This window comes from Croceivirga sp. JEA036 (assembly GCF_011882165.1).
Lineage (GTDB): Bacteria > Bacteroidota > Bacteroidia > Flavobacteriales > Flavobacteriaceae > Croceivirga.
Map to the genome: position 1 here is coordinate 130,806 of NZ_JAATON010000002.1, position 57,671 is coordinate 188,476.

Annotated in this window: 54 protein-coding genes and 1 tRNA gene (1 of these 55 only partly in view); 35 read left to right on the top strand and 20 right to left on the bottom strand. The window is 36.7% G+C overall.

Annotated features, from left to right (window positions below; genetic code table 11):
• The 5 genes from HCO57_RS05415 to HCO57_RS05435 all read left to right on the top strand — a co-directional run.
• The coding region (locus tag HCO57_RS05415) for a hypothetical protein (protein ID WP_167988197.1) at nt 1-1,541 on the top strand (1,541 nt) is incomplete at its 5' end.
• Between the two features lies 1 nt (nt 1,542).
• Complete coding sequence (locus tag HCO57_RS05420) at nt 1,543-2,688, top strand: gliding motility-associated C-terminal domain-containing protein (protein WP_167988198.1); 1,146 nt, start codon at nt 1,543-1,545, stop codon at nt 2,686-2,688.
• A 70-nt stretch (nt 2,689-2,758) separates the two neighbouring features.
• Entirely contained in the window at nt 2,759-3,493 is a 735-nt protein-coding gene (locus HCO57_RS05425; protein ID WP_167988199.1) for a M15 family metallopeptidase, read from the top strand.
• Nucleotides 3,494-3,534: 41 nt separating this feature from the next.
• Nucleotides 3,535-4,302 (top strand): M48 family metalloprotease, encoded by a 768-nt coding sequence (locus HCO57_RS05430; RefSeq protein WP_167988200.1) that lies wholly within the window; start codon nt 3,535-3,537, stop codon nt 4,300-4,302.
• Nucleotides 4,303-4,471: 169 nt separating this feature from the next.
• Nucleotides 4,472-4,639, top strand: a complete 168-nt coding sequence (locus HCO57_RS05435; RefSeq protein ID WP_167988201.1) for a DUF6747 family protein — start codon at nt 4,472-4,474, stop codon at nt 4,637-4,639.
• 83 nt (nt 4,640-4,722) lie between these two features.
• On the opposite strand, the gene HCO57_RS05440 is transcribed toward HCO57_RS05435, so the two are convergent.
• Nucleotides 4,723-5,112 (bottom strand): ankyrin repeat domain-containing protein, encoded by a 390-nt coding sequence (locus HCO57_RS05440; RefSeq protein ID WP_240729840.1) that lies wholly within the window; start codon nt 5,110-5,112, stop codon nt 4,723-4,725.
• Nucleotides 5,113-5,326: 214 nt separating this feature from the next.
• Between HCO57_RS05440 and gpmI the strand changes: the two genes are divergently transcribed.
• The 4 genes from gpmI to HCO57_RS05460 are packed head-to-tail and all read left to right on the top strand — an operon-like array spanning nt 5,327 to nt 10,609.
• Nucleotides 5,327-6,829: a 2,3-bisphosphoglycerate-independent phosphoglycerate mutase gene (gene gpmI, locus HCO57_RS05445; protein ID WP_167988202.1), complete on the top strand. Its 1,503-nt coding sequence runs from the start codon at nt 5,327-5,329 to the stop codon at nt 6,827-6,829.
• Nucleotides 6,830-6,833: 4 nt separating this feature from the next.
• Complete coding sequence (locus tag HCO57_RS05450) at nt 6,834-8,966, top strand: glycoside hydrolase family 97 protein (protein ID WP_167988203.1); 2,133 nt, start codon at nt 6,834-6,836, stop codon at nt 8,964-8,966.
• A gap of 47 nt (nt 8,967-9,013) precedes the next feature.
• On the top strand, nt 9,014-9,832 hold the full coding sequence (gene map / locus HCO57_RS05455; protein ID WP_167988204.1) for a type I methionyl aminopeptidase: 819 nt from the start codon (nt 9,014-9,016) through the stop codon (nt 9,830-9,832).
• Nucleotides 9,833-10,609, top strand: coding sequence for a class I SAM-dependent methyltransferase (locus HCO57_RS05460; protein ID WP_167988205.1), 777 nt, complete (start codon nt 9,833-9,835; stop codon nt 10,607-10,609).
• Here HCO57_RS05460 and HCO57_RS05465 read toward each other — a convergent pair.
• The 8 genes from HCO57_RS05465 to HCO57_RS05500 all read right to left on the bottom strand — a co-directional run bounded on the left by HCO57_RS05465 (nt 10,596) and on the right by HCO57_RS05500 (nt 18,161).
• On the bottom strand, nt 10,596-11,606 hold the full coding sequence (locus HCO57_RS05465; protein WP_136951739.1) for an FAD:protein FMN transferase: 1,011 nt from the start codon (nt 11,604-11,606) through the stop codon (nt 10,596-10,598). The two genes, HCO57_RS05460 and HCO57_RS05465, sit on opposite strands and share 14 nt — an antisense overlap.
• 1 nt (nt 11,607) lies before the next feature.
• On the bottom strand, nt 11,608-11,967 hold the full coding sequence (locus HCO57_RS05470) for a Na(+)-translocating NADH-quinone reductase subunit F (RefSeq protein ID WP_136951740.1): 360 nt from the start codon (nt 11,965-11,967) through the stop codon (nt 11,608-11,610).
• Nucleotides 11,968-12,062: 95 nt separating this feature from the next.
• A complete protein-coding gene (nqrF, locus tag HCO57_RS05475; protein ID WP_136951741.1) occupies nt 12,063-13,370 on the bottom strand; it encodes an NADH:ubiquinone reductase (Na(+)-transporting) subunit F in 1,308 nt (435 codons plus the stop codon).
• Nucleotides 13,371-13,372: 2 nt separating this feature from the next.
• Nucleotides 13,373-14,113, bottom strand: a complete 741-nt coding sequence (gene nqrE / locus HCO57_RS05480; protein ID WP_136951742.1) for an NADH:ubiquinone reductase (Na(+)-transporting) subunit E — start codon at nt 14,111-14,113, stop codon at nt 13,373-13,375.
• A 10-nt stretch (nt 14,114-14,123) separates the two neighbouring features.
• Complete coding sequence (locus tag HCO57_RS05485; RefSeq protein ID WP_136951743.1) at nt 14,124-14,771, bottom strand: NADH:ubiquinone reductase (Na(+)-transporting) subunit D; 648 nt, start codon at nt 14,769-14,771, stop codon at nt 14,124-14,126.
• A 1-nt stretch (nt 14,772) separates the two neighbouring features.
• On the bottom strand, nt 14,773-15,519 hold the full coding sequence (locus HCO57_RS05490; RefSeq protein ID WP_136951744.1) for a Na(+)-translocating NADH-quinone reductase subunit C: 747 nt from the start codon (nt 15,517-15,519) through the stop codon (nt 14,773-14,775).
• Nucleotides 15,520-15,521: 2 nt separating this feature from the next.
• Nucleotides 15,522-16,805 carry an NADH:ubiquinone reductase (Na(+)-transporting) subunit B gene (locus HCO57_RS05495; protein ID WP_167988206.1) on the bottom strand — a complete coding sequence of 428 codons (1,284 nt, stop codon included), beginning with the start codon at nt 16,803-16,805 and terminating at the stop codon, nt 15,522-15,524.
• 3 nt (nt 16,806-16,808) lie between these two features.
• Nucleotides 16,809-18,161, bottom strand: a complete 1,353-nt coding sequence (locus HCO57_RS05500; protein ID WP_167988207.1) for a Na(+)-translocating NADH-quinone reductase subunit A — start codon at nt 18,159-18,161, stop codon at nt 16,809-16,811.
• Between the two features lie 146 nt (nt 18,162-18,307).
• On the opposite strand from HCO57_RS05500, the gene HCO57_RS05505 reads away from it, so the two are divergent.
• The 6 genes from HCO57_RS05505 (at nt 18,308) to HCO57_RS05525 (ending at nt 23,778) form a co-directional block, all read left to right on the top strand.
• On the top strand, nt 18,308-19,552 hold the full coding sequence (locus tag HCO57_RS05505) for a type IX secretion system plug protein domain-containing protein (RefSeq protein ID WP_167988208.1): 1,245 nt from the start codon (nt 18,308-18,310) through the stop codon (nt 19,550-19,552).
• 29 nt (nt 19,553-19,581) lie between these two features.
• Complete coding sequence (locus tag HCO57_RS05510) at nt 19,582-20,775, top strand: DUF3667 domain-containing protein (protein ID WP_167988209.1); 1,194 nt, start codon at nt 19,582-19,584, stop codon at nt 20,773-20,775.
• Between the two features lie 3 nt (nt 20,776-20,778).
• On the top strand, nt 20,779-21,165 hold the full coding sequence (gene apaG / locus HCO57_RS05515) for a Co2+/Mg2+ efflux protein ApaG (protein ID WP_136951749.1): 387 nt from the start codon (nt 20,779-20,781) through the stop codon (nt 21,163-21,165).
• Between the two features lie 73 nt (nt 21,166-21,238).
• Complete coding sequence (pruA, locus tag HCO57_RS05520) at nt 21,239-22,867, top strand: L-glutamate gamma-semialdehyde dehydrogenase (RefSeq protein ID WP_167988210.1); 1,629 nt, start codon at nt 21,239-21,241, stop codon at nt 22,865-22,867.
• A 139-nt stretch (nt 22,868-23,006) separates the two neighbouring features.
• Entirely contained in the window at nt 23,007-23,129 is a 123-nt protein-coding gene (locus HCO57_RS16735) for a hypothetical protein (protein ID WP_262887811.1), read from the top strand.
• Between the two features lie 85 nt (nt 23,130-23,214).
• Nucleotides 23,215-23,778 (top strand): DinB family protein, encoded by a 564-nt coding sequence (locus tag HCO57_RS05525; RefSeq protein ID WP_167988211.1) that lies wholly within the window; start codon nt 23,215-23,217, stop codon nt 23,776-23,778.
• Nucleotides 23,779-23,820: 42 nt separating this feature from the next.
• Here the strand turns inward: HCO57_RS05525 and rsmG are convergent, their stop codons facing one another.
• Entirely contained in the window at nt 23,821-24,453 is a 633-nt protein-coding gene (gene rsmG, locus HCO57_RS05530) for a 16S rRNA (guanine(527)-N(7))-methyltransferase RsmG (protein WP_167988212.1), read from the bottom strand.
• A gap of 121 nt (nt 24,454-24,574) precedes the next feature.
• On the opposite strand from rsmG, the gene HCO57_RS05535 reads away from it, so the two are divergent.
• Both HCO57_RS05535 and HCO57_RS05540 read left to right on the top strand, forming a co-directional pair.
• On the top strand, nt 24,575-25,675 hold the full coding sequence (locus HCO57_RS05535) for a fatty acid desaturase family protein (protein ID WP_167988213.1): 1,101 nt from the start codon (nt 24,575-24,577) through the stop codon (nt 25,673-25,675).
• 15 nt (nt 25,676-25,690) lie between these two features.
• Nucleotides 25,691-26,878: a pyridoxal phosphate-dependent aminotransferase gene (locus tag HCO57_RS05540; RefSeq protein WP_167988214.1), complete on the top strand. Its 1,188-nt coding sequence runs from the start codon at nt 25,691-25,693 to the stop codon at nt 26,876-26,878.
• Here the strand turns inward: HCO57_RS05540 and HCO57_RS05545 are convergent.
• Together HCO57_RS05545 and trkA are read right to left on the bottom strand one after the other, a co-directional pair.
• Complete coding sequence (locus HCO57_RS05545; RefSeq protein ID WP_240729841.1) at nt 26,875-28,332, bottom strand: TrkH family potassium uptake protein; 1,458 nt, start codon at nt 28,330-28,332, stop codon at nt 26,875-26,877. The two genes, HCO57_RS05540 and HCO57_RS05545, sit on opposite strands and share 4 nt — an antisense overlap.
• Nucleotides 28,333-28,364: 32 nt before the next feature.
• Nucleotides 28,365-29,714, bottom strand: coding sequence for a Trk system potassium transporter TrkA (gene trkA / locus HCO57_RS05550; protein ID WP_136951756.1), 1,350 nt, complete (start codon nt 29,712-29,714; stop codon nt 28,365-28,367).
• A 179-nt stretch (nt 29,715-29,893) separates the two neighbouring features.
• Between trkA and ubiE the strand changes: the two genes are divergently transcribed.
• Together ubiE and HCO57_RS05560 are read left to right on the top strand one after the other, a co-directional pair.
• The gene (ubiE, locus tag HCO57_RS05555; RefSeq protein ID WP_136951757.1) at nt 29,894-30,622 is read left to right on the top strand and encodes a bifunctional demethylmenaquinone methyltransferase/2-methoxy-6-polyprenyl-1,4-benzoquinol methylase UbiE; all 729 of its coding nucleotides are present in this window, start codon (nt 29,894-29,896) and stop codon (nt 30,620-30,622) included.
• 4 nt (nt 30,623-30,626) lie between these two features.
• The gene (locus HCO57_RS05560) at nt 30,627-31,325 is read left to right on the top strand and encodes a porin family protein (protein ID WP_136951758.1); all 699 of its coding nucleotides are present in this window, start codon (nt 30,627-30,629) and stop codon (nt 31,323-31,325) included.
• 8 nt (nt 31,326-31,333) lie between these two features.
• Here HCO57_RS05560 and HCO57_RS05565 read toward each other — a convergent pair whose 3' ends face one another.
• Nucleotides 31,334-32,056: a TrmH family RNA methyltransferase gene (locus HCO57_RS05565; protein WP_167988215.1), complete on the bottom strand. Its 723-nt coding sequence runs from the start codon at nt 32,054-32,056 to the stop codon at nt 31,334-31,336.
• A gap of 16 nt (nt 32,057-32,072) precedes the next feature.
• Here HCO57_RS05565 and HCO57_RS05570 point away from each other — a divergent pair, with 16 nt between their 5' ends.
• From HCO57_RS05570 to accD, 3 genes are read left to right on the top strand one after another with little or no spacing between them, the layout of a single operon-like run.
• Nucleotides 32,073-34,673 carry a BamA/TamA family outer membrane protein gene (locus HCO57_RS05570; RefSeq protein ID WP_317171115.1) on the top strand — a complete coding sequence of 867 codons (2,601 nt, stop codon included), beginning with the start codon at nt 32,073-32,075 and terminating at the stop codon, nt 34,671-34,673.
• Nucleotides 34,674-34,724: 51 nt separating this feature from the next.
• The gene (gene fbaA / locus HCO57_RS05575; RefSeq protein WP_136951760.1) at nt 34,725-35,792 is read left to right on the top strand and encodes a class II fructose-bisphosphate aldolase; all 1,068 of its coding nucleotides are present in this window, start codon (nt 34,725-34,727) and stop codon (nt 35,790-35,792) included.
• Between the two features lie 23 nt (nt 35,793-35,815).
• Nucleotides 35,816-36,697 (top strand): acetyl-CoA carboxylase, carboxyltransferase subunit beta, encoded by an 882-nt coding sequence (accD, locus tag HCO57_RS05580; RefSeq protein WP_167988216.1) that lies wholly within the window; start codon nt 35,816-35,818, stop codon nt 36,695-36,697.
• Between the two features lie 22 nt (nt 36,698-36,719).
• Here the strand turns inward: accD and HCO57_RS05585 are convergent, their stop codons facing one another.
• Nucleotides 36,720-37,583 carry a hypothetical protein gene (locus tag HCO57_RS05585; protein ID WP_167988217.1) on the bottom strand — a complete coding sequence of 288 codons (864 nt, stop codon included), beginning with the start codon at nt 37,581-37,583 and terminating at the stop codon, nt 36,720-36,722.
• A 153-nt stretch (nt 37,584-37,736) separates the two neighbouring features.
• Between HCO57_RS05585 and rpsO the strand changes: the two genes are divergently transcribed.
• The 5 genes from rpsO to HCO57_RS05610 all read left to right on the top strand — a co-directional run bounded on the left by rpsO (nt 37,737) and on the right by HCO57_RS05610 (nt 44,566).
• On the top strand, nt 37,737-38,006 hold the full coding sequence (gene rpsO, locus HCO57_RS05590; protein WP_136951763.1) for a 30S ribosomal protein S15: 270 nt from the start codon (nt 37,737-37,739) through the stop codon (nt 38,004-38,006).
• A 185-nt stretch (nt 38,007-38,191) separates the two neighbouring features.
• Nucleotides 38,192-40,408 carry a polyribonucleotide nucleotidyltransferase gene (locus tag HCO57_RS05595; protein WP_167988218.1) on the top strand — a complete coding sequence of 739 codons (2,217 nt, stop codon included), beginning with the start codon at nt 38,192-38,194 and terminating at the stop codon, nt 40,406-40,408.
• A gap of 163 nt (nt 40,409-40,571) precedes the next feature.
• Complete coding sequence (locus tag HCO57_RS05600; protein ID WP_136951765.1) at nt 40,572-41,435, top strand: RNA polymerase sigma factor RpoD/SigA; 864 nt, start codon at nt 40,572-40,574, stop codon at nt 41,433-41,435.
• A gap of 244 nt (nt 41,436-41,679) precedes the next feature.
• The gene (locus HCO57_RS05605; protein WP_167988219.1) at nt 41,680-43,878 is read left to right on the top strand and encodes a c-type cytochrome; all 2,199 of its coding nucleotides are present in this window, start codon (nt 41,680-41,682) and stop codon (nt 43,876-43,878) included.
• Nucleotides 43,856-44,566: a DUF1080 domain-containing protein gene (locus HCO57_RS05610; protein WP_167988220.1), complete on the top strand. Its 711-nt coding sequence runs from the start codon at nt 43,856-43,858 to the stop codon at nt 44,564-44,566. Before HCO57_RS05605 ends, HCO57_RS05610 begins: the two co-directional genes overlap by 23 nt.
• A 30-nt stretch (nt 44,567-44,596) precedes the next feature.
• Here the strand turns inward: HCO57_RS05610 and HCO57_RS05615 are convergent, their stop codons facing one another.
• Nucleotides 44,597-44,830, bottom strand: coding sequence for a hypothetical protein (locus HCO57_RS05615; protein ID WP_136951770.1), 234 nt, complete (start codon nt 44,828-44,830; stop codon nt 44,597-44,599).
• Nucleotides 44,831-44,996: 166 nt separating this feature from the next.
• On the opposite strand from HCO57_RS05615, the gene rpe reads away from it, so the two are divergent.
• From rpe to HCO57_RS05635, 4 genes are all read left to right on the top strand, one after another.
• The gene (rpe, locus tag HCO57_RS05620) at nt 44,997-45,656 is read left to right on the top strand and encodes a ribulose-phosphate 3-epimerase (RefSeq protein ID WP_167988221.1); all 660 of its coding nucleotides are present in this window, start codon (nt 44,997-44,999) and stop codon (nt 45,654-45,656) included.
• Nucleotides 45,656-46,627 (top strand): YpdA family putative bacillithiol disulfide reductase, encoded by a 972-nt coding sequence (locus tag HCO57_RS05625; protein ID WP_167988222.1) that lies wholly within the window; start codon nt 45,656-45,658, stop codon nt 46,625-46,627. The genes rpe and HCO57_RS05625 overlap by 1 nt, the downstream gene beginning before the upstream one ends.
• A gap of 199 nt (nt 46,628-46,826) precedes the next feature.
• On the top strand, nt 46,827-47,285 hold the full coding sequence (locus HCO57_RS05630; protein ID WP_167988223.1) for a RidA family protein: 459 nt from the start codon (nt 46,827-46,829) through the stop codon (nt 47,283-47,285).
• Nucleotides 47,286-47,579: 294 nt separating this feature from the next.
• Complete coding sequence (locus HCO57_RS05635; RefSeq protein ID WP_167988224.1) at nt 47,580-50,117, top strand: glycoside hydrolase family 2 TIM barrel-domain containing protein; 2,538 nt, start codon at nt 47,580-47,582, stop codon at nt 50,115-50,117.
• A gap of 62 nt (nt 50,118-50,179) precedes the next feature.
• Here the strand turns inward: HCO57_RS05635 and HCO57_RS05640 are convergent, their stop codons facing one another.
• Nucleotides 50,180-50,791 carry a YqaA family protein gene (locus tag HCO57_RS05640; protein WP_167988225.1) on the bottom strand — a complete coding sequence of 204 codons (612 nt, stop codon included), beginning with the start codon at nt 50,789-50,791 and terminating at the stop codon, nt 50,180-50,182.
• Between the two features lie 189 nt (nt 50,792-50,980).
• On the opposite strand from HCO57_RS05640, the gene HCO57_RS05645 reads away from it, so the two are divergent.
• The 3 genes from HCO57_RS05645 to HCO57_RS05655 all read left to right on the top strand — a co-directional run bounded on the left by HCO57_RS05645 (nt 50,981) and on the right by HCO57_RS05655 (nt 53,133).
• Nucleotides 50,981-51,358, top strand: a complete 378-nt coding sequence (locus HCO57_RS05645; RefSeq protein WP_136951776.1) for a PH domain-containing protein — start codon at nt 50,981-50,983, stop codon at nt 51,356-51,358.
• A 103-nt stretch (nt 51,359-51,461) separates the two neighbouring features.
• Nucleotides 51,462-52,349, top strand: a complete 888-nt coding sequence (locus tag HCO57_RS05650; protein ID WP_136951777.1) for a YegJ family protein — start codon at nt 51,462-51,464, stop codon at nt 52,347-52,349.
• Nucleotides 52,350-52,503: 154 nt separating this feature from the next.
• Nucleotides 52,504-53,133 carry a vancomycin high temperature exclusion protein gene (locus HCO57_RS05655; protein ID WP_167988666.1) on the top strand — a complete coding sequence of 210 codons (630 nt, stop codon included), beginning with the start codon at nt 52,504-52,506 and terminating at the stop codon, nt 53,131-53,133.
• A gap of 370 nt (nt 53,134-53,503) precedes the next feature.
• On the opposite strand, the gene HCO57_RS05660 is transcribed toward HCO57_RS05655, so the two are convergent.
• Entirely contained in the window at nt 53,504-54,400 is an 897-nt protein-coding gene (locus HCO57_RS05660) for an outer membrane beta-barrel protein (RefSeq protein WP_167988226.1), read from the bottom strand.
• A gap of 300 nt (nt 54,401-54,700) precedes the next feature.
• Here HCO57_RS05660 and HCO57_RS05665 point away from each other — a divergent pair, with 300 nt between their 5' ends.
• Complete coding sequence (locus HCO57_RS05665) at nt 54,701-55,600, top strand: NAD(P)/FAD-dependent oxidoreductase (protein ID WP_167988227.1); 900 nt, start codon at nt 54,701-54,703, stop codon at nt 55,598-55,600.
• An 85-nt stretch (nt 55,601-55,685) separates the two neighbouring features.
• Here HCO57_RS05665 and HCO57_RS05670 read toward each other — a convergent pair.
• The 3 genes from HCO57_RS05670 to ftsZ form a co-directional block, all read right to left on the bottom strand.
• Nucleotides 55,686-55,759: transfer RNA gene (locus HCO57_RS05670), tRNA-Arg, on the bottom strand.
• 10 nt (nt 55,760-55,769) lie between these two features.
• Entirely contained in the window at nt 55,770-56,222 is a 453-nt protein-coding gene (locus tag HCO57_RS05675) for a GatB/YqeY domain-containing protein (protein WP_136949627.1), read from the bottom strand.
• Between the two features lie 92 nt (nt 56,223-56,314).
• A protein-coding gene (gene ftsZ / locus HCO57_RS05680) for a cell division protein FtsZ (protein WP_167988228.1) crosses the window boundary here: on the bottom strand, nt 56,315-57,671 show its 3' portion. Its footprint extends 656 nt past the window's final position; the window shows 1,357 of its 2,013 coding nt (coding positions 657-2,013); the start codon falls outside the window, past its right edge; the stop codon is at nt 56,315-56,317.

Below are 57,671 nucleotides of genomic sequence, written 5' to 3' on the forward strand. Positions count from 1 at the left end.
GTAGTTTTAATGATTTGACCAATGTGCCTGCAGATATTGCTGATGGTGATGACGATACGACATACACTGCAGGTGCTGGTCTTAATCTTGTAGGTACTGAGTTTTCAGTCAACAATACGACCATTACTCCAGCTTGGGCTAACATTACAGGTGTTCCAGCAAATTTAGATACCGATTCCACCGACGATTTTAGCGGGGCTTTTGCCGACTTAACAGGCGTTCCCGTGAACTTAGATATTGATAGTACAGACGATTTTAGTGGTAGTTTTAATGATTTGACCAATGTGCCTGCAGATATTGCTGATGGTGATGACGATACGACATACACTGCAGGTGCTGGTCTTAATCTTGTGGGTACCGAGTTTTCGGTTAACAATACAACCATTACTCCGGCTTGGGCTAACATTTCGGGTATCCCAGCCAATCTAGATACCGATTCCACCGATGACTTTAGCGGGGCTTTTGCCGACTTAACTGGCGTTCCCGTAAACTTAGATATTGATAGTACAGACGATTTTAGTGGTAGTTTTAATGATTTGACCAATGTGCCTGCAGATATTGCTGATGGTGATGATGATACGACATACACTGCAGGTGCTGGTCTTAATCTTGCGGGTACCGAGTTTTCTGTAAACAATACAACCATTACTCCTGCTTGGGGTAACATTACAGGTATCCCAGCCAATCTAGATACCGATTCTACCGATGACTTTAGTGGGGCTTTTACCGATTTAACTGGCGTACCAACGGGCTTAGCTGATGGTGATGACGATACGACATACACTGCAGGTGCTGGTCTTAATCTTGTAGGTACCGTGTTTACGTTAGACAATGCAGCTGTATCTAACATTTCAAATTCTAATTTAACACTACCTAACGGAATCGTTAGAACCTTAGATTTGAACGGTAGCGATATTGCTTTCACAGGAACTGGTAATGTGGGTATTGGTAATGCTGCAAATCCTCCAAGGAACAAATTAGATATTGCAGGTGAAATTCGTTCAGAAGGGATAAACCTAACAGATGGTACAGCAGCTCATCCTTCATTCAATTTTGCAAATGACACCAATGCCGATACGGGTATTTATCGCCCAGCAGCAGATGAATTAGCAATAATAACAGGCGGATATGAAGCTTTGCGCGCAGACGAATACAGTACTGGGAACACACAAATAATAGTTCAAAATCGCTTGGCGGTAGGCAAATCAACAACAGACAATACTGGTTACTCAGGCCCCAATACACATAGTACATTAGAAGTAAGTGGCTCTATGGCCACAGCTATTACAGTAACCACAGGCAACATCACTTTAGATGAGACACACCATACTATCATCTTAGGAGGTGCGCATAACGTTACCCTACCAGACGCATCTACTTGTACTGGGAGAATGTATGTAATTAAAAACACCATTGCTTTAACCGCAAGTATATCTACATATGAGGATTTGCTAGGAGTAAGTGTAACGTTAATCCCCTATCAGGGTGTCATTTGGATACAGAGTGATGGAACCAAATGGCAATTAATCAACAAATTGTAAAATGAAGCAACTTATCATCATAATTTTGGGGTGCTCTTTTTTACATGCCCAAGAAACGCTCAGAAATGATGGAGGTCTAAAGGTTTTTGAAACCGGTACTCTAGGCGTGTTTCATCATATGGAAAATCATAGCGACTCTAAAAATCAAGGTTTAGTAGGATTTTATGGTTCAAAGGCGCAGGAAATATCAGGTTCCTTACCATTACATGTTTTTGATGTAGAGTTGATGAATAGCCGTGGTTTATTTTTAGCCAACGCGATGCATATTGAAAACAATTTGAATTTTGTAGATGGCAATGTAGATAGTGATGGAACTTTAGAGAGTCCTTTGCTTTGGTTTAAAAATGATGCTTTTCATACAGGTGCATCTGCCAAAAGTAAATCCATCACCTACACCGGAGGTCTTAACATTTCAAATTTAGAAATGCCTTTAGGTACAACAGAGTTTTATCGCCCTATTCAAGTATCTTTTAACGAATCTGGACTTACGCTACAATGCAAATATTTCTACAAAAATGAAAATTGGCCAAACACAGATAATTACAACAGTGTTTCTAAAGAAAATGCTATTAACCAAGTTGATAACACAGAATACTGGGAATTACATAATGCTATGGGTGCGATACAAGTGCAACTGTTTTGGGATGCTGTGACTACTCCGAACTATATTTTAGACAACACCAATGACGTTGTAGTAGTAGGCTGGCACAAAACGGAACAAGAATGGCATCATCTAGGAGGGCTAGAACATCAAGGCAACTCCACAAAGGGTAGCCTAAAATCCTATATTTTTAACGCCCCAGACTACGCTGCAGTTACCTTAGCAATTGCTCCCACATCAAAAAACACGCTAACTCCTAATTCGCAATTTATTTCTCCTAATGGAGACGGCATTAACGACTATCTTACTTTTGAGGAAATAGAAAACATACCCGAAAACCTTTTAGAGGTTTACAATAGGTACGGTATTCTAGTGTATACATTAAACAATTATTCGGCAGAATTTTATGGTGTAGCCAATGTAAAAGGCGCAATAACTAGAGGTAAAGGATTAGCATCTGGCATCTATTATTATGTAGTTACAGACCAAAGTAATGGTGAAAAATATCAAGGATTTTTTTACTTATCACCACTAGAAAATCAATAAAATAAGATATCAGCTAAAATATATAATCCATCCATTGCGTTAGCTATAGCAACGTAACGTTTACAAATTCATGCAAAGACGCGCCTTTATTCAAAAATCTAGTTTAGCAGCTACTGCCCTACTCACAGTACCGCATTTCCCTTACAAACAAGGACCTCTTTATTCTACAGAGGAATTAATGGGCAAAGCAGATTTAGAATTGTTTGGTAAGGGCATCAATCTAAGAAAAGAAGCCCATGACGCTTTTGTAGCTATGCATAAAGGGGCGGAAGCAGAAGGTTTCAACATTAAGATGGTTTCTAGTTATCGTAGCTACGCAAGACAAAAAGCAATTTGGGAACGGAAATATGTAAAATACACAGACCAAGATAACATGGAACCCCTAGACGCCATGGCTAAAATTATAGAATACTCTACTATACCTGGCACTAGCAGACATCATTGGGGTACAGATATAGATATCATAGATGCTAATGCAAAAGTGAGTGGAGACGTTCTAGTACCCAGTAAATTTGAAGAAGGTGGTCCCTTTGAAGGTTTAAAACAATGGTTGGACAAATGTGCTAATGACTATGGCTTTTATTTGGTATACACAGACAGCTATTTTAGAAAAGGTTTTAAATATGAGCCTTGGCATTATAGTTATGCTCCTACAGCTAAGCCGATGCTAAAACAATACCGCAAGCTTAATATCTTAAAAACCTTGTCGGAAGCAGATATCTTAGGAGCTCAACATTATACCAGAGCCTTTTTATTAGATTACATCCATAACAACATTCTAGACATTAACCCAGAATTATTATAGCTTCTTTTTTGTAACTTTCCGCCTACTATAACACAACCATTATGAGAAGTAGAGGAAGTTGGAAAATTCGGATTTTAATTGGCTTAGCTATTGTAGCCTTTGCCTATTTTAACAAGTGCAGTAATACAGAAACCAATCCATATACAGGTAGGGAACAGCATATTACCATGGAGCCACAAGAAGAAATTGCCATTGGATTACAAAGTGCTCCGGAAATGGCACAGCAACATGGTGGGCTATATCCAGACCAAAGAATGCAAGCCTTGGTAGATGCCGTTGGAAAAAAACTGGTGCAGAACAGTGTTGCCAGAGAAACCCCGTACCAATATGATTTTCATCTATTAGCTGATGACCAAACCATAAATGCATTTGCATTACCAGGTGGACAATGCTTTATAACTTATGCCTTATTTTCTCAATTGAATGAGGCACAACTTGCTGGCGTATTAGGCCATGAAATTGGCCACGTTATTGGTAGACATTCTGCGGAACGTATTGCAGACAGTCAATATTGGCAACAGGTATCTATGGGGGCGTCTGTAGGAGCAGATGCAGGAAGCATTATAGGTGCCATTGGCCAAAATACCTTATTAAAAAATGGTCGTGGGGACGAGTTAGAAAGCGATGAGCTAGGAGTGTTAATGATGATACAATCTGGTTACGACCCCTATGAAATGATTGAGGTAATGAAAATTTTAAAGTCTGCTGCAGGACCTAACAGAGTGCCCGAATTCCAGAGTACCCACCCAGACCCAGAAAACAGAATTGAAAGGATTAAAGAAGCTATTGAAAAATATCAAGGAGCTTAAAAAAGAGTAAGAAACGTTGGTTTCAAAGATTTAGTATAGCTAAAATCGAGTAAATGTCGCCTTTTAACGATCATTTACAATATTCCATCGAATTTGCGTACCTTTATGTGACCAAATCGAGACATAAAATAACTTAACCCCTTGTAGCTTAACATTAAAAAACTACAACATGGGGACACTATTGAATTTTAAGAACGCATATTTTGGCGCATTTGAGAACGTAAAGCCAGAATTTTTAGTGGTGCTTTTAAAGGCATATTCGGTATTTAGTGCTGTAATGATATTTATGGCGATGTATGCATTTGTGTATAGAGCGATTACTGGATTTCAATTTTAACACTATTTCCTTTTTACGAGAACACTTAAGGAAACAAAAAACCCGATGCATTGCATCGGGTTTTATAGTTTTTGAAACTCCTATTAGCCTTTTTTCTCTAATACTTCTAATACAGCAGAAGCGTCTGCCAGTTCTGCATATTTTTTCACGGTAAAACCTTGGTCACAACGCTTATTAAGGTTGGCACCATTTTTAATTAATACTTTCATTATTTCTGGCCTGTTGTAACGTGCAGCGTAATGAGCCGGAGTTTTGCCTAAGGACTTCTGGTTCACATCTTCTCCCATTTCAATCATTTTCAGCACCATTTCTTTATCGCCTTTAATAATTGCTTTACAAAAAGAACTTACATTTACATTTGTTAATGTATTCCATTTCATTATGGGAGCAGAATCAGTAGTTCTAGCTTCCACATTACTTACAACAGCCATAAAAGCCATTGCCACTCCCAAAGTTAAAATTCGTTTTTTCATGATGTTTTGATTTATTGATTAATGAATGTAATTGATATATCAAAGAGACTATATAATCCCTTAAACGTTACCATATTAACAGTTATATAACTAAACTTTAACAGCATCGCAATTTTTGCCTGTAATTATTGTTAAAATAGCATTACGGAAAACCATAAAATAACTAGGGGTTGTCCTTAGAAGGCTTTATTTTTGGAGCTCAATTACAACAGACATGAACAAAAAAGCAATCTTGATGATTTTGGATGGCTGGGGAAAATCTCCAGACCCTAAAGTTTCTGCCATAGAACAAGCAAATACTCCTTTTATTGACAGTCTTTACAGCACCTATGCCAATGCCAATTTACTTACCGATGGTATGCATGTGGGTTTACCAGAAGGCCAAATGGGTAATAGTGAAGTAGGCCATATGAATTTAGGAGCAGGTAGAATTGTATATCAAGATTTAGCTAAAATTAATAAGGCGGTTGCAGAAAATACTTTAAAGGACGAAGTTGCTCTTAAAGAAGCTTTTACCTACGCCAAAGAAAACAACAAAAATGTACATTTTCTGGGCCTTGTAAGTAATGGCGGCGTACATAGCCACATAGACCATTTAAAGGCTTTAATATCTGCTGCCGATAACGCTGGCGTTCCGCAATCTTTTGTACATGCTTTTACAGATGGTAGAGATGTAGACCCCAAGAGTGGTTTAGGTTTTTTACAGGATTTAGAACAATTTATTAGTGATAAAAAAGCTACAATAGCTACCGTTATAGGTCGTTATTTTGCCATGGATCGTGACAAGCGTTGGGAGCGCGTAAAAAAAGCTTACGACGTTATCGCAAAAGGAATTGGCACTTCTTACGATAATGTAACTACGGCATTGGAAGCTAGTTACGAAGCAGGCAAAACAGATGAATTTATTGAGCCAATTGTTTTAAATGCCGGAGGAACCGTAAAAGAAGGAGATGTAATCATCTTTTTTAATTTTAGAACCGACCGTGGTAGAGAATTAACCATGGCTCTGAATCAGCAAGATTTTCCAGAGCAAGACATGAAAATGTTAGACCTGTATTACGTTACTTTAACTAATTATGATGAATCTTTTAAAGGGGTTAAAGTTGTTTATGACAAGGACAACATTCCAGAAACCTTAGGAGAGGTTCTTGCCAACGCAGGAAAAAAACAAATCCGTATTGCTGAGACAGAAAAATACCCACACGTTACCTTCTTTTTTAATGGTGGCCGGGAAGAACCATTTAATGGTGAACAACGTATTCTGTGTCCTTCCCCAAAAGTAGCGACCTACGATTTACAACCAGAAATGAGCGCTTATGATATACGTGATGCTATTATTCCTGAGCTACAAAAAGGGGAAACCGATTTTGTATGTTTAAATTTTGCGAATCCAGACATGGTTGGGCATACTGGCGTTATGGAAGCTGCTATAAAGGCGTGTGAAGTTGTGGATGAATGCGCAAAAGATGTAATCACCGCCGGTTTAGCAAACGGCTACACTACCTTGGTCATTGCAGATCACGGTAATTGTGACACCATGATTAATCCAGACGGTAGCCCAAATACAGCTCACACCACCAATCCTGTGCCTTTAATTTTGGTAGATGGTGAACGTAAAGCAATTAAAGATGGGGTTTTAGGCGATATTGCCCCTACCATTTTAGACATTATTGGCGTAGCGCAACCTGCAAGTATGACTCAGAAGTCCTTGATATAATTTTATGAAAAAAATTCTTGTTTACCTTTTATGGGCATTACCTGCTTTGGGTATTGCCCAAGAACTAAATGCTCCTAATGGAGCATTTAATTTACAGTTTAGTTTGGCAGATGGCACACCAACCTATGAATTAAGCTTAAACGGCACAACAATAATAAAACCGAGTACGCTTGGTTTTGAGTTGAAAGACACTGAACCTTTATTAACGGGTTTTAGCATTGTTGACACTAAAACTTCTTCTTTTGATGCTAGCTGGAATCCAGTTTGGGGAGAAAACAAAACTATTCGTAATCATTATAATGAATTACTGGTACAACTTAAACAAGACAAGACCCAACGCTTACTTAATATTCGGTTTAGGCTGTTTAACGACGGTCTTGGTTTTAGATACGAGTTTCCAGAACAAGACAAACTCACTTATTTTGTAATTAAAGAGGAGGCTACCCAATTTGCTATGGCAGGTGACCATAAGGCATTTTGGATTGCAGGTGATTATGATACTCAAGAATATGATTATACCACCTCTAAATTATCAGAAATTGAAGGTTTAATGCAACAAGCTGTAACACCAAACGCTTCACAAACTCCAATAGGTAAAGCTGCAGTACAAACCGCATTGATGTTAAAAAGTGATGATGGAGTATACATTAACGTGCACGAAGCCGCTTTAGTAGATTATGCCTGTATGCATTTGGAATTGGATAGCAAAAATCTGATTTTTCAATCGCACTTAACACCAGATGCAAAAGGCGATAAAGGCTATATGCAAGCTCCTAGAACAACACCATGGCGTACGGTAATTGCGAGTAAAAACGCAGGAGATATTTTGCTGTCTAACATCACCTTAAATCTTAACGAACCCACTGCTATTGAAGACACCTCTTGGATAAAACCTGTAAAATATATTGGCGTTTGGTGGGAAATGATAACAGGTAAAAGTTCTTGGGCCTATACAGATATACCAAGCGTTCAATTAGGTGTCACAGATTATAGCAAACTAAAACCTAATGGAAGGCATGCTGCAAATACGGCCAACGTAAAAAAATATATTGATTTTGCTGCAACACATGGATTTGAGCAAGTTTTGGTAGAAGGTTGGAATGAAGGTTGGGAAGATTGGTTTGGAAAATCTAAAGATTATGTTTTTGATTTCCTTACCCCCTACCCCGATTTTGATGTAGAAGGCTTAAAAACATACGCAAAAGAAAAGGGTGTAAAATTGATGATGCATCACGAAACGTCTGGCTCTGTACGCAACTACGAAAGACACATGGACAAGGCCTATCAATTTATGGTAGACAATAATTACAATGCGGTAAAAAGTGGTTATGTTGGGGATATTTTACCAAGAGGAGAACATCATTATGGACAATGGATGATTAACCATTACCTGTATGCGGTTAAAAAAGCTGCTACCTATGGTATAATGGTTAATGCACATGAAGCAGTGAGACCTACAGGACTTAGTAGAACATATCCTAATCTAATTGGTAATGAATCTGCTCGTGGCACGGAGTACGAATCTTTTGGCGGCAACAATCCAGACCATACCACCATACTACCGTTTACGCGCCTTATTGGCGGGCCCATGGATTATACGCCCGGAATATTTGAGCCAGATGTAAGCCAGTACAATCCCAACAACAATTCATGGGTAAACACCACCATAGCTAGACAATTAGCTTTGTATATAACCATGTATAGCCCATTGCAAATGGCTGCAGATTTACCAGAGACCTATGAAAAACATTTAGATGCTTTTCAATTTATAAAAGATGTGTCGTTAGATTGGGATCAGTCTTTGGTATTAGAGGCAGAACCTGGTGATTTTGTAACCTACGCCAGAAAAGAAAAAGGGAGCAACAATTGGTTTATAGGTAGAACTAATGATGAAATACCACGTATTTCTAGTATTAAATTCAACTTTTTAGACAAGGGGAAGGATTACATAGCCACAGTCTATCGTGATGGTAAAGATGCTCATTATAAAAAGAACCCAAAAGCATACAAGATTGAAAAGTATAGGGTAAACTCCTCCTCTAAAATAAATATTCCTTGTGCCGCTGGTGGTGGTTATGCCATAAGTGTGATGGAAGTTACCCAACCTAATGCCCTAAAGGGCTTAAAGCGACTATAATTAATAAGGTAGTTCTTTAAATCTATTAATCATCTTATCTTTGCGCCATGATTAAAATCAAGACGGCAGAAGAAATTGAGTTAATGCGCGAAAGTGCGCTTATGGTATCTAAAACCTTAGGAATGTTAGCCGCTGAGATTAAGCCAGGGGCTAATCCGCTTAAGTTAGATAAAATGGCGGAAGAATTTATTCGTGATAATGGTGCTATTCCAGGGTTTTTAGGAATGTATGATTTTCCCAACACGCTTAACTGGAGCCCTAACGCGCAAGTTGTTCATGGGATTCCAAATAATGAGGAACTAAAAGATGGTGATGTAATCTCAGTTGATTGTGGTGCTATCAAAAATGGATATTACGGTGACCATGCCTATACCTTTGAAGTGGGAGAAGTAGCTCCAGAAACTAAGAAATTGCTAAAAGTAACCAAGGAATCCTTATACGTTGGTATTCGCGAATTTAAGTCTGGCAACCGTGTTGGTGATGTTGGCTTCGCTATTCAAAAATATTGTGAAAGTCATGGCTACGGTGTAGTTCGGGAACTTGTTGGCCACGGTTTAGGAAAAGAATTGCACGAGGACCCACAAATGCCAAACTACGGCAAAAGAGGAAGAGGTAAAAAGTTTGTAGATGGTATGGTCGTCGCTATAGAGCCTATGATTAATATGGGCACAAAGCGTATTAAACAACTTAGAGATGGTTGGACTATTTTGACAGCTGATGGGCAACCGAGTGCACATTTTGAGCATGACGTGGCTATTGTAGATGGTAAACCAGAACTTCTATCCACATTCCAGTACATCTACGAAGCACTTGGTATTACGTCTGACGAGGAAGATGAGTTTCGTGCTAAAAAATTGACGTTGTAGGTGTCTAAACTTTTTAAGTATTTTCTAAACCTTATTCCTAGACCTTGGCTCATAAAATTAAGCTACTGGGTTAGGCCAATCATAGCACTTGGCCTCCGTGGTAACAGATACACCGACCCCATTGACGGAAAAAAGTTTAGAAAATTCTTACCCTATGGGTATGAAGCTCCAAGAGAAAATGTTTTATCCCCTTCTACCCTTTCATTAGAACGCCACAGGCTTTTATGGTTATTCTTAAAAGAACGCACCAACTTTTTTAAGGCATCGTTAAAAGTGCTCCACTTTGCTCCGGAACAAGCGTTTTATCATCGGTTTAAAAAGCAAAAAAATCTGGATTACACTACCACGGATTTATTATCGCCTTTGGCGGATGTAAAAGCCGATATCTGCAATTTACCTTTTAAGGATAATGAGTTTGACGTTATTCTTTGCAATCATGTTTTAGAGCACATCCCTGATGACCATAAAGCTATGAGCGAATTATTTAGAGTGATGAAACCTGGCGGATGGGGTATATTTCAAATTCCACAAGATACCAATAGAGCGAAAACCTTTACCGATGATACAATCACTGACAAAAAAGAACGTGCCCGTATTTTTGGGCAGTATGACCATGTACGAATTTATGGTTTAGATTATTTTGACCAATTACGCTCGCATGGATTTAAGGTTGAAGCCATAGACTACACTGCCGATTTATCGTCAGTAATGGTAGACCAATTTCGCTTAGCGAAGGGAGAATTGATTCCTTTTGTTCGCAAACCTAATTTTGAATAACTACTTCCTTAAAACCATCTGTCATAAACTCTAGCGTATTCCCTGCATCATCTAAATAAATGATGTAAGCATCTAGATTTTCTTGAGCAATAAGCTTCTTAGAATCCTCTAAATCCATAGCCATAAAAGTGGTGGCGTAAGCATCTGCTTTAGCACAATTATCTGCCAGTACCGTAGCTGCCAAAATATTTCCGTTTTTGGGATAACCTGTCAATGGATTAATGGTGTGCACATATTTTTTCCCTGTTGCTTCGTCCACCCAAAACTTCCTATAATTTCCAGAAGAGGCCATAGCTCTATTGACTAAATGAATAGCTTTTTTTGTTCTTCTACCATCTTCTACCTGTGGATCATCAATAGCAACTCCCCAATCTCTTATCATTAGTCTGTTACTCCCCTTACCTACTACTTCTCCACCTACTTCTACCAAATAATTCTGAATACCTTTCTCTGCTAACATTGCTGCTAATCTGTCTATGCTGTACCCCTTAGCAATGGAATTAAAATCAAACGCAATACCCTCTTTCTCTTTGGTTACCGTGCTATTTGCATTTAAACGTACTTTACTAAAACCCACAAACTGCAACAAACTATCTACTTTTCCCTGATCCATTGTTAATTTTCTTCCCGGACCAAAACCCCAAGCGTTTGCCAAAACCCCTACAGTAGGATCAAAATTGCCCTTAGACTTTGCATGTATTTCTTTACTGAGGGCAAACACATCCTTAAACATGTGGTCTACTTGTATTGTTGTATCACCAGAATTAATTCTAGAAATATCTGAATCTGGCATGTACGTAGACATAGATTTATTTACAGCCTTAATAACAGAGTCTATTTCCTTTTGGTAATTCAACTCTTCATGAGCCAAATAAATGATAGAATAAGTGGTGCCAAACGCCTCTCCAACATTCTGATTCTTTACCCATCTTTCTTTTGGTGAACAACCAATAAATACAATTAGATATACTAAAAAACAACTATACGAACCTCTCATTTTAAAAGGGAATTAAACCTTGGTAATCTACTATATATTCCTGATTTAGCAATACAGGAGCATTCCTGTCCTTAGCATTTGAAAGGCCAACCCCAGCATAATAAGTTTTAGCTTCAAACTTATCTGCATGTTCCTTAACTTTCTTCACTAACGCCTCATCAAAAGTTCTAGGGTCTTCAGGATAAGCCACATGCCGCACAATGATAAAGTGCAAAATTTTATCCTTTAAACATACAAATTGTGGATTTTTTTTGAGTTTACTATTGACCCCCATAAACTCATATCCATCCAACTTTAGCTCTTCACCTACCAAATTCATGGCTAAGTTGTGCAATTCTTGTTCTGTTAATGGTCTACTCATTTTCTTTTAAAATAAAAAACCGATGCCAGAGCATCGGTTTTAAAATATATCCTAATCCTCTTATTGAAACTACAGAGGTTTTTTGATGGGTTGATTTATCCACCAAAGTCATCAAAACGAATATTCTCATCTGGGATACCAAAATCCTCACCCATTTTTTGTACCGCTTTGTTCATTAATGGCGGTCCACAGAAATACAATTCTATATCTTCTGGAGCTTCGTGGTGATTCAAATAGTTTTCAATAACACAATTATGAATAAACCCAACGAAACCGTCACCTTCCTCATCGTTTATATCCTTCTTTACCTTCCAGTTATCTTCCTCTAAAGGTTCTGAAAGGGCTAAGTAGAACTTAAAGTTCGGGAACTCCTTTTCCAAAGCTCTAAAATGCTCAAGATAAAATAACTCCCTTTTAGACCTACCACCGTACCAATACGTAACCTTTCTGTTGGTTTTTAAGGTTTTGAATAGGTGATATAAATGCGAACGCATTGGCGCCATACCTGCACCACCACCAACGTAAAGCATCTCTGCATCTGACTCATTGATAAAGAATTCACCAAACGGTCCAGAAATAGTTACAGGATCTCCTTTCTTTAAGTTAAAAATATAAGATGATGCCACTCCTGGGTTTACATCCATCCATCCGTTTTTAGCTCTATCCCATGGTGGTGTAGCAATACGCACATTAAGCATAATTTCTCTACCCTCTGCTGGGTAAGAAGCCATGGAGTATGCTCTTTCTACTGTCTCTGGGTTTTTCATTACCAAAGGCCAAAGGTTAAACTTATCCCATTCTGCTTGGAATTTGTCCGGAGTTTCATGCTCTTCTGGGTGTGCTGTTATGTCAATATCGGCATATTTCACCTCGCATTTTGGAATTTCTATTTGGATATAACCACCAGCCTTGTAATTCATTTCCTCAGGAATTTCTACTACAAACTCCTTAATAAATGATGCAACATTGTAGTTACGAACCACTTTTGCATCCCACTTTTTAATACCAAAAACTTCTTCTGGAATAGTGATTTCCATGTCTTGCTTAACCTTAACTTGGCAAGCTAAACGTGCTCCGTGATTCAATTCTTTTTTAGAAAAGTGTGGTGTTTCTGTTGGCAGAGCTTCTCCACCACCAGATAATACGTGACACTCACATTGAATACAAGTACCACCACCACCACATGCAGATGGTAAAAAGATTTTTTGATTACCTAAAGTAGAAAGTAAAGAACCTCCAGATTCTACCTCTACCTCTTTTTCTCCATTTATTTTAATGGTCACAGGACCAGAAGGAGATAATTTTTCTTTAGTGAACAACAATAGTGCAACCAATAAAAGGGTCAACACCAAAAATGCGATCACGGTAATGATTACAGTACCTCCGGTTGTTGCTAATATCATGTTTACTTGTTTACCTCGTTATAAGAAATGGCTTTTTCATCTTCCATTTCTTTTTTAATTTCTTTTTCGTCCTTTTTCTCTACTTCTGCAGTTGTAGGAGCAGTTTCTTCTGGCGGCTCGTTGTCACCCGTTAACATTCCACCAAAACTTTGGAAACCGATACCCATTAAACCCGTAATAATAAAAGTAATACCTAAACCTCTTAACGGAGCTGGCACATTAGAGTATCTAATTTTCTCACGGATGGCTGCTATAGCCAAAATAGCTAAGAACCAACCTATTCCAGAACTGATACCATAATTAAGTGCCAAACCTAAATTAGGTATATCTCTGGTTTGCATAAATAAAGAACCCCCAAGGATAGCACAGTTTACCGCAATAAGTGGTAAAAAGATACCTAAAGAGTTATATAATGAAGGTGAAAATTTCTCTACTACAATCTCTACCAATTGTACCATGGTAGCAATAGTTGCAATAAATAAGATAAAAGATAAAAAACCTAAGTTATAGTCTGCATATTCTGGACCTAACCAAGCTAATGCACCATCTCTTAATAAATATTGATCCAACAACCAGTTTAATGGAACAGTAACACCTAATACAAAGATTACAGCAGCTCCTAAACCTACAGCTGTACTTACTTTCTTAGATACTGCTAAGTAGGAACACATCCCTAAGAATACAGCAAATACCATATTATCTATAAAGATGGACTTAAAAAATAATTCTAAATGTTCTAACATGGCCTACGTTTTATGCTTCTTCTATTAATGCTCTATTTCTAGAACGTTGAACCCAAATAATAATACCCACAACAATTAATGCAGCTGGTGGAATAATCATGAAACCATTGTTCTCATATCCTATTGAATACAAACCAGTTTTTTCTATCGGGTCTCCTAAAACAGGATACCCAAATAAAGTACCTGCGCCAAGCAACTCTCTAAAAAAACCAACAATTATTAAGATAACACCGTAACCTAAGGAGTTACCAATACCATCTAAGAAAGACCTCCATGGACCATTACCTAAAGCAAAAGCCTCAAAACGCCCCATAATGATACAGTTGGTAATAATTAATCCTACGAAAACTGATAGGGTTTTACTTAATTCATATGCAAAAGCCTTTAAAACTTGGTCTACAATAATTACCAAAGTGGCCACCACAATCAATTGAACGATAATCCTGATTTTAGAAGGAATTACGTTACGCATTAAAGAGATAACTACGTTACCTACGCCTAATACAAACATTACTGATATTGCCATTACTACAGAAGCTTTTAATTCTGCTGTAATTGCCAAAGCAGAACAGATACCTAATACCTGAATGGTGATTGGATTATTATCTGCTAATGGATCTGTAATTAGGCTAGCATCCTTTTTAGAAAGTAGTCCCATACTATTGTTTTAAAGATTTTAAATACGGTTTGTAAAGATTAAGACTCTCTTTAATCATTGCAGAAACCCCATTACCTGTAATGGTTGCACCTGCTAAAGCGTCTACTTGATTATCTTCTTTGTCATTGTTTAAAGGGTCGTTGTTACCTTTAGCAACCTCTATACCTGCTAACCTTACACCATCTTCTATAGACTCTCCTTTAAAGTCATCCATAAAAAAACGAAGTTTAATGTTAGCACCTAAACCAGGAGTTTCCCCTTTGTGGTCAAAATAAACACCTTGAACCACTAAATTCTTGTCTAAAGAAATATAACCCCAGATAGCATCCCAAAGTCCCTTACCATACATAGGAAGAATGTAAAACTCTTTACCATCTTTTTCTCCTATAAACAATGGTAATTTACCGTTACCACCTTTTTTAATGACTTCCAACTCTTTCTTCATTTCAATTAAATAAGCTTCATCATCTTCTGATTGCTTATCGCCTTCAAGAATAATTTGCTTTTTAATGAATTTAGAAAAAGTTTCTTCTACCTTATCTGTTGGTATAAAAGCAACATCGCCATCCCCTTCATTCTCATTTACGCCCATGGCGTAAAGAATATTCTGTTGCTTTTCAAAACGTTGATTTTCATCTATGCGGGTTCTTAAACCTGTTGCCATTAAAGCTAAGATAGAACCTACCGCAATTACCATTATAACGGCAAAAATTACGGTGTACGAATTTTTATCTGTCTTGTTGGCCATAATTAAACGGTTTCAGCTTTTAATTCTTGAGCGGTATCTGCATCTACGTTTGGCAGTATAGTCGCATTTTTAGTTCGCTTTAATCTTTTCTTCACATTACCTTGTATCACATAGTGGTCAATGGTAGGCGCAAAGACATTCATCAATAAAATGGCTAAGAACACCCCTTCTGGATACCCTGGATTAAATACTCTAATCATTACAGATATAAAGCCGATTAAGAAACCATAAATCCATTTTCCTTTATTAGTTTGAGAACCTGTTACCGGGTCTGTAGCCATGTATACAATACCAAAAGCTAAACCACCAACAATAAGATGTTGCCAGAAATCAAAACTCATTAAACCATAAAACTTACTGTATTCTGGAATCCAACCAAAATCTACAACACCGTTAAAAATTAGCCCCATAACTAAGGAACCTATAACAGCACTAAGCATAATTCTCCAACTTGCAATCTTGGTAAAGATTAAAAACAAGCCACCTAATAGAATTAGAAAAGTGGATGTCTCCCCAACAGAACCAGGGATAAAACCAAAGAACATATCACTTAAATCATACTTAGCATACATATTTTCTGTATTGCCTTGCGCTAAATATCCTAGCACTGTTTCTCCAGAAATAGCATCTAGGTTAGCACCTGCCGTAATTGCTTCTGAGCGCTCTACAGCACCATGCACCCATACCTTATCTCCACTCATCCAAGTTGGGTAAGCAAAGAATAAAAAGGCTCTAATTGTCAATGCTGGGTTAAGGATATTCATTCCTGTACCACCAAATACTTCCTTACCAATCACCACACCAAAAACTACAGCAACTGCTAGCATCCAAAGTGGCGTATCTACAGGTACAATTAATGGCACAAGCATTCCCGTAACCAAATACCCTTCTTCTACTTCATGACCTTTTATTACAGCAAAAATAAATTCCACAATAAGGCCCACTCCGTAAGAAACAATTACCAATGGCAAAATGGTAGTTACTCCTAGTATAAAATTATCCCAATTGATAAAGTGTTCAAACAAGGAAAACTCCGCAGGAAAACCATTAATAGCAGAATAATGTTGATACCCCGCATTGAATATACCGAATATTAAGCATGGCACTAATGCCATGATAACGGTATTCATCGTTCTTTTTAAATCGTCCACCGCTCTAATGTGCCCACCAGAGTGTGTTGTTTCGTTTGGAGAAAACAAAAAAGTATGAAAAGCATTAAAGGCAGGTGCCATTTTTTTGCCCTGATACTTCAGTTTTAACTCATGCATCTTTTCTTTTAAACCCATAGCCTATCCAATTTCTTGATGTAATAAATCGAGTCCTTCACGAATAATCTGTTGGTGTGGCTGCTTAGAGATACAGATAAACTCTGTTAAAGCAAAATCTTCTGGAGCCACTTCATACAAACCTAATTGTTCCATTTCATCCAAATCCTTTACCATACATGCTTTTAGCAATTGTAATGGATAAATATCTAATGGAAACACCTCTTCATACTTACCAGTAACAACAAATGCTCTATGCTCACCATTGGTATTGGTATCCAAATCGTACTTCTTTTTTGGATTCAACCATGAGAACGTTAAAGCTCTGGTAGATGAAATTTTATTAAAAACCGGCTTATTCCACCCAAACAACTCATAATCGTCACCTTCTGGTATGGCTGTAACCGTATTATTATAAAAACCTAAATACCCGTCTGGCGCAGATTGCTTACCAGTAAGCACATCACCGTTAATCAATCTAAACTTATCTTCGTTTACGCCACTAGCGTACAAAAACGTAGATATTTCTGCACCTATTTTAGTGGTGTAGTATTTTGGATTCTTTACTGAAGACCCTGCCAAAGCAATTGTTCGCTCAGCGTTATATTTACCTGTCAGCAAATATTCACCTATTATGACCAAATCTTGCGGACTTACGGTCCAAACCGTTTCTCCTTTATTAATTGGATCTATTTTGTTAATCTGTGTACCCACTAATCCTGCAGGGTGAGGTCCAGACACGCTGTGTAAAGTAACCCCCGTAAGCCCTTTAAAAGGAGAGGAAGAGGGGTTTGCTACAGAAACATGAAATTTACCTGGGGTTAGTTTACCCAAAGCACTAATAGCCGCTTGCAGCTCTTTCTCTTTCCCTTTTAACACATAATCCACCTCTGCAGCTAATGGCGCTGTAGTGGCACCAGAAACAAATATTGCTTTTGGTGTTTTATTTGGATCAGCAATGATATCATAAGGACGCTGTTTAATAAATGGCCATAAACCAGCTCCCAACAACAACTCCCTTATAGTTTTAGCATCAGCAGTAGCCACATCAAGGGCTTTCCCTTCATGATAACTTTGCTCTTTGTCTGCTAAAATCTTTAAGGTAAGAATACGCCTTCTTGCACCTCTGACAATCTCTGCCAGTTCCCCGCTTACAGGGGACACAAAAAGCATATCTTCTCTATTCTTGTTGTAAAAGATGGGTTCACCGGCTTTTATCTCGGCACCTTCTTTGATTAACATTTTGGGAACTATCCCATGAAAATCATCTAGGTTCAGGGCATACACGTTGCTAGAAACGGCTTTTGAAGTAGTTTGTTCCGCTGCCCCGACCAGGTTGATATTCAACCCTTTCTTGATTCGGATGTCTTTGGACATATGTTTTGAGACCTTTAAAAATCGGTCACAAAAATACTACTAAAAACAACAATTATCGAAATAAATGACTAGAAATTTAGCATTACATCGAACGGATATGGTTGGGCATACTTTTTGTTTACCTTTACCTAATATTTAGGCTATTTATGCGCAGATTGATCAAACATTTATTGGTTTTTTTGATAATTTTTAAAAGTACGGCTCAAATTCAGTTTGAAGTCAATCCTCCAGAAAATATTAAGACCATAATTTTTAAAGGTCCTACAGAAGACCAATTCCCAATAATTACCCTAGGAGAATCCTTTACGCTCACCTTTGATGACCTCTATGCCAATGAGCAGGATTACTATTATAAAATAGTTCATTGTGATTTTGATTGGTCACCTTCTCAGCTGCTAAAGTCTCAGTATTTAGACGGCGCAGACAACCAAAGAATTATAGACTATGAAAATAGCTACACCACCCTACAACCCTACTCCAATTACAGACTTACCTTACCAAATAGTGATGTATCTTTTAAAGTAAGTGGTAATTACATTTTAGAGATATACAACAGTAGCGGAGAACTGCAATTTAGCAGAAGATTTCTTGTATACGAAAATAGAGTTGCCGTGGGCGCAACAGTTAAACGATCTAGAGATTTTGATTTTCTTAATGAGAAACAAGTGGTACAATTCAGTATTAATACCGCAGGCTTTTCTGTTGTTAATCCCAAGCAAGAAATAAAAACAAGCATTCTTCAAAATTACAATTGGAGCAATACTATTAACAACTTAAAACCGCAGTTTACACTAGGTAATGAGTTAATTTATAAGTACGATAAAGAGGCTTCTTTTTTTGGGGGTAATGAATACTTAAATTTTGATACCAAAGATTTACGCTCACCAACTTTTGCGATTGCTAAAATTGAATACAAAGAATTATATCATCATTATTTATTTGCAAATAGCATCCGTAAAGACGAGAAATACACCTATTTTCCAGATATTAATGGCGATTTTGTTGTGCGAACGCTTCAGGGTGATGATGTGGACAGAGAAGCAGAATATACCATAGTACATTTTAAATTACCATACTCTGCAGAAATTGGCTTAAACAACGTTTACGTAAACGGCAGATTTAATAATTATGCCACAAGCGATGAAAATAAAATGACCTACAATGAAGAAACCGGTTATTTTGAGTTAGCATACCCTATGAAACAAGGGTTTTATAACTACAAATATGTTGTAGAAAAACAAGACGGTTCTTTAGCTCCGAATTTAATCAGTGGAGACTTTCATTTTACAGAAAATAATTACCTGGTACTGGTATACTATAGAAATTTTGGTGATATGTATGACAGCCTGATAGGCATTGGGTCAACAAGCAGTGCAACTATCAGCAATTAAGTATATTTACTCCCACCAACCATAACACCATGGAAAAAGGGGATTCTTTACTACAAAAAGGGAGGTACGATTTAAGATATAGAGGCGTAAATTGCTTAAACTGCGGACATCCGCTAGATTTAAGTGATAAATACTGCCCTAATTGCGCACAAGCCAATAGCACCAAAAAGCTCACCTTATTAGATTTTGTACATGAGTTTTTTTCTAGCGTTATCAATTACGACTCCAAATTACTACGCACTTTATACACGATGCTTTTAAAACCAGGAAGCATCACTAGAGATTATATCAACGGAAAGCGCATTTCTTACACTAACCCTTTTAGATTTTTACTTAGTCTAGCTTTTATCTATTTTTTACTAGCCACTTTTGGAAATAATTTTGAGGAATTAAATGAGATGCATTTAGACGACAAAATTAATTTAAACCAAGGCTGGAATTTTAACCCAAACCATACCACCGCATGGTTAGATAGCGTAAAAACGAAAGCATTAGATAGTTTAGAACTGGCGCAGGTAGACTCCATCACCCAACATAATGAAGCAGCCCAAGCCCGTTTGTCAGATTTAGATTCATTAGGATTTTTTCTACAAAATTCTTTAGAAAAAGAACGCATCTCTGACTCCTTGATGATTGCAAATCCTAGAGCATATGCTAAAAACCTAGAAACCGACCCAAATACTGGTGTTTCTGAGAAAATGGAATTTTTTATCACCATGTTAAAACAAGACTCCATTACCAGCTACCAAAGCGCCTTGAATAAGTACCAAATGCAACCTAGTTTATCTACTAAACTTTCCTTTAATGCCGCACGTAGCCTTTTAAAAGCCTTAACTATGCCTGGTTATTGGCTAAAAGACACCATATCTAAGTTGCCTTTTGTTATCTTTTTCTTCTTACCGCTGTTTACACTATTTATCAAATTAGCTTACGTCCGAAAAAACTATACCTATACCGATCATTTAATCTTTAGTTTTCACAACCAATCTTTAATGTTTATCTTGCTCATCCTTAGTTGGATAATAGACCGTATTTTTGGAACATCTAGTGTTGTGATTTTCGTTTCACTTTTTACCATTTACCTGTTCCAAGCCATGCGTAATTTTTACAACCAAGGCGTTCTTAAAACAATTATAAAATATCTGTTTCTCAACTCAGTATTCTTATTTTTAGCCATCTTTGTAGTGGTAATACTGTTTACAGGGAGCATATTTACTTATTAGGTTATGATCACACAAGTCACCAACGGCATCAAAATTTCAGTTCAAACTTCTTTTGAGGGTACTTTTTTTAAGAACTATAAGATGCACTACGCTTTTGGCTACACCATAACTATAGAAAACCAAACCAACTCAGCAGTACAACTTACAGACCGCCATTGGGAAATTCTAGATGCTTTAAAAGACATTGAACTTGTGGACGGACAGGGCGTGATTGGCAAAAAACCTGTAATACAACCTGGCAAGTCTTATACCTACAGCTCAGGATGTCTTTTAGCCTCACCTATTGGCGCTATGAAAGGCTATTATGATATGGTAGATTTACGTTCAGGAGAAGGTTTTGAAGCCGAGGTACCTACCTTTAAATTCTCAGCACCTTTCGCCATAAACTAACCACCCATTAATTTCACAAACCATAACCCTTTTGTTACCTTTGTTGTCATTATAAATATAAATTACAACAACTATGGGCAAAGGATTTTTTCAAGTTCCTACTGCAATTAACGAACCGGTAAAGAGCTATGCTCCCGGCAGTCCAGAACGCGAAGCCGTTTTAGAACAGTACAAAGCCTTTTACAATAGTCAGGTAGAAGTACCTTTATATATAGGTGATGAGGAAATTAAAACTGGAGACACCCAGAAGATGACTCCCCCTCACGACCACAAACACGTTGTGGGTTCTTTTCATAAAGCCACAAAAGCAGATGTAGAAAAAGCCGTTGCTAATGGATTAGCAGCAAGAGAAAATTGGGCCAATTTAACTTGGGAACAACGCGCTGCTATATTCTTAAAAGCCGCAGATTTAATAGCTGGTCCTTACCGTGCAAAAATCAATGCAGCTACTATGATTGCACAGTCCAAAACTATACACCAAGCAGAAATTGATGCTGCCTGTGAGCTCATTGACTTTTTACGATTTAACGTAGAATTTATGAGCCAAATTTACCAAGAGCAACCAGAATCTGCAGAAGGTATATGGAACCGTGTAGAATACAGACCGCTAGAAGGATTTATTTATGCCATTACCCCCTTTAACTTTACTGCAATTGCAGGTAACCTACCTGCAAGTGCTGCATTAATGGGCAATGTAGTACTCTGGAAACCTAGTGACAGCCAAGTATATTCTGCTAAAATTATAATGGATATATTCAAGGAAGCAGGTTTGCCTAATGGTGTTATAAATATGGTAATGGGAGACCCTGTTATGGTTTCTGATGTTGCACTTAACAGTCCTGATTTTTCTGGTTTACATTTTACCGGCTCTACCCACGTTTTCCGTGCCTTATGGAAACAAATTGGTAACAACATTGACAAGTACAGAACTTATCCAAGAATTGTAGGAGAAACCGGAGGAAAAGATTTTATTTTAGCGCATCCTTCTGCCAACAGCAAACAAGTAGCTACTGCAATCACCAGAGGTGCTTTTGAGTTCCAAGGACAAAAATGTAGTGCAGCATCTAGAGTTTATTTACCTAAATCTAAAGCTGAAGAGATTTTAGCAATGGTAAAAACCGATGTGGACAGCTTTAACAAACCTGGCAGCCCAGAAGACATGAGCAACTTTATCACTGCAGTAATCCATGAAGGTTCTTTTGATAAGTTGGCATCTTACATTGACAGAGCCAAAGAAAGTAATGAGGCAGAAATTGTAGTAGGTGGTAATTATGATAAATCTGTAGGATATTTTGTTGAACCTACGGTAATCCTAACCACTAATCCTAAGTATGAAACTATGGAAACCGAACTATTTGGTCCTGTCGTTACTATTTATGCTTATGAAGACAACAATTGGGAAGAAACACTAAAATTAGTAGACACAACCTCTGAATACGCTTTAACCGGTGCGGTATTATCTACGGACAGATACGCTATAGACCAAGCCACAAAAGCATTACAGAACAGCGCAGGTAACTTTTATATTAATGATAAACCCACTGGAGCAGTAGTTGGCCAACAACCTTTTGGAGGCGCTAGAGCATCCGGAACCAACGATAAGGCCGGATCCGCACAAAACTTATTACGTTGGGTATCTCCTAGATTAATTAAAGAAACCTTTGTAACCCCTGTAGATTACAGATATCCATTTTTAGGCTAAGAGCTAGCTATAATATTTTTGAAAAGCCCTTCCTTTTGGTTGGGCTTTTTTTATGCGCATAATATCAATGTAAATTTAACGTTAATTATTTGTATTTATAATGTAAATTTTAAGATATTTGTAAGCTAAATCTGATAGTATGAGGAATGAATTAATGCGATATAAGGCTAAAATCAGAATTTTCTTTGCAGACCTTTGGTCTTATGGCCAGAACTATGCTAAGAAATACCGTTCTTTTTACAACTATTGTACGTTTCATTAAGTTTAGTAAAAAACGGTTAACCTAGTGTGGACTTAAATTAACTACCTTTAGTATCTGAATGTCAGTTAATTTAAGTCTCACTACAATGAAAAAATTAGTACTACTAGCCCTATGCCTTACTGTATACGTAGGTATAGCACAAACACCGCAAGACGTTAGCAATCAGCCAACGCTCATCAAAAATCAAAACAATCTTAGTCAAGAAACCATTAAAGGTATGGTGCTCCGTGTTCAAGAACAAGTAACACAACTTGCCAATGCTTTTGATGAAAAACAATACGATTGGCGACCATCAGAAGGGGTTCGTTCCGTAAGAGAATCTATATTACACATAGCTGTTGCCAACTATTTTCTAGCTTCTAAATTAGGACACCCAGCTCCAGAAAATGTAGATTTCATGACTATGGAACAAAAAATTACCGGCAAAGAAAACGTATTGGCAGCTTTAAAAGCATCTAACGACTTTATAGCAGATGTAATCTCTAAAGAACCTACCCAAACTTTAGCGGAAGAAGTGGACTTTGGGTTTGCCAAGTTCAATAGACTTGCAGGTCTTTTGGTCATTTTAGAACATGCAGGAGAACACAAAGGTCAGCTTATTGCTTATGCACGTAGTAATGGGGTAACTCCACCTTGGAGTTTACAGTAAAATAAAAACCAAAATCCCCTTCTCTTCTTGAAGGGGATTTTTTTATTTATACTTCTGTGGTAAATACACCACTTTTTTAGTTTCAAAAAAAGGCTCTTCAAAAAAGTCTACCAAATCAAACAACTGCACCGTTTTATAATCTTGCAACTCTTCAGTCAAATCACCTCCTTTAAGATATAAGATACCATTTCTTCTCTCGTGTACAGAATCTTTTTTTATTTTCCCTTTAGTCCAATGCACAAAAGTAGGCATAGCTGCAACTGCACGACTGACGATAAAATCGAATTGTCCTGGCAAATCCTCTACTCGAGTATGGTGAGCCGTAATGTTCTTTAACTTCAACCCATCTATCACCTCTTGTACCACTTTTATTTTCTTACCGATAGCATCCACTAACGTGAATTGTACCTCAGGAAACAAAATGGCTAAAGGCACACCAGGAAATCCCCCTCCAGTACCAACATCTAAGACCTCAGCACCAGGCATAAATTGATGCACTTTAGCAATACCAAGACTATGCAAAACATGCCTTAAATACAGCTCGTCTATATCTTTTCTAGAAACCACATTTATTTTTTGATTCCAATCTTTATACAGTTCTTCTAAAGCAGCAAACTGGGACTGTTGCGCTTCTGTGAGGCTGGGAAAATATTTAAAAATGATATCTACTTGCATATTATTTTTAACACTTTCTGCAAAAGTACTACTTTATAAAGCGTTAATCTGACCTAAAATACAATCTTACAAGAAATTGATTTGCTTACCTTTGTTAGGATAATATATTTTAGTGATTACCATGCAGCAAGAGACAATTCGGTTCTCAAGAAAAGATTCTACAAACTTTTTCAGAACATTAAATAAACGAGTAAATCAATATTTTAAAGAACACAAACTAAAGAAAACAGGAAACTGGCAATTACATGTAAAGACTTTTGTAATGTTCGGCATTTTCTTAACCCCATATTTTTTAATGCTTTCCCTAGACCTCCCCACTTGGGCTCAATTTTTATTGACCATACTTATGGGTGTTGGTATGGCAGGTGTGGGCATGAACGTAATGCACGATGCTAATCACGGGTCTTATAGCCAAAAAAAATGGGTCAATAAGATTATGGGCAGCAGCATGTATTTATTGGCGGGCAATGTTTACAATTGGCAAGTGCAACATAATGTATTACACCACACCTATACCAATATACACGAGCATGATGAGGATATGGAAGCGGGTAGAATTTTGCGTTTTTCTAAACATGCAGAATGGAAAAAACACCATAAGTTTCAACATTGGTATTCCATATTCTTGTATGGATTACTCACCTTTAACTGGGCAATTACTACAGATTTTAAGCAAATGTATCGATATACAAAGCGCAAATTGTCTTACGGAAAATTACCAAACCCAGTGATGAACTGGAGCACCTTGGCCATAACCAAAGCATTGTACTTTGTTATCTGGATTTTAGTTCCACTTTTATTTTTTGATATTCCTTGGTGGCATGTATTTATAGGATTCTTTATTATGCACTATACAGCAGGTCTAATTTTAAGTGTCGTATTTCAGCTAGCCCACATTATAGAAAGTGCAGAGACACCACTACCAGATGAAACTGGCAGCATGAAAAACACTTGGGCTATTCACCAATTATTCACTACGGTTAATTTTGGCACAAAAAACAGAATTATAAATTGGTTTACAGGAGGCTTAAATCACCAAGTAGAACATCATATTTTTCCACACATTAGCCATATTCATTACACAAATATTGCCAAAATTGTGAAACAGACAGCAGCGGAATTCAATTTACCGTATAATGAATATCAAACCACAAGAAAAGCTATAATTTCGCACTTTAAACATTTAAAGGAATTAGGCAAGGAGCCTACATTACAATACTAGTAAACATAAATTTTCATGAGCAATCAACTATCTGACAGAATTAACAGTTTAGTACCATCTGCAACTTTAGAAATGGCGGCAAAAGCCAGAGAATTGCGCGCTGCAGGCAAAGATGTTATAGGTCTAAGTTTAGGAGAACCAGATTTTAATACTCCAGACTATATTAAAGAAGCTGCAAAGCAGGCTATAGACCAAGATTACAATTCTTACACTCCAGTAGACGGATATGTTGAGCTTAAAGAGGCTATTATCACCAAATTTAAAAGAGACAATGGCCTTACTTACGATAAAAGTCAGATTGTAGTTTCTACAGGAGCTAAACAAGCCTTATACAATGTAGCACAAGCAGTTATTAATAAAGGTGACGAGGTGATTTTACCATGTCCTTATTGGGTTAGTTATAGTGATATTGTAAAATTAGCGGATGGCGTTCCAGTAGAAGTACCAACGAGCATAGAGAATAATTTTAAAATGACTCCGGAGCAACTAGAGGCGGCTATCACTCCTAGAACTAAAATGATGTGGTATAGTTCTCCATGTAATCCTAGTGGATCTATTTACAGTAAAGCGGAGTTACGTGCGTTGGCAGATGTGCTAAAAAAACATCCTCAGATTATTGTAGTTAGTGATGAAATTTATGAGCACATTAATTACGGTGTTACTGCACACGCTTCTATGGCTGCGTTTGAGGATATGTATGACCGTACCGTAACCGTTAACGGGGTAGCAAAAGCCTTTGCAATGACAGGTTGGAGAATTGGATATATTGGCGCTCCAACATATATAGCTAGAGCTTGTAATAAATTACAAGGACAGGTAACAAGTGGCGCTAATTGTATAGCTCAACGTGCAGTTATTACTGCTTTAGTAGAAAGCCCAGAACGCATCAACTATATGGTAGATGAGTTTAAAAATAGAAGAAAGCTAATCTTAGATTTACTTAACGCCATTCCAGGTTTTGAATGCAACGAGCCAGATGGAGCATTTTATGTTTTTCCAAACATCTCTTCTTACTTTGGAAAGGAGTTAAACGGCACAACTATTAATAATGCATCTGATTTTGCCATGTACCTATTAGAGCATGCCAATGTAGCTACGGTTACTGGTGATGCCTTTGGGAACCCTAACGGAATCCGAATTTCTTACGCAGCTAGCGAAGAAGAAATAAAAGAAGCAATCAACAGAATAAAAGCAGTACTTTAAACTTTTTTCCAGAAGTAAGGTACAAACAAAATAAGGACGGTAAACAACTCTAACCTTCCTAACAGCATTAGAAAACAACACCATAGTTTTCCTAATGCTGGTAACGTACTAAAGTTCACCACTGGGTTTAAATCGCCCAGTGCTGGACCAACGTTACCCAAAGAAGATGCAGAACCACCAATGGCAGATTCAAAATCTAATCCTAGATAACTCAACACCAAAGCACCAATTATAAATAGCAACATATATAGCACAAAAAAACCTATAATGTTGTACACAATATGCTCATTCACAGATTTGTTGTTGAATCTAACCGGAATTATGGCATTAGTATGTAAGGTTCGTTTAAATTCTAACAAGCCATTTTTGATAATTAATAGGTGACGCATCACTTTAATTCCTCCAGAAGTAGAACCTGCACAGCCACCTAAAAACATCAACCCAAAAAAGAAAACGGTTAAAAACGGTGTCCAATTGGTAAAATCTGCGGTAACAAAGCCTGTAGTTGTAATAATAGCAACTACCTGAAATAAAGAATGTCTAAAAGCGCTTTCTGCCTCTCCCCATACTTGCGGATGATAATCAGAGACAGGAACGTTGGCCTGCAACCAAACAATAAATCCAGAAATTAATGTAAAACATACCGTGAAAATGGTATACACTTTAAATTCTTCGTCTTTTAAAATACGCTGCACCTTACCTGTAAACGCAAAATAGCTCATCACAAAATTGGTACCCGCTAAGAACATAAATAAGATAAGGATGTACTGTATTATAGGACTATCATTATAAAAAGCAACACTTGCATTTTTTGTTGAGAAGCCACCCGTGGACAAGGTAGCTAAAGCATGATTTATGGCATCAAAAAAAGTCATCCCTGCTATCCAGAGCAAGAGGGTTTCTAAAATTGTATACCCTACATAAATTAACCAAAGCCTTTTAGCGGTGTCTGTAATTCTTGGGTGCAGTTTGTCTCCCCCAGGTCCAGGAGCTTCTGCTGTAAATAACTGCATACCTCCAATCCCTAATAAAGGTAAAATCGCAATAGCTAAAACAATAATACCCATACCCCCTATCCAGTGGGTTAAACTCCGCCAAAATAGAATACCTTCTGGTAAAATCTCGATATCATTTAGAATGGAGGAGCCTGTTGTGGTGTATCCAGAGATGGTTTCAAAAAACGCATCTACTAAAGAAGGTATTGCCCCTGAGAATACATAAGGTAACATCCCAGATATAGACATGACCAACCAACCAAAAGTTACAATAATATATCCTTCTTTTTTCTTAACCTCTTTACGGTGACCACGCGTATAAAACATAGCCATGATACCCACCAACATGGTAACAATAGCAGCAGAAAGCAGTTCTATGGTAGCTCCATCTTTATAAACAGCACTTACAATACCGGCCAACATCATAAAAGAACCGTTACAAAGTAGTAACAGCCCCATGATATGTAGTATAATTCTAAAATTAAGCTGCATTATAAAAAGAGCTTTTCAATTTTAGCAATAGCCTTTGGCAATGCACACACTACCACCTTATCTCCTGTAGTAATTTTAAAATCACCCAAAGCAATAATTCCTTCTCCGTTTCTTATAACGCCACCAATAATGGCCTCTCTAGGAAAATTCAATTCTTTTATTACTTCTCCATTTACGGACGATGTTGGTTTTACTTCAAATTCTAATAACTCTGCGTTTAAATTATTTAAACGTGTAAGCGCCAGCACCTCTCCCCGGCGAATGTATCGGAAAATATTGTTGGCAGCTAATAGCTTTTTATTAATTAATGTATCTATACCGATTGATTGAGATAACTGAAAGTAATCCATGTTTTCTACCAAAGCAATTGTCTTTTTAATTCCCTTGGATTTTGCTACCAAACAAGACATTATATTAGTCTCCGAGTTCCCAGTTACAGACACAAAAGCATCCATAGATTCTAAACTCTCTTCCTCTAACAGTTCTACGTTTCTGCCATCGCCATTAATAACTAAAGCATTAGGCAAAACCTCTGCCAAATCCATAGCCTTTTCTTTGTTTTTCTCAAACAGCTTTACATTAAATTTCTTGGTACACAGGTCTCTCGCCGTTTTAAATCCAACTTTACTGCCACCAAGAATCATAACGTTTTTTATTTCTCGCTTTTGCATGCCTGTCAGCTTTAAGAGTTCTTCTACTCCATTCTGGCACGTAACAAAATATACTTGGTCGCCTTCCTTAAACACCGTATCACCACGTGGTATTAGAGTGTACTGCGTTCCCATGCGCTGCAATGCAATGGGCATAAAGTGAAGTTCCGGAAAAACCCGAGCTGCTTCTTTAACGGATTTACCCACAAAGGGTGCTGATTTTGGCAAAAATACGCCCACCATAGTTAGCAGTCCCTTTTCAAACTCGTATGTATCGCTAAAAGCAGATTTATTGAGTAGTAACTGAATTTCTGAAGCCGCCAACTGTTCTGGAGAAATCAATTCATCTATCCCTAACTCTTCAAACCTTAATAAATCTTTATTGTAAATAAACTCCGTATTAGAGATACGCGCAATAGTTTTTTTACTTCCTAATTGCTTAGCCAACATACATAACGTAATGTTGGTAGTCTCAGAAGAGGTGACCCCAATTACAAGGTCAGATGCCTCTACATTAGCATCTTGCAATACTTCCACAGAAGTAGCATCTCCCCTGACTACACGAATATCTAAGTGGGTATCCGCATAACTTAAACTTTCTTTATCAGAATCTATTAATGTGATTTCTTGAGATTCATAAGACAATAACTTTGCCAAATGAAAACCTACCTCACCTGCACCTGCAATGATTATTTTCATTACCTATCAAACAATTAAATGTATCACGTTTTCTTGGAAAGAATGTTTTGGGTTGGTTACAAACCATTTTATCCCAAGGGTTTAATTAAATATCGGCAGCAAAAGTACGTAATTATTTTGCTAAATACTTAACTCTAACCTCTAACTCGTTATTGTATCTTTGCGCCTAAAATTGTAGGATGGCGCAAAATGTGAATCCATATAAGGATAGTGAACTAGGCAAGAAAGCCCAAGTTACCCAGATGTTTGATACCATTTCTGATAATTACGACGGATTAAACCGTGTAATTTCTCTTGGTATAGATGTTAAATGGCGAAAAAAAGTGGTGGCTATTGTAGCTCAAAAACAACCTAATACTGTTTTAGACATCGCTACTGGTACGGGAGATCTAGCCATAAACTTAACTAAGACAGGAGCAACCAAGGTTATTGGTTTAGATATTTCTCCAGGTATGTTATCTGTTGGAAAACAAAAAATAAAACAGAAAAACCTAGATAATACCATAGAGATGGTGTTGGGTGATAGCGAAGCATTACCCTTTAAAGATGATTCTTTTGACGCAATAACAGTCGCTTTTGGCGTTCGTAATTTTGAAAATTTAGAAAAAGGATTGAAAGAAATTTTGCGTGTGCTTAAACCAGGCGGTAGTTTTGTGGTATTAGAAACCTCTGTCCCTACTAAATTTCCTTTTAAACAGGGTTACAAAGTTTATACTAAATATTTTTTACCTACTATTGGCAAACTGTTTTCTAAGGACCGTGTTGCGTATTCCTACCTATCAGAATCTGCAGCCGCATTTCCTTTTGGAGAAGCGTTCAACAATATTTTAAGAAAAATTGGGTTTATAGGTGTAGAGAACAAACCCCAAACATTAGGGGTGGCAACTATATACGTAGCCTCAAAATAACTAGATGAAAAAGCTATTGTTTTTTATAAGCCTTGCTCTATGCAGCCTGCACGGACAAGCGCAGCTATTTGCAAAAGACCCTATCTTAAACTTGCAGAGTGAAGATAAATCCTTTTTAAATTATGGATACTATCTAGGCTTTAATCAATATGATTTTAAGTTTGAATACAAAAATGATATTGGGCAAGATGTGTTGGTGAACAAATTAATAGGTTTTAACGTTGGACTTATAGGTGAAATGCGAGTAAATGAGTTTGTAGATTTACGTTTTGAACCTGGCTTGCTATATGCACAACGAGATTTGGGCTTTCCTGGTTTTACTACCCAGCAAGATGCTATTAGAGAAGTACGCTCTACGTATATTAGATTTCCGCTATTGGTAAAATTATCCACAAAAAGATACAACAACATTAAACCATTTTTGGTAGCAGGTGGTTATGCTGCAATTAATCTAGGCGCCAAAGAAGATAGCTTAGATGACAACCGTGCAGGTGAATTTAGAATGAAGAAAAACGTGTATGGTTACGAACTTGGTTTCGGAATCGATTTTTACACCCAGTTTTTCAAATTTACCCCTTCAATCCGAGGTGTTTTTGCACTAACAGATGAACTAGTTCCGGATGATGACCCTAATAGTCCATGGACAGGTAATATCGAATCTATCAAAACTCGTGGTATTTTCATCAATTTCACGTTTGAATAACCAAGCCGTTATCCTCGCCTAATTTCATTTAAAAGGATAGCTGTAGCAGTTGCTACATTTAGGCTTTCTGCCGTGGCTTTTCCAAACTGTGGAATGCTTATTTTTTGAGTAATATGTTTTGCTACCGATTCAGAAACACCGTTAGCTTCATTACCCATCACAAGGATTCCACTAGCAGGTAATTCTTTTTGATAGACCACATCCCCTTTCATAAATGCGCCATAAACCGTGGCTTTGGTTTGAGACAAAAAATTAGGCAAATCTAAATACGTTATCGCTATCCGAGCAATGGAACCCATTGTTGCCTGTAACACTTTAGGATTATAACAATCTACGGTAGCCTGCGAGCATACCAACTGTGTCACTCCAAACCAATCACAAAGTCTTATAATGGTACCCAAGTTTCCTGGGTCACGCACATCGTCTAAAGCAACTATCCACCCTTTCTCTTCTACCTCAGTTTTAAAAGGCATCTGAAATACCGCTAAGACGCCCGGTGGTGTGCGCAATGCACTTATTTTTGCTAAATCTTCCTTAGAAATGATATCAAATTCATAGGTGTTAAAAGCATCTCTATGTTCTTGCGTCACCAAAAGCTTCTCTAGTGGCAATTGGGTTGCCAACAATTCTTTTACCGTCTTTATACCTTCAACAAAAAACAAAGATTCTTCATTTCGGTATTTTTTTTGATGTAAACGCTTAACAACTTTTAACCACTTTTTGCTAACCATGGTAAATCACGTAATTTTGGATACTTTAACTGAGATGTCCGTGTACAGAAACAACAAGGCAAAAATAGTTTTATTATTGGTAGTAATGATCCTTGCATCCTGTAATACGGTAAAGAAGGTTGGTGATGACCAATATCTACTTACAGAAAATAAAATTTTAATAGATAGCCTGCCAGAAAAGAGAGCTATCATTCAAAATTTAATATCACAAAAACCAAACACTAACATCTTGGGTTACAACCTAAGGTTAAACCTTTATAATTTAGCCAAAGAAAATACGGATTCTACCTATCAAGCATGGTTAGATAAAAAACCTAAACGCCGTGAACGGCTTACTAAAATATTATCTGCAAAACAAGTGGAGCGTTTAGGAGAATCTTTTGTGATAAAAGGGTTTAATGAATTTCTAAAGAATGCTGGTGAACCACCCGTGATAATTGATACCGCCAAGACTAATAAATCTGTAGAGCGCCTAGAAGGCTACTATACCAGTAAAGGCTATTTTAATAGTAAAGCAAACTATACGATTACCCCTGCCAAACGTAAAAAGAGGGCAATGATTACCTACAATGTAACCCGTAACAAACCTTATTTTGTAGATAGCCTTACCCATATTATAGCTGCAAAAGAGTTAGATTCCATATACCTAAAACATTTGGAAAGCACTACTGTTAAAGAAGGGCAGCAATTTGATTTGGATAATTTTAATAGCGAAAGAGAACGTTTAACTACACTATACAGAAATTCTGGCGTATATAACTTTCAAGAAAGCTCCATAAATTTTGATATTGTTAGAGACACTGTACAAGCTAACGATGACCAAAATATGGACATTGTTTTAAATGTTGAGAATCCTAGATCTGCCAATGATAGCACCACTGCGATTCCCTATCGTGTAAATCGTTTTGAAAAAATAAACATTTACGCAGATTACCGTTTTGATAGCAACATTGCAGAGATGGATACTATACAACACGAGAATTACACTATTTACTTTAAAGACAAACTTAGATACAGCCCAGAAGCCTTAACAAACGCTATTTTTTTTGAGAAAGATAGTGTATACAGAGATTTAGATTATATCCGCACCAATAGACAGGTAACGAACCTCAATACTTTTAAATATCCAAATATAGACCTTAACCAAGGTAGTCAAGAAGGCTTGTTAGTAGCAGATGTTTACCTTGCCGCTAGGCCCAAATATTCTTTAGATGCTTCTTTTGAACTTACGCGTTCTAATATTCAGCAATTAGGTATAGGTTTTGGAGGCTCAGTCATTACCCGCAATGTATTTGGTGGCGCAGAAACCTTAAGTGTTTCTGGTCGTGGTGCCATAGGATTTTTAGATAGTGAAATAGCCAATGAGAGTATTAGTTCTGAATTAGGAGGAGACATTAATCTTACTTTCCCAAGAATTTGGTTACCATTTAACACGGAAAAGTGGATACCCTATTACATGCTACCTCAAACGCGCTTATCTATCGGTACTAACTTTCAAAATAACATTGGTTTAGATCGCCAATCTTTAAACTCAGTTTTGGAATACTCTTGGTCCCCAACCACTTTAAAAAAGCATAATCTAGAGTTACTCAATATAGAGTTTGTAGACAATACAGATATCAATGATTTTTTTAATGTATACAATACTACCTATGATAATCTGGACGCCGTTGCGGACCAATATCAAGATGCAGAAGAATATCCAGAACTAGCAAAGTTGTTTAGAGAAAATGATAACGCAGCGGACAATTTGCAATTAAGCATTCCGCAAGGTACAGATGGTTTTATAGATATAGTTACGAGTCCAGGATTTACTATAAGTACAGAGGACTTACAAACCGTGCGCAGTATAGAAGAAAGAAAAAATAGACTCACTAGCAACAACCTAATATTTACCACTGCTTACACCTATACGCAAAACAACCGTGCAGATTTAACAGATAATGAATTTTATCAATTTAGAGCAAAGGTAGAAAGTGCTGGCAATCTACTTTCTCTAACTGAAAATATTATTCCTTTTGAACAGAGTGAAAGTGGCGAAGGTCTAGTATTTGGAGTACCTTATTCTCAATACCTTAAAGGAGAGTTAGATTTTATAAAACACTGGGAACTGGCTCCAAAAAATATAATTGCAATGCGAAGTTTTGTTGGTTTAGCCGTACCTTACGGTAATGCAGACAATATACCATTTGTGCGCAGTTATTTTGGAGGAGGCTCTAATGATAATAGAGCTTGGCGTGTCTACTCTTTAGGGCCTGGACGTACGGATCAAGTAAACGATTTTAACGAAGCTAATTTTAAAATTGCCTTAAACGCAGAATACCGTTTTCCTATTTTTGGAGACGTAAATGGCGCACTTTTTACAGATGTAGGGAATATTTGGAATGTATTTGACAATGTAGAGGACCCAAATGCTCAATTTACTGGAATAAAATCTTTGAGAGATTTAGCTATTGGCAGTGGTTTTGGTTTACGTTATGACCTGTCTTATTTTGTAATCAGATTAGATTTAGGCTTAAAAACATACAACCCCGCTTTAGAAATAGGGGACCGCTGGTTTACAGATTTTAACCTAGGAGAAGCGGTTTGGAACATCGGTATCAATTATCCTTTCTAAGCCTAAATAATTTATTACTTTTACCACTTGATAAAAAGAAACCAACAAAAAATGGCACATAACATTAAACCCGGAGTTGCAACTGGCGATCAAGTACAAGAGATTTTTAACTACGCAAAAGAAAAAGGTTTTGCCTTACCAGCAGTAAACGTTATAGGTTCTAACACCATGAACGGCGTTATGGAAACTGCGGCAGAATTAAATGCCCCAGTAATTATCCAATTTTCTAATGGCGGCGCACAATTTAATGCAGGTAAAGGTCTTTCTAATGAAAACCAAAAAGCAGCTATCTTAGGTGCTGTTGCCGGTGCTAAGCATGTACACCAAATGGCAGAAGCTTATGGTGCAACGGTTATACTACACACAGACCACTGTGCAAAAAAACTATTACCTTGGATAGATGGTCTTTTAGATGCTTCTGAAGAGCATTTTAAAGCTACCGGAAAACCTTTGTTCAGCTCTCATATGATTGACCTGTCTGAGGAGCCAATAGAAGAAAACATAGAAATTTGTAAGCAGTACCTAGAGCGCATGGCTAAAATGGGCATGACTTTAGAGATTGAATTGGGAGTTACTGGTGGTGAAGAAGATGGTGTAGACAATACAGATGTTGACAGCTCTAAGTTATACACGCAACCAGAAGAAGTAGCTTATGCTTATGAAGAGCTTTCTAAGATAAGTCCTAAATTCACTATTGCTGCAGCTTTTGGAAATGTGCACGGCGTATATAAGCCCGGTAACGTTAAGTTGACACCAAAAATCTTATTAAACTCTCAAAAACACGTATCAGAAAAATATGGTGTAGAAGAGAATAGTATTGATTTTGTATTTCACGGTGGGTCTGGTTCTACAGTAGAAGAAATTAGAGAAGCTATTGGTTACGGTGTTATCAAAATGAATATTGATACTGATTTACAGTATGCATTTTTAAGTGGCGTTCGTGATTATGTGCAGGGTAAAAAAGATTATTTACAAGCACAAATAGGGAATCCAGAAGGGGACGATGTTCCTAATAAAAAATTCTATGACCCACGAGTTTGGTTAAGAGAAGGTGAAAAAGCGTTTGCGGACCGCCTTAAAAAAGCGTTTGAAGATTTAAATAACGTTAATACACTATAATTTTTAATTAATTCCCCCGGAATATGACAGCTTGGTTCAAGAGAAAAGAAAAGGGAATACAGACAAAAACGGAGGAGAAAAAAGATACTCCAAAAGGTCTCTGGTATAAATCTCCAACTGGTAAGATTGTTGAATCTGAAGAATTGGCAAAGAATTTTTACGTGAGTCCAGAAGATGATTATCACGTAAGAATTGGCAGCAAAGAATATTTTGAAATCCTTTTTGATGACAACAAGTTTAAAGAACTGGATGAAAAATTAACTGCCAAGGACCCTCTAAAGTTTGAGGATACCAAAAAATACACAGACAGACTTAAAGCAGCCAAAGAAAAGACTGGTTTAAATGATGCTGTACGTACCGCAGTAGGTAAATCTATGGGTAACGATTTGGTAGTAGCTTGCATGGATTTTAGCTTTATTGGCGGGTCCATGGGTGCTGTAGTGGGAGAAAAAATTGCACGCGCCGTAGATTATGCCAGAAAAAAGAAACTTCCATTTTTAATGATAAGTAAATCTGGAGGGGCTCGTATGATGGAAGCTGCGCATTCCTTAATGCAAATGGCCAAAACATCTGCAAAACTTGCTCAGTTAGCAGATGCCGGTATTCCTTACATATCTTTGTGCACAGACCCAACTACAGGTGGTACCACAGCTTCTTACGCTATGCTAGGAGACATTAACATCTCTGAACCTGGTGCGCTGATTGGCTTTGCAGGTCCGCGTATTGTAAAAGACACTACCGGTAAGGAATTACCAGAAGGTTTCCAAACGGCTGAATTTGTAAAAGAGCATGGTTTCTTAGACTTTATAGTACACAGAAGAGATTTAAAGAAAAAAGTTAATTTGTACATTGATTTAATTACGAATCAACCTTTAAGAAAATTAGAAGAAGAGCCTGTTCATTAACAGGCTCTTATTTTACCCTATCTTATCTAAATCTTCTCAAATTCACTTCGGTCACTTCACCATTAGGCCAAGTCAGTTCACCTTTATTATCACATTCACCTCCTCCAAAGTCCAAGGTAGCAGTTGCATCATTTCTAGTTATAGCTAAAGCACCACTCACAATAAAACGGCATGCCATTTCTCTACGTAAGGCTGTAACCACTTCCTTAGTCCAAATAACACCTAATCTATTCGTGTAAATAGTACTACCTGTAACTAAAAAGACATTATCTTGCCAAGTACCAGAACCATAACCTTCTACCCATTCACGAGTTCTATTTCCTTCAAAGCTAGAGGTCAAACCTCCAGGCCATGTTCCCTCATAGGCCGAGTTAACTACACTTTGTGGATTTCCATTTGCATTACTTCGGGTTCTAACAATAGTGGCTCCCCCGGTAATTACCACCGCATTAAAGGTATAATCCTCTAAAGACAATGTTATAGTTTTTTGGTTAGCAACTATATCTTTTTGATAACGCAACACTACTTTACCACTGACGGTATTTCCATTGCGCAATTCACACCCATCTCCAAAATCCAAGGTTTTAGTAACCATATTTTCCTCTAACACTTTAGAAATCACTAGGCATTCTGGCAAATAATCGCTATTGTAGTCTCCTTTTGCATTTTGCTGTAGTTCTTCTATACTATATATCTCCTCTGCCATTTCGGAAAGCTCTTCAGAAATTTGCTCAGATTCATCACTATAGTTCAATTCTGCAACACTGATTAAATCACTACTAGATGCTTCTTCTGTTGCATCGCTATCATTGGAACAGCTAGTGATTAGTACCCCAAGAGCTATGGCCCACATCTTTCGCTTTATTACTCGTTTCGTCTTTTTCATAATTAAGAGTTTATTAACGTTTGCTATTTAGACCTTAGGATTATTAAAAGGTTTAATTAATGTTTAAAATTCTTAGAATTAAAAAAAGAAGTATCTTTGCAGCCTGATTGAAAGACAGTCAGGTACATAAAAATCATTTAAACAAATATTGGCATGTATTTAAGCAAAGAGGCTAAAGCCGAAATTTTCAAGAAACACGGGGGTTCAGAAGGGAACACCGGTTCTACAGAAGGACAAATTGCATTGTTCACTTACAGAATCAATCACCTTACTGAACACTTAAAAAGAAACCACAAGGACTTCAATACTGAGCGTTCTTTGGTTAAACTAGTAGGTAAAAGACGTAGTCTTTTAGATTACTTAAAGAAAAAAGATATTACTAAGTACCGTACCTTAATTAAGGAATTAGGTATTAGAAAATAATTTTTTTTTGGGGGAAGCATTGCTTCCCCTTATTTTTACATCGTCTTTTATAGACAAGCACAAAAAGCTGCACACAGTTTTTCATTGGTCACTTACACACAACAACACAACCCGACCGTCCGGAAGACGGTAGACCAATTAGTAACAAACCCTCTTATATTATTAGGGTTACACGTAATTTATTTATGATTCCAAAAACATTTAAAGAGGTCATAGACCTTGGAGACGGTAGAGAAATCTCTATTGAAACCGGTAAATTGGCTAAACAGGCACATGGTTCTGTTGTAGTACAATCTGGTAAATGTATGCTATTGTGTACTGTAGTATCTAACTATGACCAGGCAGATGTAGACTTTTTGCCTTTAACTGTAGACTACAGAGAAAAATTTGCCGCTGCTGGGCGTTATCCTGGCGGATTCTTTAAAAGAGAAGCAAGACCAAGTGATGGTGAAGTTTTAACTATGCGCTTGGTAGACCGTGTTTTGCGTCCGTTATTTCCAAAAGATTATCACGCGGAAACCCAAGTTATGATTCAGTTAATGTCTCATGACCCAGAAGTTATGCCAGATGCAATGGCTGGTTTAGCAGCATCTGCAGCATTACAATTAAGTGACATTCCTTTTGAATGTGCTATTTCTGAAGTACGCGTAGGCCGCATTGACGGTAATTTTATCATCAATCCTACCCTTGCGCAATTAGCAGAGTCTGATATTGACATGGTAATAGGCGCCTCTGAAGATTCTGTGATGATGGTAGAAGGTGAGATGGATGAAATTTCTGAAGAAGAAATGGTAGAAGCCATCAAATTTGCGCATGAAGCTATTAAAGTACAGTGCGAAGCACAACGCAGATTAGCTGAAGCTTTTGGTAAAAAAGAGACTCGTGAATATGAGCCAGAAGCAGCTGACGAAGAATTAGCACAAAAAATATACGACATGGCTTATGATAAAGTTTATGCCGTAGCTAAACAAGGTTCCTCTAAAAAAGAAAGAGGTAAAGCTTTCTCTGAAATTAAAGAAGAAATAAAAGCCTCTTTTTCAGAAGAAGAGCTAGAAACCTATGGTGGCCTAGTATCTAAATACTACCACAAAGCAGAAAAAGAAGCTGTACGTAATCTAACCTTGGAAGAGGGCCTACGTTTAGATGGTAGAAAAACTGACGAGATAAGACCTATCTGGTGTGAGGTTGATTATCTACCTTCTGTTCATGGTTCTTCTGTATTTACAAGAGGTGAAACTCAAGCTCTTGCAACGGTTACTTTGGGTACGTCTAGAGAAGCAAACCAAATAGACATGCCTTCTTTTGAAGGTGAAGAAACGTTCTATTTACACTACAACTTTCCTCCGTTCTCTACTGGGGAGGCAAGACCTATACGCGGTACATCTAGAAGAGAGGTTGGTCATGGTAACTTAGCACAACGTGCTCTTAAGAAAATGATTCCTGCAGATTGCCCATACACAGTACGTGTAGTATCAGAAATCTTAGAATCTAACGGTTCTTCATCTATGGCAACCGTTTGTGCGGGTACTATGGCGTTAATGGATGCTGGTGTACAACTTAAAAAGCCTGTTTCCGGTATTGCTATGGGACTAATTACCAATACTGAAAATGGCAAATTTGCAGTACTTTCTGATATTTTAGGAGATGAAGACCACTTAGGAGACATGGACTTTAAAGTAACGGGTACAGAAGATGGTATTACGGCTTGCCAAATGGATATTAAAGTAAAAGGATTATCTTATGAAATCTTGGTAAAAGCGTTAATGCAAGCCAAAGATGGTAGAATGCATATTTTAAGCAAGCTAACTGATACCATTGCTACTCCAAATACAGAAGTTAAATCTTACGCTCCAAAAATTGTTACCAAAATTATTCCTGGAGAATACATTGGTGCTGTTATTGGTTCTGGTGGTAAAGTTATCCAAGAATTACAAAAAGAAACCAATACTACTATTGTAATTAATGAAGATCCAGTTACAGAAGAAGGTATTGTAGAAATCTTAGGTACAGACCAAGCTGGTATTGATGCTGTTATTGCTAAAATTGATGCGGTAATGTTTAAGCCAGAAGTTGGTAGTGTTTATGAAGTTAAAGTAATTAAGATGCTAGACTTTGGTGCCGTTGTAGAATATACAGATGCACCAGGAAACGAAGTCTTGTTACATGTTTCTGAATTAGCATGGGAACGCACCGATAACGTTACTGATGTAATTAACATGGGAGATGTTATTGATGTTAAATATTTTGGTGTAGATCCAAGAACTAGGAAGGAAAAAGTGTCTAGAAAAGCCCTTTTACCAAAACCTGAAGGATATAAAGAAAGACCGCCAAGAAATGATAAAGGCGGTGACCGCAGAAATAATAATAGAGATAATAGGGACAGAAAACCAAGAAGAGACTAAAACGTTTTCGACCCTTACAGAATCAAGCCCCGACCATAAGTCGGGGCTTTTATTTACAACTTTTTTTCCAAATTAATTTTACCAAAATGTAACTTTTTTCATCTTTTTACGTATAAGTAAATGGGTAAGCCCCATAAACTTAAATTGAAAGGGATAATTTTAGATGAGACAGTTAAAGATTACAAAACAGGTTACCAATAGGGAGACCGCGTCTTTAGACAAGTATTTACAAGAGATAGGAAAAGTAGATTTAATTACTGCTGATGAAGAGGTAGAATTGGCACAGCGCATTAAAGCTGGTGACCAAGTAGCACTTGAGAAATTGACCAAAGCCAACCTAAGGTTCGTTGTATCTGTAGCTAAACAATACCAAAATCAAGGTTTAACATTACCAGATTTAATTAATGAAGGTAATTTAGGGCTTATTAAAGCTGCACAACGTTTTGATGAAACTCGTGGATTTAAATTTATTTCTTATGCGGTGTGGTGGATTCGCCAATCCATCTTACAAGCTTTAGCAGAGCAGTCTCGTATTGTACGTTTACCATTAAATAAGATTGGTAGCATCAATAAAATCAATAAAACTTTTGCTTTCTTGGAGCAGGCTCACGAACGTGTACCTTCTGCAGAAGAAATTGCAAAAGAATTAGATATGACTGTAGAAGATGTAAAACAATCCCTTAAAAACTCTGGCAGACACGTTTCTATGGACGCTCCACTTATCGATGGAGAGGATTCTAATTTATACGATGTTTTAAAAAGTGGGGAATCCCCTAATCCAGATAAGGATTTATTACATGAGTCTCTTAGAACGGAGATAGAGCGCGCTTTAGAAACATTAACTCCTAGAGAAGCAGACGTAATCCGTTTGTATTTTGGGTTAGCTGGTCAGCATAGTATGACGCTTGAAGAGATAGGAGAAACCTTTGATTTAACACGCGAACGTGTTAGACAAATTAAGGAAAAAGCAATACGAAGATTAAAGCATACTTCTAGAAGTAAAATATTAAAAACATATTTGGGCTAAATCCCCAACGTAATTACGGTTTATGTGTAAGCATATTGCTTTTTATTGTTTAAAATCGTAATTTAGATGGCTACAACAGTTTATCATGACTGTTCGTTTTTTGATTGATGAATAAACTCCGGCTGATTACCGGAGTTTTTTGTTTGTAAATCTCAAAGGATTAAGAAACTTATTGAATTATTCTTAATTCTTAGCTACCTTTAGCAAAGGTTTCACAAAACCTAAAAACTGAACAGACCACTTCATGACCAGACTGTATTATGCACTAATCCTAGTGCTACTCTCCTATTCTTGTAAAAAAGAATACAAAGAAACGCTAGTAGACTTTTCTAACTACCATTTAGCAGAACCATTAACGGTACAAGCTTTGGCAGCAGAACCATTATTAGAAGCCCCTGTTACTATAAGTTTTGATGACCAAGGCCAATTGTGGGCTTTAGAGCTTACTGGATACATGCGTACCGTAGAAGGCATAAATGAAGAAGAACCGATTGGCCGAATTATCATTTTAGAAGATAAGGACCAAGATGGGTTCATGGATCACAGCAAAGTCTTTTTGGATAGTCTAAAATTAGCAAGAGCAATAAGCCATGTTTATGACGGACTTTTATACGCAGAACCACCCTATTTATATTTTACAGAAATCACTCCCGATAATACGCCTGGCAAAACTACAGTAGTAGACTCCGCATATGCTGTAGGTGGTAATGTAGAACACCAACCTAATGGGTTGCTATACAATCTAGACAATTGGATATACAATGCTAAATCTAGTAAACGTTATCGCTTAAAAGACGGTAAATGGCAGGTAGAACACACAAGTTTTAGAGGACAATGGGGAATTACCAATGACGACATGGGCCGCTTACTCTACAACGATAATTCTAATCAGCTACGGGGAGATTGGGTTTTGCCCAATATGCTTAATGCCAATCCAAAATTTAAAAATAGACAAGCCATAGGTAAGGCTATTGTTCCCAATCAAAAGTTATATCCCTTGCAAGCCACATCTATAAACAGGGGGTACTTGCCTAATATGTTAGATGAAGAACAAAAAATAAAATACTTTACTAGCGCATGTGGTCCATTGTATTTTGAAGGTTCTAACCTACCAGAAGAATTTCAAGGCGATGCTTTTGTCAGCGGGCCAGAAGCCAATTTAGTAAAACGAAATATTCTTAGGAATGATGCTTTACGTTGGCAGGGAGAACAAGCATATACAAACAAAGAGTTCCTAATTAGTAATGATGAAGGCTTTAGACCCGTAAATAATTTTAATGGTCCAGACGGGTCCCTTTATGTTGTAGATATGCACAGAGGCATTATTCAGCATAAAACATACCTGACCAGTTATTTAAGGCAACAGTATTTAGACAAAGGATTAGATTCCATTGTAGGTATGGGTAGAATTCTTCGTCTTGGTAAACAATTAAAACCGCTAAAAAAATTGAATATATCTAGTTGGTCGGATGAACGATTAATAGATTCTTTAGCATCTAAAAATATCTGGATACGCAAAAGAGCACAACAACATCTTGTTGCAAAAGGAAAAGAAAACACCATACAACTTTTAAGAAAAACTGCATCAATCAGTAACAATTACAAACAACTTATACACACTTTTTATACTTTGGATGGATTAGATGCCTTCACTACTGAACTTTTGGACAATCCTAATATTCAAAAATTTCCAAAATTAGCAGCTGTCGCCCTAAAACTTGCAGTAGAAAATAAAATCTCTTTAACCGATAATCAATTCCAAAATTTGGCATCTGTGGATAACGCTATGGTAGATTATTACTTGGGCTATTATTTAGCAATACATACAGAGGACCACATAGATTCTCGTTGGCTATCGCTAATTAAAAAATACCGAGACGCCTCTTGGTTTACAGAACCCCTAATTGCTCATAGTTTTAATAAAGAAGCAATATTCTTACAGCCAGAATACGCTGCTACAATGCCAAACACCTTACATTGGTTAGATTCTTTACAACGGATACAACTTAAAAAACCAGGTAGTTTTAAAAAAAATAAAGATCATCTAACAAGAGGTAGAATCTTGTTTAATAGACATTGCGCTACATGTCATGGCCCCGATGGTACTGGAATAGAAAATTTAGCCCCTCCACTTTTACAATCTGAATATATCACGGGACCCAAGGAAAGATTTTTAGCTGTGATGTTGTATGGATTAAATGGCCCAGTGACCGTAAATGGAAAAACCTATGATTATGGTATTAGTATGCCAGGAATAGGTGGTAGTACCGAAATAACCGACGAGAATATTAGAGATATTGGCAATTACATGAGAAACGCATTTACCAATACACCAAACCAAGATGTAGATTTAAAAACCATCTCTAAATTAAGAAACTTAAATAGGACTTTAGACCAAACATTTACAGAAATAGAATTGCATGAAACCTTTAAAACTAATTAAGCTACTACTACTACTTTTGACCACTACTTTATTTGCACAACAAAAACCTAACTGGCAACCCTTATTGCAAGGTGAGTCTTTTAAAGGGTGGACTATTAAAAACGGTACTGCCACCTATACCTTAGAAAATGGTGTAGTAACAGGCACAACTAAATTAGGTACACCAAATACGTTTTTATGCACTGATAAAATGTATACTGATTTTATTCTGGAATTTGAAGTTTGGGTTGATCCTACTGTAAATTCTGGTGTACAATTTAGAAGTAATAGTTTTGTTGCTGTGCATAATGGTAAAGTACATGGTTATCAAAGCGAAATTGACCCAAGCGAACGGGCTTGGAGTGGTGGCATATTTGAAGAGGGGTTAAGAGGATGGCTTTACAATTTAGAGAACAATCCTGTGGGTAGAAAAGCTTTTAAAAATAACCAATGGAATAACTACCGTGTACAAGCCAACGGCAACCACTTAAGCATTTGGGTTAACGGCATTAATACCGCTAACCTGAAAGACAATGCAACAGCAGAAGGTTTTATTGGACTACAAGTACATAGCATTGGCAATGAAAGCCAAGAAAACAAGAAAATTAAATGGCGTAATATTAAAATTCTAACCAAAGACTTAAAAGAACATTTAATAACTCCAACTGCACCATTAATTGATTTGACCCATAAAAAAAGGAGCACATAATGCTCCTTTTACAACTTAGTTTGGCTAAGATTAAGCTACTTTCTTAAGTGCTTTCTTGGCACTTACAGCTTTCTTAGAAGCTTTTTTAAAAGCTAACTTTCTTACTTTAGCTTCTTGTATTGCTTGTTTTACAGCTTTCTTTTTTGCTTTTTTCTTTTTAAGCTTCTTAAGGTTTTTTAGTGCTTTTGCTAAACCATTTTCCTTCTTAGAAACTTCTTTCTTAGCAACTTTAAATTGCTTTTTTAATTTCGACTTCTTTGACATGTAGTGTGAATTTTAAGATTCCAAAGTTACTAAATTGTAAACTAATCTTTAATGTAAAGAAAAATAATCTTACACAAAAGCGTATACCCATCCATATTAAAAGCATTTGCGCTAGTGCTAAACTTGATCCTTTACGTATTTTTACAGTTATAATCTAAATAACAAAATGAGCTCAAAATTAATTGCACCATCCGTTTTAGCAGCAGACTTTGCTAACTTACAACGAGACATAGAACTTATAAACGATAGCGAAGCTGATTGGTTTCACATAGATATTATGGATGGTGTTTTTGTACCTAACATCTCTTTTGGAATGCCTGTATTAAAAGCTATGGGTAAACACACTAAAAAACCGTTAGATGTACATTTAATGATTGTTGACCCAGACCGTTACATACAAACATTTGCAGATTTAGGAGCAGCTACTCTTACCGTACATTATGAGGCTTGCACTCATTTGCATAGAACTTTACAAGCTATAAAGGCTGCTGGGATGAAGGCTGGTGTTGCCTTAAACCCACATACATCCGTAGATTTATTAAAAGATACCATACAAGATGTAGATTTGGTATGTCTCATGAGTGTTAACCCAGGATTTGGAGGACAATCTTTTATAGAAAACACCTATGCTAAAGTAAAGGCACTTAAAGCATTGATTAACGATAAAAAAAGTAGTTGTCTTATTGAAATTGATGGTGGGGTTAATGCGACTAATGCAAAAGCTTTGGTAGATGCCGGAGCAGATGTATTGGTTGCTGGCAGCTTTGTTTTTGGTAGCAACAATCCAACAGAAACAATAAAAGATTTAAAAACCAGAATAGCATAATGCAAAATTTTGATGTTGTTGTAATTGGTGGTGGCCCTATTGGTATTGCATGTGGATTAGAAGCGCAAAAAAAAGGGCTATCTTATGTTATCTTAGAAAAAGGCCCAATTGTCAATTCCTTGTTTAATTATCCGGTGAATATGCAGTTTTTCTCTTCTTCAGAAAAACTAGAGATAGATGGTATTCCTTTTATAAGTAAGGAAGCCAAACCCAAACGCGATGAGGCGCTGGAGTATTACCGTAGAATTGTAACTAGCAATAACCTCAACATTCATCTTTTTGAAAAAGTAGAAAGTGTCACTCAAGAAAAGAAAGGTTTTAAAGTTACCTCTAGTAAAACCTCTTACACTACTGATAACCTTATTGTAGCAACTGGGTTTTATGATTTACCCAATACTATTAACGTTCCTGGAGAAGATTTACCCAAGGTAAGCCATTATTATAATGACCCCCACTTTTATGCAAGTCAAAAATTAGCAGTAATAGGGGCCAGTAATTCTGCTATAGATGCCGCTTTAGAATGCTATAGAAAAGGCGCTGAAGTCACGTTAATAATTCGTGGACCAGAAGTTGGTCAACGCGTAAAATACTGGGTAAGACCAGATATCATTAATCGTATTAAAGAAGGTAGTATTAACGCGCATTTTAATGCAGAAGTAAAAGAAATTAAAGAACGAGAGTTGACTATCAACACACCAGAAGGTGAACTAGCCTTAGAAAATGATTTTGTTTTAGCGTTAACGGGTTACAAACCCAATTTTGCATTTTTAGCCCAACTTGGAGTTCAACTTTCTGATGATGAAAAACGATTGCCACAGTACAATCCAGACACTATGGAAACTAATGTAAAAGGACTATACTTGGCTGGGGTAATTTGTGGTGGTATGGAAACGCACAAATGGTTTATAGAGAACAGTCGTATACATGCTAAAATGATTATTGAGGACATCCTTACCCATTCTAATCCCTGAGCACATAAAAATTTTGGTTAAGTAGATTCACATTTTAGCTTTTTTATCTTTATCTGGAGTTATAAAAGTTGTCAATCTTAAATCACATAAAAGTTCTACAACTTTAAATAGAATCAGGCTTTTTAATTACCAAATAGAAGTAGTTTTACTTCTCGAAAACTAAAAGCTTGGCATTCGCATTCTAAAAACCATCTTATAAATGACTATTTTAGAAAAACTAAAGGAACTAGGGTACCAATTACCCAATGCCTCTACACCTGGTGGTAGTTATACCTCTGTAAATGTTAGAGGAACAATAGCTTATGTTGCCATACAATTCCCCATATGGAATAATAACTTTAAATTTCAAGGTAGATTAGGAACAGAAATTTCTACTGAAGAAGGTTATAAAGCCATGGAATTATGTGCGCTAAATGTTTTAGCGCAGATGGATGAAAAAATTGGTTTTGATAATGTGGTTGGGCTTAACCATATTGATGCTTACTTTCAATCTAATGACTCTTGGGACGATTCTCCCTTAGTTGTCAATGGTGCTTCGGACACTTTTATCAAAGTTCTAGGCGAAAAAGGGATGCATTCTAGGGCCATTTTTGGTGTACATAGATTACCAAGAAATTTTAGTGTAGGGCTTACTTCATCCTTTACCATAAAACCTTAATTTCATTTTGCTTAGCATATTTTACTCACCACTAGCCTATTATAGTATACAAACGTATTGCTAGCTTTTGTTTTTTTAAGTTTTTAACGGTTAATCATCATGTTATATAGTATAAGTCCATTAATATAGTATGGCTTTTGGATTGCTTTTGTCCAAATCCCTATTATAAATGATTTTATACTACACATGTATAGGTTTTGTCTAGTACCTTGTTTTTGTTTTTTTAGACAACCACATCAATTTAGCAAACTACCACCAGTTGGTAGTACCACAAACTAAACCAAGAATTAAAACATGACTAAAACGTTTATAGCGCTGATGCTCCTAGCATTAGTGCAAATTGGTTGCAAAACCTCCTCGCAAGACACTTTAAGAGATTTTGGCAGTATCGATTTTAATAAATCTTGGGAGTTTAAATTGCAAGAGAATGATACCATCACCCCTACTTTTTTCACCAATCAAGATTGGCGTTCTTTGAATTTACCCCATGATTGGAGCGTGGAATTTCCGTTTGATAGTATTCAAGGAGAAGGCGCTACAGGTTATTTATTAGGTGGTATTGGTTGGTATAAAAAATCTTTTGACCGCAAAACTAATCCAGAAACGAATACCTATATACTTTTTGATGGAGTTTACAATAATAGCGAAGTATGGTTAAATGAAATGTCTTTAGGCAAGCATCCTTATGGATATTCTCCTTTCTTTTATAATATTACAGACCACTTAAAAAATGGTGCTAACACCGTAAAGGTAAAAGTGGACCACTCCCGTTACGCCGATAGTAGATGGTACACAGGTTCAGGAATCTATAGAAACGTAAAACTAATCACTAAACACAAGCTTCATATTCCTATCTGGGGTACGTTCATAACCACACCAAAAATTACGGAAGATAACGCATTGATACAAAACCAAATTACCCTAAAAAATGATTTTAAAGATGCGCAGCAATTTGATGTAATTTTTACAGTTTTAAATGAAAACGGCGATACCGTCACTAGTACTAGACAGAAGGAAAGTTTAGAGGGATTAACCGAGAAAAGCATCACCCTAAAAAACAGCATAACTTCACCACATTTGTGGGATATTGATAATCCGTATCGCTATACGGCCATAACACAAATTGTAAAAGAAGAAAAGCTTGTAGATGAAAACAAAACTCCTTTTGGTATACGCACTATAAAGTTTGATGTTGACCATGGTTTCTTTCTAAATGGAAAAAACCACAAAATAAAAGGCGTTTGCTTGCATCATGATGGTGGTTTAGTAGGCGCTGCAGTTCCTAAGGCAGTATGGCGAAGGCGTTTACAGCATTTAAAAGACGCGGGAACTAATGCGATTAGAGCAGCACATAATCCACCTTCTGAAGAGTTTTTAGATTTATGTGATGAAATGGGTTTCTTAGTACAAAATGAATTCTTTGACGAGTGGGATAATCCCAAAGATAAGCGCTTAAATATGCATGAGCGTAGTGAAGATTATATAACTAGAGGTTATACAGAACATTTTCAAGATTGGGCAGAAATAGACCTAAAAACAACCATGTTAAGAGACCGCAATCACCCATCTATAATACAATGGAGCATAGGTAATGAAATAGAGTGGACCTACCCAAGATACGCGCATGCAACTGGCTTTTTTAATATGGATTGGTCTGGTAATTATTTTTGGTCAGAACCGCCCATACCGCCTAGTGAAATTAAAGAACGATATGATGAAAGTGAAAAGGGAAAATATGTTTTAGCAGAGACCGCCGCCAAACTATCTAGATGGACGAAGGAAATGGACACCACCCGTTACGTAACTGCTAATTGTATTTTACCTTCTGCAAGCCATTTAACTGGCTATGCAGATGCACTAGATGTAATTGGATACAGCTATAGACGGGTATTGTATGATTATGGCCATACTAACTATCCTGATATACCTATTATGGGCACAGAAAATCTAGTACAATGGCACGAGTGGAAAGCCATACAAGAAAGGCCTTTTATATCCGGCACCTTTTTATGGACGGGTATTGATTATATGGGTGAATCTAATAAAAAGTGGCCTCAAAAAGCAACGCAAAGCGGTATGTTAGACGTTGCTGGATTTAAAAAGCCATCATATCATATGATGAAGACCTTATGGAATGAGAAACCCCATATTTTCATTGGGACTCAAACCTCTGAAAAATCTCAATACAAAGTAAACCCTGATGGTAGTATTGTAGAGAAAAAACCTGGTCAATGGCAAAAAGCACTTTGGCAATGGCATGATGTTAACACGCACTGGAACTACCCTGTAAATACCACAACCATAGTAGAATTATACAGCAATTGCCAAAAGATTGAATTGTTTTTAAACGATACATCCTTAGGCAAAAAGCAATTATCGGACTTTGAAGACCGGATTTTTAAGTGGGAAGTTCCTTTTAGTGCAGGAACGCTAAAAGCAATTGGCTATTCCCAAGAAGGTCGTAAACTTACAGAGCAAACGCTACATACCGCAGGCAAAATGGAAGCCATAGAATTGAGTATAGATACCCAAACATTAGTAGCAGATGGGTATGATGTGGCGCATATCGTAGCACAATTAGTAGATGGCAATAACAATCCAATTCGGCATACAGATGGCGTTATAACTTTTACACTACCAGAAGAATTAAAATTACTAGGCGTAGATAACGGAAGTGCAACGAGCACACAGCCCTACCAATCTAATACAGTAACCACTAATTTAGGTAGATGCCTGTTATTGGTTCAAAGCACCGAAACCAAAGGTGATTTTACAATAGAAGCAACAACTTCTAATGGCTTAAAGGCATCCATCCCAATTAATGTAAACTAAGGAAAATGTAAAAATCCTAGATTGTTCTAGGATTTTTACTGTTTAAATAGATTATAGTAGTGCTAACTTATCGCCTTAAAAATTAAAAAGCCATATACCAAGAATCGTACATATCTAAATAAAGCCCATAAGAGATAATTCTTAAAGTTATAACTAATTAATCCAGAAGCTAAACTTACTAATGAATGGGGAACTGGAGACACTGCTCCAAGAAAAACAAAAAGACCTCCCCATTTATTTAAATTACTAATGTGGGTAGCAACTTTTAATTCTAAATAATTCTTAACCAAGGATATTTTTGATAATTTATTGCCAATACCATAAGCTATTATGCCCCCCAGATAGGATAAGCTGGCCAAATAAAACAAGTACAACCACGGAGTGGTTACCTTAGCTGCCCATGCTATAAAAATCTCTGGAGGTAATAAGCCCATAATCGTTTCTGATCCTAAAAACAGACCAAAAACTAACAATGGAGGATAGGTTTCTACCACCTTATTAAGAATAGTATTAAAATCTAATACGTAATACTCTAAACCAATAATCAGCGCAACAAAAAAGGCAATTACTGTACCCCCTTTAATCGCTGTTGCCTTTAAAAAAGAATAAAAACGAGTTATTTTATAATAACGGTTTAGTAGCGATAAACGCTTTGTAAAACCGGGACTTAGCATAGCTATTAATTAGATGTGTTACCAACGGCTAAATTTAAGTTTGTATTGCCGTGTTTATTATAAATAAAGCTTAAAATAGTACTTTAAAATGATAAAATTACTGCATCAGCTGTAACATTATTGTTCTAACGGGCACCAATATAGCAAAACAATTATATCTTAAACAAAACACTGTAAAGTTAAACAAGTATGGGCTTAATAAACAAAATTTTGGGAAACGCAAGTGAAGTATCTTCTGAAAAACTTACTGAAAAATACAGTAAACTATTGGTAGATAATGAAGTAATAGAATTAGGTTTTAAGCTAATGAGAGACACTTTTATGTTTACCAACAAAAGACTAATTCTAATAGATGTACAGGGCCTAACAGGAAGTAAAACAGAATGCAAATCCATGCCTTATAAAAACATATCTAGATTTTCTTTAGAAACTGCTGGCACCTTTGACCTAGATGCTGAGCTTAAAATTTGGATTTCTAGTGAAGATATTCCATCTGTTAGCAAAAAATTTAATAAGAGTATTGATGTATATGCTGTACAACGCTATTTAGCGAGCAAAGTAATGTAGTTTAATTTATTGTTAGTCTTCTCATTCTACACCGATAGGTATCAAAAAAAGCTGTAAGTTAGCATATTACAGCTTTTATTTGACCAATTTTAGCCAACCACAAATGAATTTACTAACAAAACTTTTTAGAAAAAGAACCAACAAATCTTCGGTTAGAAAAAGAAAAAATCAACCAGATGTAGTGGATTTTTCAAAAGAAAATGACCTTATGAACTGGGCTATTGAAAAGGCCCGTTTAACCCTACACTATTTTGAAGCTTCATTAGAGAACCCTAAACCGAACCAACATTATTTCTCTATAAAAGTAAAGATTGAGGATGGCAACAACACAGAACATATTTGGCTAATAGAGCCTAGTTTTGACCAAGAGGGAAATTTGTTTGGTATAGTTGGTAATGAACCTATAGATGTTACCAATATAAAATACGATCAAAAAATAGGAATAGACCGTGAATTAATATCCGATTGGATGATTGTAGAACAAGGCCGTTTAATTGGTGGCTATACCATCCGTGCAATACGGGATACATTAGAATCTCATCAACTATTAGATTTTGATAAAAGCCTAGGCCATTTAATTGTAGATGAAGGTGAGGACCATTTTATGCCCAACGGAGATACACCAGAAGGTGCAATACTTGCTTTGGAAGCAGCTTATAATCAAGACAATTTGGAGAATGCTTTAGATTACAAGGATTTTAAAGCAGAAGCTTCCTTAATGTTAAATAAATTAGAGAACATTCCAAAAACACAGGATATTATTAAACAAACTGCAGAGACTTTAAAACTATCTTACATTGCCGCTTTACGTAAAGAAGGAATGCCCAAGTTTAACCATGTACAAAGAGCCTTTCCTAAAAGAGAGCGTATAGATGATAATCATATAATTATAACAGAAGTTTGTACCTATCCAGATCATGGAAAATCTGTACAACGACTTATGACTTACAAGTCAGAAAATGGATGGAAGGTATTGTCCATAGTTGATTAGAATTTATTTTTAGTTGATTAAAAACAATATAAACTCCATCTAACTAAACCTTTTAAAGAACATTTATTCTCAGATATTATTTGACAAGTAGGTGATTTATAAATTTCGCTACCTTTAAACCAAATACTTTTAAAATACTTGTCAGATGACCACCATGAAGAAGATAACAAAAGTTTTGGGTGCACTAATTGCCCTAACTCTTATTTGTGTGGTAACTTGTAACGGTATTATAGAATCTAATGCAAAAAATAAAACCTATTCTGCTACTAAAAATATGCCCACCAATAAAGTTGGTCTACTGTTGGGTACGGCAAAATGGCTAAAACAGGGCGGAATCAATCCTTATTTTGAATATAGAATTAGAGCTACAGTAGCCCTTTTTAAAGCAAACAAAATTGAATATGTTTTAGTAAGTGGAGATAATGGTACACAGTATTACAATGAACCTTCAGAATTTAAAAAAGAATTGGTCAAAAAAGGTATCCCTGCAGAGCGAATTATTTTAGACTATGCCGGTTTCCGAACCCTAGATTCTGTAGTTAGAGCAAAAGAGGTTTTTGGCCAAACCAGTATCACAATTATTTCCCAAGAATTCCACAACGAACGAGCCATATATTTGGCCGAGAATCATGGTCTTAAAGCTATAGGATTTAATGCCAAAACCGTAAAAGGCAGAAACGGTTTAAAAACACAACTACGAGAATACTTTGCGAGAACAAAAGTGTTCTTAGACATACTTTTCCAAGTAAAACCTAAATTCTTAGGAGAAAAAATTTCTATTTAGATAGTTTACTGAGTTGCTTTTTTTCTTAAAATATGTAGTCAACACTAATAGTACTAGGCGTTAGTTGTTTTTAAATAAACCCTTGAAATAGTTGTTTTACTAGTATTACGTTTAGCTCATTTATTTAAATTTTAAAATAACGTCATCATTCTATTTGTAGAGACAGTTATGTATCAATCACATAACGTCAAGGTAGGTTGTGGTTATAAAAAATATTGCTCCTACATTTCAATTGCTGAATAGAGTAGTTTTGATAAGAAGATGAACTCAGCTATAACTATAAAAAAATGTAATTTTTTTTGCAAAAACAACTAAAAAAGCCTTGACTACATGCAAGTCAAGGCTTTTTCTTTAAATTATATTTAGTTACTTAGAAATTGTAACGCACACCCAAATTTAAACCAATACCACTAGCATTTACGTACTGCGTTGGTATATTCCTTGGTTCATTTTCACTCTCACCAGTTGCATTGTCAATAGTAAAACTATCAGAAAAAATAAATTCTTTCTCTGCTCTTGGCAAATCTTCTAATTGTTGTCCTGGCACCAATTGCGACTGGTCACCTGTAACTGCTCTAGTGACGTAGCTCTTTATTTCTGCAGATTTACTTTTTATCGTAAAACTCTTAAACTCCAACTCACTATATAATTCCCATTTATCATTCAACGGATACGTTACCCCAACTGCACCAGAATAACCTACACTAAAATGGCTTTTAACCTCAGATTCTGCGTTAACCATAATATCAGTACCATCACCACCACCGTCTATTTGTAAAACATTAGTATCTATAGTTAAATCGCCGCCAACGGTCAATAACAATCCAGCGCGTACGTATGGATTCCATTTAGAAAAGTTTGGAGTTAAATATATTGCCGGATTCAAATCGAAACCTTGTATCTCTACATGTGATGAAGAAATAATATTAGGAGTAACTACCTCCCCTACAAGTGTGCTATTGCCTCTAAAATAGTTTAATCCCATTTCTGCACCTATATACTCATTAAACATATAGCCCCCAGCTACAAAAAACTTATAACCAGCCCCAGCGGTACCATTTAAAGATTCTACAGTTGTGGTGCTACCATCTGCGCTAACACGTATAGAAGTAGATTGTTCAATACCTGTAATACCATTAGGGTCTGTATTATTAAACTCACTCTTAGAAAATTCATCAGAATATCCACCCCCTGCTTTAACGTACCATTGTTGTGCACTAACGTGTGTTGCAGCAATTAGCAACAAACCAAAAATTACCCTTCTCATTAATATCAGTTTTTGAAATTTTTGCAGAGATAACAAAAATTGAACTCAAGTTTTAACACATTTAACATAAGTTTTATCCTGAAAGATGGCTTCTGAATCTAAGCAAAAGCGTAATACCTACACGCTCATTATTTTACTTGTACTATTAGTTGAATAAATAAGATATGTGCCGTTTGAAAGAATAACATTATTTAACACATATCTTACAAAAAAATTTAATTGCAAACGAGTCGCATTTAACAATTATTGATATATTTATCTCCTATGTAATGCGATTCATTCGCACTTAACAAAATAATAATGTCTCAATTTGATGTAATAATTATAGGAGGCAGCAATGCAGGCTTATCTGCTGCACTAACTTTAGGCCGTTCTTTACGTTCTGTTTTAGTTATAGATAATGGCCTTCCCTGCAATGCCCAAACACCGCATTCTCACAACTTCTTAACACAAGATGGTAAAACCCCTGCCGAGCTTGCAACATTAGCAAAAGCAGACGTATCCAAGTATACTACCGTTGAATTCGTATATGATACTGCACTAAAAGCAATCAATTATGAGAACCATATGGAAGTTGGCACAGAAAAACATGGCACATTTACTGCTAAAAAACTGGTATTGGCTACAGGAATAAAAGATGTTTTACCTACCATTCCTGGTTTTAAGGAATGTTGGGGAATTTCTGTGGTGCACTGTCCGTTTTGTCACGGCTATGAAATTAAGTCTAAACCTACTGCCCTACTTGCAAAGGGCGAAATGGCAATGCATATGGCAGGAATGATACATCATCTAACCCATAATTTAATCTTACTCACCGATGGAGAGGGCGATTTGAACGAGAATCAACTTGCCAAATTACAAAAACATCATATTGAAGTTGTAAATCATAAAATTGATTCTCTTACGCATACGGCAGGACAAATTGAGAACGTAGTTTTCACCAATGGAGATGAATTAGCTATAGAAGCACTGTATGCCAAAGTACCCTTTACATTACCTATTGGCATTTTAAACGCTCTGGGTTGTTCCCTTGACGAAAATGGTTTCATAGCTGTTGATGAAATGCAAAAAACCACTAATCCTAATGTTTTTGCCTGTGGAGATAATAGTTCTAGATTACGCTCTGTAGCCCATGCCGTTGCTTCTGGAAACAAAGCGGGCGCTGTGATACATATGGAATTGGTCCACGAATCTTTCTAAATCATTTTGTGGTAAAACAGCGACCACAATAGGCATAAAAAAACGCTCAATTAAATTGAGCGTTTTTTGTAATAATACTATGGTGTGACCCAGGGAGGATTCGAACCCCCAACCCTCAGAGCCGAAATCTGATATTCTATCCAGTTGAACTACTGGGCCATTTTTATTATTAAGAACTTAATTTTTCTTTTACTAAAGTAGAAATAGTTTTTCCGTCTGCTTGCCCTGCAAGTTCTTTAGACACAATGCCCATAACCTTACCCATATCTTGCATTCCATTGGCACCAACAGCAGCTATAGTCTGTACTACTACTTTTTCTACCTCTTCTGCTGTTAATTGTTCTGGCAAAAACTTTTCTATTACAGCAACCTGCGCTAGTTCTGGTTCTGCCAAATCATCTCTACCCTGCTCAGAAAAAATGGCTGCACTGTCCTTACGCTGTTTTACTAGTTTCTGTACTAGTTTGACCTCTTCTTCTTCTGTTAATTCTGCACCAGCGCCTTTATCGGTCTTTGCCAACAGAATAGCAGATTTAATAGCTCGCAGCGCCTCTAAAGCCACGGTATCTTTGGCTTTCATAGCAGCTTTCATGTCCGTCATTACGTTTTCTTGCAATCCCATAATCTAGCTTATTTAGGCTAGCGAAGATAAAAAAATAAACCCGAAAAAATTTAGTTTTCGGGCTTATACTCATATAATCGACTTTAGAGTTCTTAGTCTACATTATCATGTAAATAAGAATTGTTGCTACGCAACTGTATTTCGTCATTGCTATCCTCGCCCAAGCTCATCCTAGACACTCTTTGTTCCTTGTTACCTTCTTCAAACTCTACCCCTTGTCTTTTGTAAGCTGGTACCTTTTCAATTTCGTCTAAACTAGAGCGGTTATTTTTAAACTTGTAATTAAAATTCTTAAGTTTTCTTTTACGCTCATCTGCTCGTTGTTTAAGCAAATCGCTAATAGAACTATTCATTGGATCCATATCACCACCACCATTTTCTTGAGTCTCAGTTTTGGCTATTGGTTTTGGTTCCTTTTCTAAAGTTTCTACTGTTCGTTTCTCAAAATTGATCTCTTCTTCTTTTAATTTTGGCTCAGAAGTTTCTACTTTTTTAGATTGAGCTGCGGTTAGTTTTGTTTCTAACTCCATATACTCCTCTAAATTATAGCGCGTTTCTGCTGTCTTCTGGTATTCTTGAGTTGGCTGCACCTCTACATAATCTTTAACCTCCATGTCCTTGATGTCATCATCCAAATCAAAAACTATAGTATTTGTAGCTTCTTCTTTGTCTTCTTTAACATCATTCAACGGCATATCAAAACTAAGTGTAAACTGATCTTCGTTCGTGGTTGCTTTTGGATGTACCAATTCTGCATCTATCACTTCAATTTTACTAAGAATATCTTTGGCTTCTATGATGATAAAGTCATCTTCCTTAGGTCTAGCAATAACTTCTTTAACAGGCTCAGCTACTACCTCCTCATAAAATACATTGAAATTACGAATGTAGCTCGTAGTTGGTATTAAATCTGATTCTGGCTCTCTGATGACCTGCTTAGGCTTATCCTCTTCTAAGGTATGCTTTATAACTGGTTTAGGAGTAATTGGCTCCTCTACAGCATCTTCTAGTGTAAAACGCTTTATACCAGCATCGCCACTTAAATCGTGCGTAGCTTTTTGCTCGTCTTCTAGCGTGTGAATAATTTTCTTAGTCTCTGTATTTACTATCTCATCTTGTTGGTCTACTGCAAAACCGGTAGCAATTACTGTTACCGCAATAGCTTCTCCAAGGTTTTCATCTTCACCAACACCCATGATAATGTTTGCCCCATGACCCGCCTCTATCTGGATATGGTCATTAATTTCACCAATTTCATCAATGGTAATTTCTTGAGAACCAGAAACAATTAACAATAATACATTTTTAGCCCCACGTATTTTATTGTCATTTAATAAAGGGGAATCTAAAGCTTTAGTTATTGCTTCATTAGCTCTAGTGGAGCCAGACGCCATAGCAGAACCCATTATGGCAGTACCACTATTACTTAGTACGGTCTTAGCATCTCTA

Bases quoted from the DNA above. Each gene is read 5' to 3' on its own strand.
- HCO57_RS05420 (WP_167988198.1), top strand. From the start codon at position 1,543: ATGAAGCAACTTATCATCATAATTTTGGGGTGCTCTTTTTTACATGCC.
- HCO57_RS05425 (WP_167988199.1), top strand. From the start codon at position 2,759: ATGCAAAGACGCGCCTTTATTCAAAAATCTAGTTTAGCAGCTACTGCC.
- HCO57_RS05430 (WP_167988200.1), top strand. From the start codon at position 3,535: ATGAGAAGTAGAGGAAGTTGGAAAATTCGGATTTTAATTGGCTTAGCT.
- HCO57_RS05435 (WP_167988201.1), top strand. From the start codon at position 4,472: ATGGGGACACTATTGAATTTTAAGAACGCATATTTTGGCGCATTTGAG.
- HCO57_RS05440 (WP_240729840.1), bottom strand. From the start codon at position 5,112: ATGAAAAAACGAATTTTAACTTTGGGAGTGGCAATGGCTTTTATGGCT.
- gpmI (WP_167988202.1), top strand. From the start codon at position 5,327: ATGAACAAAAAAGCAATCTTGATGATTTTGGATGGCTGGGGAAAATCT.
- HCO57_RS05450 (WP_167988203.1), top strand. From the start codon at position 6,834: ATGAAAAAAATTCTTGTTTACCTTTTATGGGCATTACCTGCTTTGGGT.
- map (WP_167988204.1), top strand. From the start codon at position 9,014: ATGATTAAAATCAAGACGGCAGAAGAAATTGAGTTAATGCGCGAAAGT.
- HCO57_RS05465 (WP_136951739.1), bottom strand. From the start codon at position 11,606: ATGAGAGGTTCGTATAGTTGTTTTTTAGTATATCTAATTGTATTTATT.
- HCO57_RS05470 (WP_136951740.1), bottom strand. From the start codon at position 11,967: ATGAGTAGACCATTAACAGAACAAGAATTGCACAACTTAGCCATGAAT.
- nqrF (WP_136951741.1), bottom strand. From the start codon at position 13,370: ATGATATTAGCAACAACCGGAGGTACTGTAATCATTACCGTGATCGCA.
- nqrE (WP_136951742.1), bottom strand. From the start codon at position 14,113: ATGTTAGAACATTTAGAATTATTTTTTAAGTCCATCTTTATAGATAAT.
- HCO57_RS05485 (WP_136951743.1), bottom strand. From the start codon at position 14,771: ATGGGACTACTTTCTAAAAAGGATGCTAGCCTAATTACAGATCCATTA.
- HCO57_RS05490 (WP_136951744.1), bottom strand. From the start codon at position 15,519: ATGGCCAACAAGACAGATAAAAATTCGTACACCGTAATTTTTGCCGTT.
- HCO57_RS05495 (WP_167988206.1), bottom strand. From the start codon at position 16,805: ATGGGTTTAAAAGAAAAGATGCATGAGTTAAAACTGAAGTATCAGGGC.
- HCO57_RS05500 (WP_167988207.1), bottom strand. From the start codon at position 18,161: ATGTCCAAAGACATCCGAATCAAGAAAGGGTTGAATATCAACCTGGTC.
- HCO57_RS05505 (WP_167988208.1), top strand. From the start codon at position 18,308: ATGCGCAGATTGATCAAACATTTATTGGTTTTTTTGATAATTTTTAAA.
- HCO57_RS05510 (WP_167988209.1), top strand. From the start codon at position 19,582: ATGGAAAAAGGGGATTCTTTACTACAAAAAGGGAGGTACGATTTAAGA.
- apaG (WP_136951749.1), top strand. From the start codon at position 20,779: ATGATCACACAAGTCACCAACGGCATCAAAATTTCAGTTCAAACTTCT.
- pruA (WP_167988210.1), top strand. From the start codon at position 21,239: ATGGGCAAAGGATTTTTTCAAGTTCCTACTGCAATTAACGAACCGGTA.
- HCO57_RS16735 (WP_262887811.1), top strand. From the start codon at position 23,007: ATGAGGAATGAATTAATGCGATATAAGGCTAAAATCAGAATTTTCTTT.
- HCO57_RS05525 (WP_167988211.1), top strand. From the start codon at position 23,215: ATGAAAAAATTAGTACTACTAGCCCTATGCCTTACTGTATACGTAGGT.
- rsmG (WP_167988212.1), bottom strand. From the start codon at position 24,453: ATGCAAGTAGATATCATTTTTAAATATTTTCCCAGCCTCACAGAAGCG.
- HCO57_RS05535 (WP_167988213.1), top strand. From the start codon at position 24,575: ATGCAGCAAGAGACAATTCGGTTCTCAAGAAAAGATTCTACAAACTTT.
- HCO57_RS05540 (WP_167988214.1), top strand. From the start codon at position 25,691: ATGAGCAATCAACTATCTGACAGAATTAACAGTTTAGTACCATCTGCA.
- HCO57_RS05545 (WP_240729841.1), bottom strand. From the start codon at position 28,332: ATGGGGCTGTTACTACTTTGTAACGGTTCTTTTATGATGTTGGCCGGT.
- trkA (WP_136951756.1), bottom strand. From the start codon at position 29,714: ATGAAAATAATCATTGCAGGTGCAGGTGAGGTAGGTTTTCATTTGGCA.
- ubiE (WP_136951757.1), top strand. From the start codon at position 29,894: ATGGCGCAAAATGTGAATCCATATAAGGATAGTGAACTAGGCAAGAAA.
- HCO57_RS05560 (WP_136951758.1), top strand. From the start codon at position 30,627: ATGAAAAAGCTATTGTTTTTTATAAGCCTTGCTCTATGCAGCCTGCAC.
- HCO57_RS05565 (WP_167988215.1), bottom strand. From the start codon at position 32,056: ATGGTTAGCAAAAAGTGGTTAAAAGTTGTTAAGCGTTTACATCAAAAA.
- fbaA (WP_136951760.1), top strand. From the start codon at position 34,725: ATGGCACATAACATTAAACCCGGAGTTGCAACTGGCGATCAAGTACAA.
- accD (WP_167988216.1), top strand. From the start codon at position 35,816: ATGACAGCTTGGTTCAAGAGAAAAGAAAAGGGAATACAGACAAAAACG.
- HCO57_RS05585 (WP_167988217.1), bottom strand. From the start codon at position 37,583: ATGAAAAAGACGAAACGAGTAATAAAGCGAAAGATGTGGGCCATAGCT.
- rpsO (WP_136951763.1), top strand. From the start codon at position 37,737: ATGTATTTAAGCAAAGAGGCTAAAGCCGAAATTTTCAAGAAACACGGG.
- HCO57_RS05595 (WP_167988218.1), top strand. From the start codon at position 38,192: ATGATTCCAAAAACATTTAAAGAGGTCATAGACCTTGGAGACGGTAGA.
- HCO57_RS05600 (WP_136951765.1), top strand. From the start codon at position 40,572: ATGAGACAGTTAAAGATTACAAAACAGGTTACCAATAGGGAGACCGCG.
- HCO57_RS05605 (WP_167988219.1), top strand. From the start codon at position 41,680: ATGACCAGACTGTATTATGCACTAATCCTAGTGCTACTCTCCTATTCT.
- HCO57_RS05610 (WP_167988220.1), top strand. From the start codon at position 43,856: ATGAAACCTTTAAAACTAATTAAGCTACTACTACTACTTTTGACCACT.
- HCO57_RS05615 (WP_136951770.1), bottom strand. From the start codon at position 44,830: ATGTCAAAGAAGTCGAAATTAAAAAAGCAATTTAAAGTTGCTAAGAAA.
- rpe (WP_167988221.1), top strand. From the start codon at position 44,997: ATGAGCTCAAAATTAATTGCACCATCCGTTTTAGCAGCAGACTTTGCT.
- HCO57_RS05625 (WP_167988222.1), top strand. From the start codon at position 45,656: ATGCAAAATTTTGATGTTGTTGTAATTGGTGGTGGCCCTATTGGTATT.
- HCO57_RS05630 (WP_167988223.1), top strand. From the start codon at position 46,827: ATGACTATTTTAGAAAAACTAAAGGAACTAGGGTACCAATTACCCAAT.
- HCO57_RS05635 (WP_167988224.1), top strand. From the start codon at position 47,580: ATGACTAAAACGTTTATAGCGCTGATGCTCCTAGCATTAGTGCAAATT.
- HCO57_RS05640 (WP_167988225.1), bottom strand. From the start codon at position 50,791: ATGCTAAGTCCCGGTTTTACAAAGCGTTTATCGCTACTAAACCGTTAT.
- HCO57_RS05645 (WP_136951776.1), top strand. From the start codon at position 50,981: ATGGGCTTAATAAACAAAATTTTGGGAAACGCAAGTGAAGTATCTTCT.
- HCO57_RS05650 (WP_136951777.1), top strand. From the start codon at position 51,462: ATGAATTTACTAACAAAACTTTTTAGAAAAAGAACCAACAAATCTTCG.
- HCO57_RS05655 (WP_167988666.1), top strand. From the start codon at position 52,504: ATGAAGAAGATAACAAAAGTTTTGGGTGCACTAATTGCCCTAACTCTT.
- HCO57_RS05660 (WP_167988226.1), bottom strand. From the start codon at position 54,400: ATGAGAAGGGTAATTTTTGGTTTGTTGCTAATTGCTGCAACACACGTT.
- HCO57_RS05665 (WP_167988227.1), top strand. From the start codon at position 54,701: ATGTCTCAATTTGATGTAATAATTATAGGAGGCAGCAATGCAGGCTTA.
- HCO57_RS05675 (WP_136949627.1), bottom strand. From the start codon at position 56,222: ATGGGATTGCAAGAAAACGTAATGACGGACATGAAAGCTGCTATGAAA.